50 protein-coding genes, 3 pseudogenes and 1 riboswitch (2 of these 54 only partly in view) are annotated in these 55852 nt (G+C 72.9%); of the genes and pseudogenes, 19 read left to right on the top strand and 34 right to left on the bottom strand.

The genetic code is table 11. From position 1 onward, the window contains the following. The 4 genes from ACWD5D_RS28335 to ACWD5D_RS28320 form a co-directional block, all read right to left on the bottom strand. A protein-coding gene (locus ACWD5D_RS28335) for a hypothetical protein (RefSeq protein ID WP_451375581.1) crosses the window boundary here: on the bottom strand, positions 1-3771 show its 5' portion. Its footprint begins 999 nt before the window's first position; 3771 of the gene's 4770 nt are visible here — the first part of the coding sequence; it begins with the start codon at positions 3769-3771; its stop codon lies beyond the left edge, outside the window. Between the two features lie 68 nt (positions 3772-3839). Next, on the bottom strand, positions 3840-4718 hold the full coding sequence (locus tag ACWD5D_RS28330) for a hypothetical protein (RefSeq protein WP_451375580.1): 879 nt from the start codon (positions 4716-4718) through the stop codon (positions 3840-3842). Between the two features lie 133 nt (positions 4719-4851). Next, the gene (locus tag ACWD5D_RS28325) at positions 4852-6381 is read right to left on the bottom strand and encodes a hypothetical protein (RefSeq protein ID WP_451375579.1); all 1530 of its coding nucleotides are present in this window, start codon (positions 6379-6381) and stop codon (positions 4852-4854) included. 234 nt (positions 6382-6615) lie between these two features. Next, positions 6616-7323, bottom strand: a complete 708-nt coding sequence (locus ACWD5D_RS28320) for a GntR family transcriptional regulator (RefSeq protein ID WP_451375578.1) — start codon at positions 7321-7323, stop codon at positions 6616-6618. Positions 7324-7525: 202 nt separating this feature from the next. Here ACWD5D_RS28320 and ACWD5D_RS28315 point away from each other — a divergent pair, with 202 nt between their 5' ends. The 5 genes from ACWD5D_RS28315 (at position 7526) to ACWD5D_RS28295 (ending at position 12279) form a co-directional block, all read left to right on the top strand. Beyond that, entirely contained in the window at positions 7526-8845 is a 1320-nt protein-coding gene (locus ACWD5D_RS28315) for an MFS transporter (protein ID WP_451375577.1), read from the top strand. Next, the gene (locus tag ACWD5D_RS28310) at positions 8842-9681 is read left to right on the top strand and encodes a putative hydro-lyase (RefSeq protein ID WP_451375576.1); all 840 of its coding nucleotides are present in this window, start codon (positions 8842-8844) and stop codon (positions 9679-9681) included. The genes ACWD5D_RS28315 and ACWD5D_RS28310 overlap by 4 nt, the downstream gene beginning before the upstream one ends. Before the next feature lie 123 nt (positions 9682-9804). After that, the gene (locus ACWD5D_RS28305; RefSeq protein ID WP_451375575.1) at positions 9805-10563 is read left to right on the top strand and encodes a LamB/YcsF family protein; all 759 of its coding nucleotides are present in this window, start codon (positions 9805-9807) and stop codon (positions 10561-10563) included. Positions 10564-10727: 164 nt separating this feature from the next. Next, complete coding sequence (locus ACWD5D_RS28300) at positions 10728-11345, top strand: 5-oxoprolinase subunit B family protein (RefSeq protein ID WP_451375609.1); 618 nt, start codon at positions 10728-10730, stop codon at positions 11343-11345. A 64-nt stretch (positions 11346-11409) separates the two neighbouring features. Then, complete coding sequence (locus ACWD5D_RS28295) at positions 11410-12279, top strand: 5-oxoprolinase subunit C family protein (protein ID WP_451375574.1); 870 nt, start codon at positions 11410-11412, stop codon at positions 12277-12279. On the opposite strand, the gene ACWD5D_RS28290 is transcribed toward ACWD5D_RS28295, so the two are convergent. The 5 genes from ACWD5D_RS28290 to ACWD5D_RS28270 form a co-directional block, all read right to left on the bottom strand. After that, on the bottom strand, positions 12180-13148 hold the full coding sequence (locus ACWD5D_RS28290) for an SGNH/GDSL hydrolase family protein (protein ID WP_451375573.1): 969 nt from the start codon (positions 13146-13148) through the stop codon (positions 12180-12182). The two genes, ACWD5D_RS28295 and ACWD5D_RS28290, sit on opposite strands and share 100 nt — an antisense overlap. After that, positions 13145-14326, bottom strand: a complete 1182-nt coding sequence (locus tag ACWD5D_RS28285) for a glycosyltransferase (protein WP_451375572.1) — start codon at positions 14324-14326, stop codon at positions 13145-13147. The genes ACWD5D_RS28290 and ACWD5D_RS28285 overlap by 4 nt, the downstream gene beginning before the upstream one ends. After that, the gene (locus tag ACWD5D_RS28280) at positions 14323-15453 is read right to left on the bottom strand and encodes a glycosyltransferase family 4 protein (protein ID WP_451375571.1); all 1131 of its coding nucleotides are present in this window, start codon (positions 15451-15453) and stop codon (positions 14323-14325) included. Before ACWD5D_RS28280 ends, ACWD5D_RS28285 begins: the two co-directional genes overlap by 4 nt. Before the next feature lie 149 nt (positions 15454-15602). Beyond that, entirely contained in the window at positions 15603-17021 is a 1419-nt protein-coding gene (locus ACWD5D_RS28275; RefSeq protein ID WP_451375570.1) for a HEAT repeat domain-containing protein, read from the bottom strand. A 297-nt stretch (positions 17022-17318) separates the two neighbouring features. Continuing rightward, positions 17319-17711, bottom strand: coding sequence for an ankyrin repeat domain-containing protein (locus ACWD5D_RS28270; protein ID WP_451375569.1), 393 nt, complete (start codon positions 17709-17711; stop codon positions 17319-17321). Between the two features lie 265 nt (positions 17712-17976). On the opposite strand from ACWD5D_RS28270, the gene ACWD5D_RS28265 reads away from it, so the two are divergent. Beyond that, the gene (locus ACWD5D_RS28265; protein ID WP_451375568.1) at positions 17977-18171 is read left to right on the top strand and encodes a hypothetical protein; all 195 of its coding nucleotides are present in this window, start codon (positions 17977-17979) and stop codon (positions 18169-18171) included. A 37-nt stretch (positions 18172-18208) separates the two neighbouring features. Next, on the top strand, positions 18209-19816 hold the full coding sequence (locus ACWD5D_RS28260) for an ATP-binding cassette domain-containing protein (protein ID WP_451375567.1): 1608 nt from the start codon (positions 18209-18211) through the stop codon (positions 19814-19816). A 230-nt stretch (positions 19817-20046) separates the two neighbouring features. Here ACWD5D_RS28260 and ACWD5D_RS28255 read toward each other — a convergent pair whose 3' ends face one another. Continuing rightward, entirely contained in the window at positions 20047-21555 is a 1509-nt protein-coding gene (locus tag ACWD5D_RS28255; RefSeq protein WP_451375566.1) for an SCO1417 family MocR-like transcription factor, read from the bottom strand. 102 nt (positions 21556-21657) lie between these two features. Here ACWD5D_RS28255 and yczE point away from each other — a divergent pair, with 102 nt between their 5' ends. The 4 genes from yczE to ACWD5D_RS28235 all read left to right on the top strand — a co-directional run bounded on the left by yczE (position 21658) and on the right by ACWD5D_RS28235 (position 25170). Beyond that, on the top strand, positions 21658-22347 hold the full coding sequence (gene yczE / locus ACWD5D_RS28250) for a membrane protein YczE (RefSeq protein ID WP_451375565.1): 690 nt from the start codon (positions 21658-21660) through the stop codon (positions 22345-22347). A gap of 5 nt (positions 22348-22352) precedes the next feature. After that, entirely contained in the window at positions 22353-23120 is a 768-nt protein-coding gene (locus ACWD5D_RS28245; RefSeq protein WP_451375608.1) for a glycerophosphodiester phosphodiesterase, read from the top strand. A 61-nt stretch (positions 23121-23181) separates the two neighbouring features. Beyond that, entirely contained in the window at positions 23182-24528 is a 1347-nt protein-coding gene (locus ACWD5D_RS28240) for an MFS transporter (RefSeq protein WP_451375564.1), read from the top strand. A 267-nt stretch (positions 24529-24795) separates the two neighbouring features. Further along, positions 24796-25170: an RNA polymerase-binding protein RbpA gene (locus ACWD5D_RS28235; RefSeq protein WP_150943815.1), complete on the top strand. Its 375-nt coding sequence runs from the start codon at positions 24796-24798 to the stop codon at positions 25168-25170. A gap of 250 nt (positions 25171-25420) precedes the next feature. Here ACWD5D_RS28235 and fxsA read toward each other — a convergent pair whose 3' ends face one another. The 4 genes from fxsA to ACWD5D_RS28215 all read right to left on the bottom strand — a co-directional run bounded on the left by fxsA (position 25421) and on the right by ACWD5D_RS28215 (position 29527). Next, positions 25421-25975, bottom strand: a complete 555-nt coding sequence (gene fxsA, locus ACWD5D_RS28230; protein ID WP_451375563.1) for an FxsA family membrane protein — start codon at positions 25973-25975, stop codon at positions 25421-25423. A gap of 47 nt (positions 25976-26022) precedes the next feature. Then, entirely contained in the window at positions 26023-26817 is a 795-nt protein-coding gene (locus tag ACWD5D_RS28225) for a polyprenol monophosphomannose synthase (protein ID WP_451375562.1), read from the bottom strand. A gap of 533 nt (positions 26818-27350) precedes the next feature. Next, positions 27351-28964: an amidohydrolase gene (locus tag ACWD5D_RS28220; protein WP_451375561.1), complete on the bottom strand. Its 1614-nt coding sequence runs from the start codon at positions 28962-28964 to the stop codon at positions 27351-27353. A gap of 122 nt (positions 28965-29086) precedes the next feature. Continuing rightward, positions 29087-29527 (bottom strand): Lrp/AsnC family transcriptional regulator, encoded by a 441-nt coding sequence (locus tag ACWD5D_RS28215; RefSeq protein ID WP_451375560.1) that lies wholly within the window; start codon positions 29525-29527, stop codon positions 29087-29089. A 330-nt stretch (positions 29528-29857) separates the two neighbouring features. Between ACWD5D_RS28215 and ACWD5D_RS28210 the strand changes: the two genes are divergently transcribed. Then, complete coding sequence (locus ACWD5D_RS28210; RefSeq protein ID WP_451375559.1) at positions 29858-30304, top strand: hypothetical protein; 447 nt, start codon at positions 29858-29860, stop codon at positions 30302-30304. Positions 30305-30326: 22 nt separating this feature from the next. On the opposite strand, the gene ACWD5D_RS28205 is transcribed toward ACWD5D_RS28210, so the two are convergent. The 6 genes and pseudogenes from ACWD5D_RS28205 to ACWD5D_RS28180 all read right to left on the bottom strand — a co-directional run bounded on the left by ACWD5D_RS28205 (position 30327) and on the right by ACWD5D_RS28180 (position 36852). Continuing rightward, entirely contained in the window at positions 30327-31457 is a 1131-nt protein-coding gene (locus tag ACWD5D_RS28205) for a phosphotransferase family protein (protein ID WP_451375558.1), read from the bottom strand. Between the two features lie 10 nt (positions 31458-31467). Further along, positions 31468-32564 (bottom strand): annotated as a pseudogene (locus ACWD5D_RS28200) (hypothetical protein). Between the two features lie 341 nt (positions 32565-32905). Further along, positions 32906-34081: an acyl-CoA dehydrogenase family protein gene (locus tag ACWD5D_RS28195; protein WP_451375557.1), complete on the bottom strand. Its 1176-nt coding sequence runs from the start codon at positions 34079-34081 to the stop codon at positions 32906-32908. Between the two features lie 392 nt (positions 34082-34473). After that, positions 34474-35166, bottom strand: a complete 693-nt coding sequence (locus tag ACWD5D_RS28190) for a TetR/AcrR family transcriptional regulator (protein ID WP_451375556.1) — start codon at positions 35164-35166, stop codon at positions 34474-34476. An 80-nt stretch (positions 35167-35246) separates the two neighbouring features. Beyond that, complete coding sequence (locus ACWD5D_RS28185) at positions 35247-35387, bottom strand: SCO1431 family membrane protein (protein ID WP_451375555.1); 141 nt, start codon at positions 35385-35387, stop codon at positions 35247-35249. Positions 35388-35487: 100 nt separating this feature from the next. Then, the gene (locus ACWD5D_RS28180) at positions 35488-36852 is read right to left on the bottom strand and encodes a peptidase C39 family protein (protein WP_451375554.1); all 1365 of its coding nucleotides are present in this window, start codon (positions 36850-36852) and stop codon (positions 35488-35490) included. 234 nt (positions 36853-37086) lie between these two features. Here ACWD5D_RS28180 and ACWD5D_RS28175 point away from each other — a divergent pair, with 234 nt between their 5' ends. Next, positions 37087-37707, top strand: a complete 621-nt coding sequence (locus tag ACWD5D_RS28175; protein ID WP_451375553.1) for a hypothetical protein — start codon at positions 37087-37089, stop codon at positions 37705-37707. Positions 37708-38134: 427 nt separating this feature from the next. Continuing rightward, positions 38135-40012 carry an AAA family ATPase gene (locus ACWD5D_RS28170; protein ID WP_451375552.1) on the top strand — a complete coding sequence of 626 codons (1878 nt, stop codon included), beginning with the start codon at positions 38135-38137 and terminating at the stop codon, positions 40010-40012. A 33-nt stretch (positions 40013-40045) separates the two neighbouring features. Here ACWD5D_RS28170 and ACWD5D_RS28165 read toward each other — a convergent pair whose 3' ends face one another. Beyond that, positions 40046-40675 (bottom strand): TetR/AcrR family transcriptional regulator, encoded by a 630-nt coding sequence (locus ACWD5D_RS28165; RefSeq protein ID WP_451375551.1) that lies wholly within the window; start codon positions 40673-40675, stop codon positions 40046-40048. Between the two features lie 132 nt (positions 40676-40807). Here ACWD5D_RS28165 and ACWD5D_RS28160 point away from each other — a divergent pair, with 132 nt between their 5' ends. The 3 genes from ACWD5D_RS28160 to ACWD5D_RS28150 are packed head-to-tail and all read left to right on the top strand — an operon-like array spanning position 40808 to position 42685. Further along, positions 40808-42346, top strand: coding sequence for an APC family permease (locus ACWD5D_RS28160; protein ID WP_451375550.1), 1539 nt, complete (start codon positions 40808-40810; stop codon positions 42344-42346). A 28-nt stretch (positions 42347-42374) separates the two neighbouring features. Next, a complete protein-coding gene (locus ACWD5D_RS28155; RefSeq protein ID WP_451375549.1) occupies positions 42375-42575 on the top strand; it encodes a twin-arginine translocation signal domain-containing protein in 201 nt (66 codons plus the stop codon). Continuing rightward, positions 42518-42685: an agmatine deiminase family protein gene (locus tag ACWD5D_RS28150; RefSeq protein WP_451375548.1), complete on the top strand. Its 168-nt coding sequence runs from the start codon at positions 42518-42520 to the stop codon at positions 42683-42685. The genes ACWD5D_RS28155 and ACWD5D_RS28150 overlap by 58 nt, the downstream gene beginning before the upstream one ends. Before the next feature lie 27 nt (positions 42686-42712). On the opposite strand, the gene ACWD5D_RS28145 is transcribed toward ACWD5D_RS28150, so the two are convergent. The 9 genes from ACWD5D_RS28145 to ACWD5D_RS28105 form a co-directional block, all read right to left on the bottom strand. Continuing rightward, the gene (locus ACWD5D_RS28145) at positions 42713-43798 is read right to left on the bottom strand and encodes a hemolysin family protein (RefSeq protein WP_451375547.1); all 1086 of its coding nucleotides are present in this window, start codon (positions 43796-43798) and stop codon (positions 42713-42715) included. Then, complete coding sequence (locus ACWD5D_RS28140) at positions 43795-45129, bottom strand: hemolysin family protein (protein WP_451375546.1); 1335 nt, start codon at positions 45127-45129, stop codon at positions 43795-43797. The genes ACWD5D_RS28145 and ACWD5D_RS28140 overlap by 4 nt, the downstream gene beginning before the upstream one ends. A 206-nt stretch (positions 45130-45335) precedes the next feature. Then, positions 45336-45797 carry a PH domain-containing protein gene (locus ACWD5D_RS28135; RefSeq protein ID WP_451375545.1) on the bottom strand — a complete coding sequence of 154 codons (462 nt, stop codon included), beginning with the start codon at positions 45795-45797 and terminating at the stop codon, positions 45336-45338. Between the two features lie 13 nt (positions 45798-45810). Beyond that, positions 45811-46659 (bottom strand): ATP phosphoribosyltransferase, encoded by an 849-nt coding sequence (gene hisG / locus ACWD5D_RS28130; RefSeq protein WP_451375544.1) that lies wholly within the window; start codon positions 46657-46659, stop codon positions 45811-45813. Between the two features lie 77 nt (positions 46660-46736). Then, positions 46737-47009 (bottom strand): phosphoribosyl-ATP diphosphatase, encoded by a 273-nt coding sequence (locus tag ACWD5D_RS28125; protein ID WP_059248197.1) that lies wholly within the window; start codon positions 47007-47009, stop codon positions 46737-46739. A 34-nt stretch (positions 47010-47043) separates the two neighbouring features. Beyond that, on the bottom strand, positions 47044-47529 hold the full coding sequence (gene ribH, locus ACWD5D_RS28120; protein ID WP_451375543.1) for a 6,7-dimethyl-8-ribityllumazine synthase: 486 nt from the start codon (positions 47527-47529) through the stop codon (positions 47044-47046). A 36-nt stretch (positions 47530-47565) separates the two neighbouring features. Then, on the bottom strand, positions 47566-48900 hold the full coding sequence (locus tag ACWD5D_RS28115; RefSeq protein WP_451375542.1) for a bifunctional 3,4-dihydroxy-2-butanone-4-phosphate synthase/GTP cyclohydrolase II: 1335 nt from the start codon (positions 48898-48900) through the stop codon (positions 47566-47568). Beyond that, positions 48897-49538, bottom strand: coding sequence for a nicotinamide mononucleotide transporter family protein (locus ACWD5D_RS28110; RefSeq protein ID WP_451375541.1), 642 nt, complete (start codon positions 49536-49538; stop codon positions 48897-48899). Before ACWD5D_RS28110 ends, ACWD5D_RS28115 begins: the two co-directional genes overlap by 4 nt. Beyond that, positions 49535-50140 carry a riboflavin synthase gene (locus ACWD5D_RS28105; protein WP_451375540.1) on the bottom strand — a complete coding sequence of 202 codons (606 nt, stop codon included), beginning with the start codon at positions 50138-50140 and terminating at the stop codon, positions 49535-49537. The genes ACWD5D_RS28110 and ACWD5D_RS28105 overlap by 4 nt, the downstream gene beginning before the upstream one ends. A gap of 156 nt (positions 50141-50296) precedes the next feature. After that, positions 50297-50427: riboswitch (FMN riboswitch) on the bottom strand. A gap of 364 nt (positions 50428-50791) precedes the next feature. On the opposite strand from ACWD5D_RS28105, the gene ACWD5D_RS28100 reads away from it, so the two are divergent. Beyond that, entirely contained in the window at positions 50792-51535 is a 744-nt protein-coding gene (locus tag ACWD5D_RS28100; protein WP_451375539.1) for an SDR family oxidoreductase, read from the top strand. A 470-nt stretch (positions 51536-52005) separates the two neighbouring features. On the opposite strand, the pseudogene ACWD5D_RS28095 reads toward ACWD5D_RS28100, so the two are convergent. Both ACWD5D_RS28095 and ACWD5D_RS28090 read right to left on the bottom strand, forming a co-directional pair. Next, positions 52006-52239, bottom strand: a pseudogene (locus tag ACWD5D_RS28095) (ROK family transcriptional regulator); the annotation flags it as partial. Positions 52240-52605: 366 nt separating this feature from the next. Further along, positions 52606-53682 (bottom strand): annotated as a pseudogene (locus ACWD5D_RS28090) (ROK family transcriptional regulator); the annotation flags it as partial. Between the two features lie 141 nt (positions 53683-53823). Here ACWD5D_RS28090 and ACWD5D_RS28085 point away from each other — a divergent pair. Continuing rightward, positions 53824-55038 carry an MFS transporter gene (locus ACWD5D_RS28085; RefSeq protein ID WP_451375538.1) on the top strand — a complete coding sequence of 405 codons (1215 nt, stop codon included), beginning with the start codon at positions 53824-53826 and terminating at the stop codon, positions 55036-55038. Here ACWD5D_RS28085 and ACWD5D_RS28080 read toward each other — a convergent pair. Both ACWD5D_RS28080 and ACWD5D_RS28075 read right to left on the bottom strand, forming a co-directional pair. Next, positions 54998-55456: an acyl-CoA thioesterase gene (locus ACWD5D_RS28080; RefSeq protein WP_451375537.1), complete on the bottom strand. Its 459-nt coding sequence runs from the start codon at positions 55454-55456 to the stop codon at positions 54998-55000. The two genes, ACWD5D_RS28085 and ACWD5D_RS28080, sit on opposite strands and share 41 nt — an antisense overlap. Positions 55457-55582: 126 nt before the next feature. Next, positions 55583-55852 carry the final stretch of an alginate lyase family protein gene (locus ACWD5D_RS28075; RefSeq protein ID WP_451375607.1) on the bottom strand. 990 nt of this gene lie beyond the right edge of the window, so 270 of the gene's 1260 nt are visible here — the last part of the coding sequence; the start codon falls outside the window, past its right edge; its stop codon occupies positions 55583-55585.

Below are 55852 nucleotides of genomic sequence, written 5' to 3'. Positions count from 1 at the left end.
GCCGCGCAGCGAGCGGCGGGCCTCGGCGGCCGAGTGCCGGGCCTCCTCCGGGCTGCCGGGGTACGGCTCCGGCTGCTCCTGCTCTTCATCGGAGGTGTGCTCGCGCAGCAGGTCGCGGAGCATCGCGGCGATCTCGTCGAAGCCGCCGGCCGCGTCCTCGGCGGCTCGGTGTGCCTCCAGCAGCTCGGCGTGCGCCTCGCGGGCCTCGTTCAGCGCCGCGTTGCGGGCGGCGAGTTCGCCCGTCGCGGTGCGCAGCAGGGTCTGGGCGTGCTCGGCGTCGCGCGGGACGAGTTCCTCGGGCAGCTCGGTGTGCGCCTCGCCGTCCTCGGGTGCGTGCCGTTCGGCTTCGCCGCGCAGCCGGCCCAGTTGCTCGCTCGCGGTCGACATGCGGGTCTCCAGGAGCTGTACGAGCTCCTCCGCGCGCGCGGCGGCGGCCTGCCGGGAGGGGCCGTCCGAGCCGTCGGGCGACTCGAGCAGCTGCTCGGCGCGGGTGCGCACCTTGTTGGTGAGGCGGTCCAGTTCGGCGTGGGCGGCGCTCTCGTCGCTCTCCGCGCGGGCCTGTTCGGCGCGCAGGTCGGCGCCGACGCCGACCTTCTCGTACACCTGGGAGGCGGCTCGGTAGGCCTCGCGGAGGGCCGGCAGGGACGCCTTCGGCGCGTCCGCGTCGCCCTCCGGTACGTCGTCGGGGGCGCCCGCGATCTCGGAGCGCTCGGCGCGCAGCGCCCGCGCGGTGCGGCGGGCGTCGTCGGCGGCGCGCTGGGCGGCGCGGCGGTCCTCGTCGGCGGCGCGGGCGCGGTCCAGACAGGTCTGGGCGCGGGCCTCCGACTCGGCCGCCTCGTCGGCGAGTTCGCGGAGCCTGACCTGCCAGCCGGCGCGCTCGCGCAGGCGGTAGGCGAGGCCTGCGAGGGCGTCGGCGGCGCGGCGGGCCTTCTGCGCCGCCTCCTGGCGCTCGTCGCGGACCTGGGTGGCCTCGGCGGCGGTCTCGTCGGCCTCCGCGCGTGTGGTGCGCGTCTCGGCGAGTTCGGCCTCGGTCTCCTCGGCGAAGGCGCGTGCCTCCTGTGCGGTCTCGGCGAGTTCGGTGAGCCGTCCGGCCGGGCAGCCGGTGCGCCAGGAGGCGAGCCGGGCGGCCAGTTCGCGGTCCTTGCCGAGCCGGGCGGCGCGTGTGCGGATCTCCTCGTCGCGCTCGGTGGTGCGGGCGCGCAGTGCCTGCCGCTCCTCGTCGGCCGCGTGTTCGTCGTGCATGGCCGGGTTCGGCGGTACGAGGAAGACGTCCCCGGGGCCGGCGTCGGGGCTCGGGGTGGGGGCGAGCAGAGCGGCGGCCGTGCCGACGGCCACGGTCGAGCGCGGCAGCAGGGCCGCGTCGCTGAGCGCGTCGCGGGCACGCGCGTGCGTGTCCGGGTCGGTGATGATGACGCCGTCGACCAGTTCGGGCCGGGCGGCGAGCACGCGCGCGTGGTCGGCGGGGTCGACGGCCTGCGCGAGGTAGCGCCAGCCGGGCAGGGCGGGGATGCCGTGCTCGCCGAGGAACTCCACGGTGGCCAGGACGTCCGGTCCGGGCGGCAGCAGCCCGCCGTCGCCGAGGGCGCCGAGGATGCGGGCGTCGTCGGCGGCGGCGGTGCGCAGCTCGAAGAGGTGCCGTTCGGCGGAGGTGACGGCGTCGTCGAGCAGCCCGCGCAGTTCGTCGGCGAAGCGGTCCAGCTCCTCCGGGGTCAGAGTGCCCTCGGCGACGGGCCGTGGGGTGCCGTCGGCGCCGGAGCCGGCTGCCCGGTCGCGTGCCCCACCGTCGAGGTCGTGCGTCTCGCCGGCGGCTCCGCGTGCTCCGCGGTCGGTTCCGCCGGTCGCCGGGCCGTGCGGGGCCCCGTCGGGGCCGGTCGCGTCGTCCGCTCCCGTCCGGGAGCCCGGTACTCCGGCCCGTCCGGCGGGCACGCCGGGCAGGCTCAGCAGTTCCGCGAGCCGTTCCTCGGCGGCGAGGGCCTCGGCGAGACGCCGTTCGGCCTCGTGGGCCCGTTCGGCCGCGGTCGCGGCGTCGGCGGCGCGGGCCGCGGTCAGTTCGGCGCGGGACTCGGCGGAGGCGGCTTCGCGCGCGTGCTCGGTCGCTTTGCGGGCGGCCTCGCGGGCCGTGTCCCAGGCGGCCACGGCGGTCTTCTCGGCGTCACTGGCGGCGAGCGCGGCGCGCGCGGGGTCGGCGTCCGGGGCGCTGTCGTCGAGCCAGCCCGCGCGGACGGCCTGCGCCGTCTCCTGCTCGACCTCGGCGAGGCGCTGGCGCAGGTGTCCGGCCTCGCTGCGGGCGCGCTGCGCCTCGGTGGCGGCGGTCGTGGAGTCCCGGTGGGCGCTGTCGCTGACCTCCTGGAGGTCGGCGGAGCGCTCCTCCCCCTCGTTGGCGAGGGCCTCGGCGCTCTCGGCGGCCGCGTGCAGCGCCCGTACGAGGTCCACGGCGGCCTTGGCGCGGGCGGCGAGCGCGGGCGCGGCGTCCCGTTCGGCCTCCTGGATCGCGGCGGACACGCGTGCCACGCGGTCGGCGGCGGCACGGTGGCGCAGCACGGCCTCGGCGGCCTGCCAGGCGGAGTGCAGGGTGCGCGCGTCGGCCAGTTCGCGCTTCTGCGCGGCGGCGGACTTCTCGGCGGCGGCGAGTGCCAGGGAGGCGTGCCGGTAGGCGAGTTCGGCGGCGATCAGGGAGCTGCGCTCGCGGGCGCCCTCGGAGTGCGTGACGGCGTAGGCGGCGGCCGTGACGCGCTGGGCGAGGTCGGCGGCCCGCACCCGCTCCCGCACGGCCCGCGCGGACAGCCGCCGGGCCAGCGTGCGGGTACGGCGCTCGGCGCCGGCGTGGATGTCACGCGCGCGTGAGCGGGCGTCGGCGGCCTCGACGATCCGCCCGAGCAGGTCGGCGGAGCCCGCCGTGAAGTCGCGTTCGGCGATCAGCTCGGCGCGTCGGCCCAGCTTGTTGCCGAAGCCGCCGACGAGGTCGGCGAGGCCGTCGGTGTCACGGGTGTCGGTGACGGCGCGCAGCAGCAGGTCGGTGAAGTCGGAGTCCTTCTTGACCGCGAAGAGACCGGCCGCCTCGCCCTCGTCGGCGTTCATCTCGCGCTGGTAGCGGAAGAGTTCGGGGTCGAGGCCGAGGTCGCCGAGGTGCTCGGTCCAGCGCTCGTGGATCTCCTCCCAGTGCACCTCCAGGTGCGGGTAGGCCTTTCCGGCCTCGGTGAGCGCGTCGCGGAAACCCTTCATGGTGCGGCGGCGGCCCTGGGCGCCGGAAGCCCCCTCGACGGGCGGCCGTACGGCGGTGGACTCGGCGACGGGCAGGTTGTCCAGGCTCAGGCCGGGGCCGGGCCGGAAGGAGTACCAGGCCTCGGCGAACTTGCGCGGGTCGTTGGAGACCTGGCGCCCGCGCCATTCGCTGGCCTTGCCGACGACCACGCACTCGCCGGTCTGCACGTGCTGCCACTCCAGCGCGACGTGCCCGCAGTCGTCGGCGAGCAGGAACTTGCGCAGCACGCCGGAGCTGGCGCCGCCGAGGGTGTTGCGGTGGCCCGGCAGCATCACCGAGAAGATCAGCTTGAGCAGGACGGACTTGCCGCCGCCGTTCTCCAGGAACAGCACGCCCGCGGGCGCGGGCCGGCGCGGCGGGCCGACCGGCTCCTCCTCGAAGAACTCTGCCTGTGCGGGCGCCGGGTCGGGCACGGGCTTGCCCACGCCCCGCAGGTCAAGCACGGTGTCGGCGTAGCGCGCACCGGCGGGCCCGATGGAGTAGAGGCGGACCCGGGACAGCTCGTACATGGCGGACTCTCGCGTTAAGTCTTCGGAAAGGTGCGGTGGTTCGGGCGGTGCGGATGCTTCGGGGAGCGTCAGGAGTGGAACGGCAGCCCGGCTTCGGCCACCAGGTCCAGGTCCTCGGTCTCCTCGGCGGGCAGCAGGCTGGCCGTGCCGTCGGTGACCGGGACGACGCCCAGTTCCAGCAGTTCGGCCATCGCGGCGCTGCCGGCCATGTCGCGCACCTGGAGCTGGTAGCGCGCCGTGGTGCGGTAGGTGCCGCCGTTGTCGTCGCCCGTGCGCTGGAGGAAGCCGGAGTCGGTCAGGAAGGTCACGGCCTTGGCCACGATGCCCGTGGTGGAGGCGGCCGGCCGGCGGGCGTCCTTGGTGGCGCCGGTGGCGCTGCGTCTCGCCCAGATCCGCCACGCGGCCTCCAGGTCGGGGGCGTCGGTCGCCGGGTCGGTGTTCTCGCCCAGTTCCTCCGCGCGCTCCTCGATGCGGCGGCAGGCCTGCCGTACGAAGGCGTCGACGCCGTTGACGGTGACCCGGCCGATGTAGGAATCGTCGGCCAGGTCCTCGGGGCGCGGGAACGCCAGCGCGGCGACGGCGAGATGGGCGAGACCGTGCAGGAAGCGGTCGCCGGAGTCGGCGGCGGTGCGACGCGCGTAGTCGCCCATGCGAACGGCGAACACCGAGTCCTCGGCGGCCGTCACGGCCATCCCCGCGCGCGGGGACACCTCCAGCACGACGAGTCCGAGTCCGGCCGCGACCGCGTCGGCGAGCCGGGCGAACGCCGGGTCCTCGCGGTAGCGGCGCAGCAGTTCCGTGTATTCCTGGTCGCGCGCGGGCTGCAGCTTGGGCTGCAGCCCGAAGGCGACGAGCCGCGCCGCGTCGGCGGCGTCGGCGGGGGTGACGGCGGTGGTCGCCTGCGGGGCCGGGGCCTCCGCGTCACTCCACTCGACGTGCTCGCTCACGACTGCAACTCCTTGAACTTGAAACGAGGGTGACGCCCGACTCGCTCGGGGGCGTGGGGCGGTATCGGTCTGCGGCTCCGCCGCGGGGCGCGACGGGCCCCGAACGGCCCGCACCCGCCCACCGACAGAACCATCACGCGGCCTCCGTCCTGTCGGCGGCCATCCCCGCCGCGTCCAGCAACGCGGTCCCCACGATCAGATCGGCGCCGCCGAACTCGGGATCGTCCAGTTCGGTCCCGTCGTCCACGGCGAACAGCAGCTTCCCCTCGCCCTGGCGGTAGGCCGTGCCCACGGCGGGGCTGGCCGCGTGGACCGCCATCAGGGCGACCAGATAGGCCAGATCGGGGTCCCCGGTGCGCCGCGCCTGCACCAGCAGCCCCGACAGCCTCCGTGGCGCGTCGGCCGGCAGGTCCAGCAGCTCCGTGGCGGCGGCCAACTGCTCCTCGCTGAACCGGCTGTCGTCCGGCGTGGCGATCAGGTCGGGCTCGGGCATCTCCGCGCCCAGGTGCTCCCGCTCGACCGGCGGCGTCAGCAGTATGTCGACGAGGTCGCCCACCCGTACGGACGCGGGGGTGCGCAGACCCGTACCACGGGCGAAGAACGCGTCCGTCGCCCGGATCGCCTGCCCCAGGGGCAGCGACAGCACCGGCGCGACCAGGTGGCCGTACAGGTCGATCCCGGACGTGGCCCTGGGCGTGGCGAAGGCCTGCCGGTCCTGTTCGGCGCGGAAGAGCGGGCCCGCCTCCAGCAGACGGGACTGGAGCTGGGTGTGCCGCCGGATGCAGTCCTTGACGATGTCCACCAGCTCGGCGGCGCGGCGCTTGTGCTCGGGGTCCTCGGTCTCGTCGCGGGCCTTGCGGATGTTGGTGAGGATCGCGTTCTCATGGCGGTACCGGTCCGCCACGTGGTCCAGGGCCTCGGCGATCATGTCGGGCACGGCGCTGAGCCAGTCGACCGCGCGGACGTTGCGCCGGGTGGCCTCCAGGGCGCGGCGCAGGGTCTCGGAGTACTGCACCGTGCGGTAGCGGGCCTGTTCGGCGGCGAGCTGGGCGTCGGCCAGGCGACCGCGGTTGATCAGCACCTCGAGCTTGACCTCGGCGGCGATCTGGGCGCTGGTGACGTCGGTGTCCAGGGCGCCGACCAGGACGTTGACCGCCTCGTCGGTGGTGCGCAGGTAGACGGTGCCGCCGGGGCCGGGGACCTCTTCGATCAGCTTGAAGTCGTAGTCACGGCGGACATAGGTGCCGTCCGGCGCGAACGTGCCGTACACCGCGCGGAAGCCGCGGTCCACGCTGCCGACGTTGATCAGGTTCTCCAGGACCCAGCGGGCCACGCGCTCGTGCTCACCGGTGGGTCGGCGCGGGGCCTGGGCGGCGATGCGCGGGACGAGCCGGGCGATTATCTGCTCGTGATCGGCGCCCGTGTCGAAGTCCATGTTCAGCGTGACCAGGTCGATGGCGGACAGGGCCACCTCGGCCATGCCGTACACCGAGTATTCGCCGGCCAGGTTGGCCTTGCGCGCGTCCAGGTCGTGCAGCGGCGCGGTGCAGGCGAGCGCGCGCAGCCGCCGTGCCAGCCCCTCGTCGGCGGCCGGGCCCGGCGCCGGGCGCGGGCCCGCGCTGAGCTGGGGCGGAACGCTGTCCGTCGATGCAGGCGAAGTCACGGTGCACAGAGTAGGTCCTCGGTCTGACATCGACCCAAACGACGCAGAAGCGGCGGGTGTCACAGTGACGCGTGACACCTGCGGAAACCGGTGCCCGGACGCCTGCCCGCATCACCGCCCCCCGGACGCCTGCCCGCATCACCCGGCCCTGGGCGTCATCCGGCACCACCCGGCCCCGGGCGTCCGCCTGCAGCGGCCGGAACCGTCGGCCTGGGGCCGGCTCACCGCCCGCCGTCAGTCCGCCCCGTTTCCCTCCTCGCCGACCCGCCGCCGGTAGACCTCCACGACCCGCTGCAGCGAGTCGGCGAGGTAGGTCTCCAGCAGTCGTTCGGCCTCGCGCCGGTCCCCGGCCTGGAGGGCCTGGAGAATCTGGCGGTTGCGCAGGAGGTAGGGCTCGTGCAGTCGGCGTGGGTCGTCGACGACGTGGAAGGCGAGCCGCAGTTCGGCGAAGACACTGCGCATCAGCTCGTCGGTGCGTTCGCTGCCGGCGAGTGCGACCAGTTCCCGGTGGAAGTGGATGTTGGCCGTGCCCAGCGATTTCCAGTCATTCTCGTGCGCGGCCAGCTGCCCCTCGGTGACGGCGGCGGCGAGCCGGTCGAGCGCGTACGGCGGCTCGCCGAGCGCGCGGACGACGGCGCGCTCCACCAGGGAGCGGGTGCGGTAGATGTCCTCGACGTCCTCCACCGTCAGCACCCGCACGAAGACACCGCGATTGAGCTCGTGCACGAGCAGACGCTCATGGGTGAGCAGCCGGAACGCCTCGCGCAGCGTGTTGCGGGACACTCCGAGCGCCCCGCCGATGCTGTCCTCCGACAGGCGTGTGCCTGGCGGGAAATAGCCCTCGGCGATCCGGCTTCTGAGGATGTCGGAGACGCGTTCGGCGGTGCTGGTGCGCCCCAGAAGGGCACGGTCGTCGGCCAGTCCCGTCAGCTGCTCTGCCATGCCCGGAATTCAATCGCAGACCCAGGAACGAAACAACATGGGTATTGAAGGATCGTTGAACGATCCTCTACGGTGCTCCGCACGGCCCGCTCCGCATACGACTCGCCGCACTGCTCGCCGCACTGCTCACCGCGCTGCTCGCCCCACCGCGCACCGCACTGCTCAGTTCCCGCACCCTTCGTCCCCTCTCTGCGAGGTGCCCATGAGCACGACTCCTCCGCCCCGGTCCGTGACGTCAGGCGTACGACAGCCGCACGATGAACGCCCGGCCGAGGACGCCGCGTTCGGCTGGCTGCGCGCACTCGGACCGCGCGGCCGACGCGCGTTCGCCGGCGCTTTCGGCGGATACGCCCTGGATTCCTACGACTACTTCACACTGCCGCTGAGCATGGTGGCCATCGCGTCCGCGTTCGGCCTGAACAGCGGCCAGACCGGCCTGATCACCACCGTCACGCTGGTGGTCTCCGCGATCGGCGGCGCCGTGGCGGGCGTCGTCGCGGACCGGGTGGGCCGCGTCCGGGCGCTGATGATCACGGTGATCACGTACGCGGTGTTCACCGTGGCCTGCGGTTTCGCTCCCGACTACGAGACGCTGCTGGTCTTCCGCGCCCTCCAGGGACTCGGCTTCGGCGGTGAGTGGGCGGTCGGCGCGATCCTGGTCGCCGAGTACGCGAGCGCGCGCCACCGGGGCCGTACGCTCGGCGCGGTCCAGAGCTCCTGGGCGGTCGGCTGGGCGCTGGCCGCGATCGTCTACACGCTGGTCTTCTCCGTCGCCGGCGACGACCTGGCCTGGCGCGTCATGTTCTGGACCGGGGCGCTGCCCGCGCTCCTGGTGGTGTGGCTGCGCCGCCGGGTGCACGACGCGCCCGAGGCGACGGTGGCCCGTGAACAGAGCCCGGCGCGCGGCTCGTTCGCGGCGATCTTCCGCCCCGGCACGGACGGCGAGCCCGGCCTGCTGCGCACGACGGTCTTCGCTGGCCTGCTGTCCACGGGCGTGCAGGGCGGCTACTACACGCTGGCGACCTGGGTGCCGACGTACCTGAAGTCCGAGCGGGGCCTGTCCGTCGTCGGTACCGGCGGCTATCTGACCTTCCTGATCTCCGGAGCCTTCCTCGGCTACCTGACCGGCGGCTACCTCACCGACCGGCTCGGCCGGCGCCGCAACATCTGGCTGTTCGCGGTGCTGTCGGCGGTCTGCGTCCTGGCCTACGCCAACATCCCGCACGGCGCCGACACCCTGCTGCTGGTGCTGGGCTTCCCGCTCGGCTTCTGCATGTCGGCCATCTTCAGCGGCTTCGGCTCCTACCTGAGCGAGCTGTACCCGACGGAGGTGCGCGGCACCGGGCAGGGCTTCACGTACAACACCGGCCGCGCGGTGGGAGCGGTCTTCCCGACCCTGGTGGGCTTCCTCGCCGACAGCTGGGGCGTGGGCGGTGCGCTGGTCTTCGGCGCGGTCGGCTACGGCCTGGCGGCGCTTGCCCTGCTCGGACTGCCCGAGACGCGCGGGAGGGAGCTGGTATGACGGGGCCGAACCGTACCGACGACCGTCCCGTCGCCCTCGTCGAGGAGCACGCGCACGCGTGGAGCCCGAAAACCGCGCGGCACCGCTTCCGGGAGGGCCTGACGGGCCCCACGGCGGGGGTCGCGGCCGGCCACACTCAGGCCAACCTGATCTCGGTACCGGCCGACTGGGCGTACGACATGCTGCTGTTCTGCCAGCGCAACCCCAAGCCCTGTCCGGTTCTCGACGTGACGGACGCGGGTTCCACCACGACTCCCCTCGCGCCCGATGCGGACCTGCGCACCGATCTGCCGCGCTACCGGGTGTGGCGGGACGGCGAGTTGATGGAGGAGCCGACGGACGTGCGGGCGCACTGGCGGGACGACCTGGTGTCGTTCCTGCTCGGGTGCAGCTTCACCTTCGAGTGGGCCCTCGCCGGGGCCGGCGTCCCTATCCGGCACGTCGAGCAGGGCCGCAACGTGCCGATGTACGTGACCGGCAGGCAGTGCCGCCCCGCGGGCCGGCTGCGCGGGCCGATGGTGGTGTCCATGCGCCCGGTGCCGCCGCAGCACATAGGCGCGGCGATCCGGGAGAGCAGCCTGCTCCCGGCCGTACACGGCGGCCCCGTGCACTGCGGCGACCCGGCGGCCCTCGGCATCGAGGACCTCGGCCGTCCCGACTTCGGCGACCCGGTGGACGCCGATCCCGACGACATCCCGGTGTTCTGGGCCTGCGGAGTCACCCCGCAGGCGGCGGTCATGGCCTCCCGCCCACCGTTCGCCATCACCCACGCACCGGGCCGCATGTTCCTGACAGACGCCCGCGACGACCAGTACCGCGTGGTCGGCGTGGACTGACACCCACGTACGGAACACAGCTCATCCGACACCCGCCGCCCGACACCGAACACCGAACACCCGACACGCAACGCAGCACAGACCCAGCGCCACGGCCCCGGAGACACGGAGACACGGAAGACCATGACGACGATCGATCTGAACGCCGACCTCGGCGAGGGCTTCGGCCGCTGGCGGCTGACGGACGACGAACAGCTGCTGTCCGTCGTCACCAGCGCCAACGTGGCCTGCGGGTTCCACGCCGGGGACGCGGCCACCATGCGCCGGGTGTGTGAGCTGGCCGCCGAGCGCGGAGTGACGATCGGCGCGCAGGTCTCGTACCGGGACCTGGCCGGGTTCGGGCGGCGCTCGATGGACGTGCCGCCCGCCGAGCTGGCGGCCGAAGTGGCCTATCAGATCGGCGCGTTGGAGGTGTTCGCCCGGGCGGCGGGCGCGCGCGTGGCGTACGTCAAGCCGCACGGCGCGCTCTACAACCGGGTCGTGCGCGACGAGGACCAGGCCCGCGCGGTGGTCGACGGCGTACTCCTGGCGGATTCCTCCCTGCCGGTGCTGGGCCTGCCCGGCTCGCGCCTGCTGGAGCTGGCGGGGAAAGCGGGACTGCGGGGCGTCACGGAGGCGTTCGCGGACCGCGCCTACACCGACAACGGCACGCTGGTGCCGCGCGACCGGGACGGCGCCGTGGTGACCGACCCGGATACCGTCGTGGACCGCTCACTGAGCCTCGCACGCTCCGGCGAGGTCACCGCGCACTCCGGCACGCGTATCCCCGTGCAGGCCCGCTCGCTGTGCCTGCACGGCGACACGCCCGGCGCGGTGGAGCTGGCCCGCCGCGTGCGCGAGCGGCTGATCACGGCGGGTGTACGGGTGGAGGCCTTCGCATGACGGACCTGCCCGCCGGCCGCACGAGCACCACGCGCGTCAGCCCGACGACGACCATGCCGGTCAGCCCCACGACAGCCGCGCCCGACAACCCCACAACAGCCACGCCCATCAACTCCACAGCAGCCACGCCCGTCAGCCCCACAACATCCACCCCCGTCGACCGCATGCGTGCCCTGCCCGTCGGCGACGACGCGTTGCTCGTGGAGGTCGCCTCCGGCGAGCAGGCGCAGGCGCTTCACGCGGAGCTGCTGCGCCGCCGCGCGGAGGGCTCGCTGACCGTCCGGGAGATCGTCCCGGCGGCGCGTACCGTCCTGCTCGACGGCCTGGACGATCCGGTCCGCTGGGCTTCCGAACTGACGTCCGCCGAGGTGCCGCCCGCTCCGCCACGCGCGCGTGAGCTGATCGAGCTGCCCGTGCGCTACGACGGCCCGGACCTCGCCGACGTCGCCGCCCACTGGCAGGTGGGCGAGCACGAGGTGGCCCGCATCCACGCGGGCACCGAGTTCACGGTGGCCTTCTGCGGGTTCGCGCCCGGATTCGGCTACCTCACCGGACTGCCCGCCCGCTACGACGTCCCGCGCCGGGCGACCCCGCGCACCGCGGTGCCGGCCGGCGCGGTGGCGCTGGCCGGGCCGTACACGGGTGTGTACCCGCGTTCCTCGCCAGGCGGCTGGCAGCTGATCGGCACGACGGACGCGCCGTTGTGGGACCACGCGCGCGTACCGGCCGCCCTGCTGTCGCCGGGCACGCGCGTGCGCTTCGTACCGGTGGAGGACGCATGACCGGCCCCGCACCCACGCAGCGCGCGGCCCACGCGTGCGCGTACTGCCCACAGGCGGAGGACGCATGACCGACCGTGCGCTCGTCGTCGTGCGGGCCGGGGCGCTGACCACCGTGCAGGACCGGGGGCGGCCCGGGTACGCGCACCTCGGCGTGCCCCGCTCCGGGGCGCTCGACCCGGCCGCGGCGGCGCTCCTCAACCGGCTGGTCGGCAACGCGCCGGACGCGGCCGTCCTGGAGACCACGCTCAACGGCTGCGCGGTGCGCCCCCGTTCGACCGTGACCGTCGCGGTGGGCGGCGCCCCCTGTGCCGTCACGGTGGGCGGCCGCCCGGCGGCCTGGGGCGGCCCGGTCGTCGTACCCGCCGGTGACCTGCTGGAGGTGGGAACGGCGGTGGCGGGTGTCCGCGCCTATGTGGCCGTCTCGGGCGGCATCGCCGTGGAGCCGGTGCTCGGCAGCCGCGCCACGGATCTGCTGTCCGGGCTCGGACCGGCGCCGCTCACCGACGGCACGGTGCTGCCGCTCGGCGCCCCGGCCGGGCCGCCCGCGCGCGTGGACGCCGTCCCGCAGCCGTGCCCGCCGGCCGAACTCGTGCTCCGGGTGACGCCGGGGCCGCGCGCGGACTGGTTCACGGCACGGGCGGTCCGGGACCTGACCACGCGCGCGTACCGGGTGTCGGCGGCGAGCAACCGCATCGGTCTGCGCACCGAGGGCCCCGCGCTGGAGCGAGCGAGGCCAGGTGAACTGCCCAGCGAGGGCATGGTGCTCGGCGCGGTCCAGGTCCCGCCGGACGGCCGGCCGGTGGTCTTCCTGGCCGACCATCCGACCACCGGGGGCTACCCGGTGATCGCCGTGGTCCGCACGGCCGACCTCCCGGCGGCGGCGCAGGCGGTCCCGGGTACGCCCGTCAGGTTCGTCTCCGTACGACGCCGCTGAGCCTCGGCGCCGGTCTCGGGACGGTCCGGCGGCTCCGCCACCGCGAGGGCGGACAGGGCGGACGACACCGCGTCGGACGCGCGCAGGTCGAGGTGGGAGCCGGTGCCCCGCGCGCGGTGCCGCAGTTCGGCGCCGGCCAGCCGCAGCAACTGGGGCAGCAGGTCGTTGCAGCGCCGCACCACCCAGCCGGTGCCCGCGGTGGCCAGCCACAGCAGGCTCGCCGAGCGGGGCGGCGCGGGGAACTCCGGTTCGGGCGAGGGCGGTGCCCCGGTGGCCAGGCCCGCCTCCGCGAGCAGGGCGTGGAAGCGGACGGCGAGCTGCCGGTGGCCGCGCTCGCCCGGGTGCAGCCGGTCCGCGCTCCACAGGGCGCGGTCGGTGAGCCAGACGCCCTCGGAGGCGTGCAGGTGGATCGCTCCGTACCGGTCGGACAGCGCGTGGACGACCGCGTTGACCGCCCGCTGCCGGCGCGCCAGCGGGCGGGCGAGGGCCGCCGGGAGGCGCAGCATGGCGCCGGGGTCGGGCAGGCAGGCGGTGAGCAGGGTGGTGCCCTGGGCGGTGAAGGAGGCGTACACCCGGTCGAGACGTGCGGCGACCGCGTGGATGTCGTAGGTGTTGCGCAGGGTGTCGTTGACTCCGATGACCACGGACGCGAGGTCCGGGCGCAGTTCGAGGGCGGCAGGGGCCTGCCGTTCCAGCACGTCCAGGGTCTGCGCGCCGCTGACCGCGAGGTTGGTGAACTCGGCCTGCCCGGTGCCGGCCGCGAGGCCGCCGGCCAGCAGTGCGGCCCAGCCGCGCCAGCCGTCACCGACCGGGTCGCCCACGCCCTCGGTGAGGGAGTCACCGAGGGCAACGAAGCGCACGCGTCTCATGCCACGCCCTCCCGGACGGCGCGGCGGGCCGGGGCGTCGTGGCGCCGGAGCATCTCCGCGTCGTGCGCGGCCAGGAACGCCTCCACGGCCGCTCCCCACCCGAAGCACTCCGCACGCGCGCGTGCGGCCTCCCGCCGGTCGGACTCGGGGCGCGCCAGGAGCAGCTCGACGGCGTCGGCGAAGGCGTCTCCGTGGTCGGCCGCCGTCGCGCCGGCGGTGCCGATCACCTCGGACAGCGCGGAGGACGCGCTCGCGACCACGGGCGTCCCGGACGCCATGGCCTCCAGCGCGGCCAGCCCGAAGGTCTCGGCGGGCCCGGGGGCGAGGCACACGTCGGCCGAGGCCTGGAGCGCGCCGAGTGCCCTGCGGTCGGAGAGGTGGCCCAGGAAGGTCACCGGCAGCCCGTGTTCCCGCGCGCGCTGTTCCAGACGGGGGCGCAGCGGCCCGTCGCCCGCCACCACCAGCACCGCCTGCCGTCCGCGCCGCAGCAGCGCCTCCAGGGCGTCCACGGCGGTGCCGGGCCGCTTCTCGACGGACAGCCGGGAGCACATCACGAGGAGCGCCTCGTCCTCGCGCGCGTGCATCGTGCGTACGCCGGGATCGCGCAGGTCCGGGTGGCGTTCCATCAGGTCGACACCCAAGGGGGCGCGTACGACATTGCGCGCGCCGATGCGGACGAACTCGCGCTCGGCGAACTCGGTGGTGCACACGATCCGCGAGTAGACGTGCGCGGTGCGGGTGTTGAGGGCGTCGGCGGCGCGCCGGGACAGGTTCTCGGGCAGGCCCCAGGTGCGGAGCACGCCGTCGGCGGTCTCGTGGGAGACCATCACGGCGGGCACCCGGGCGCGCCGGGCCCACCGGCCGGTCCACCGCAGGGTGGTGCGGTCGGAGACCTCGAGGCGGTCCGGGGCCAGATCCTCCAGGAGGTCGGCGACGCGTCGCTTGTCGGTCAGGACGCGGTAGCCGCCGGTGCCGGGCAGCAGGGGGCCGGGCAGGGTGATGACCCGGCCCTGCTCGGTGTCGCGATCGGTGTACCGCTCGCCGGGCACGATCAGCACCGGCTCGTGTCCGGCCGCCAGGAAGCCTCTGCCCAGTTCGCGCAGAGCGGTGCGCAGACCGCCGGAGGCCGGGGCGACGAAATTGGCGAGCCGGACGATGCGCAGGGGTCGGCCGGTCATACCGCCACCGCCGTCTTCCGTGCCGCGCGCACGTCCTCGTAGTGGGCGATGAGCTGGTCTCCGACGGCGGCCCAGGTGCGTCCCTCGACGGTGGCCCGTCCGGCGGCGCCGTACGCGGCGCGGCGGGCCGGGTCGGTGGCCAGGGTGCGTACGGCCTCCTCCACCGCGGCCGCGTCGCGCGGCGGGACGAGCAGTCCGGTCCGGCCGTGGTCGACCAGGTCGAGCGGACCGCCCGCGGCGGGCGCGACGACCGGAACGCCACTGGCCATGGCCTCCTGGACGGTCTGGCAGAAGGTCTCGAAGGGGCCGGTGTGGACGAACAGGTCCAGTGAGGCGAAGATCCGGGCGAGCTCGTCGCCGGTGCGGCGGCCCAGGAAGACCGCGCCGGGCAGGGCCTCGGTGAGGTGGGCGTGGCTGGGTCCGTCACCGACGATCACGACCCGCACGCCGGGCAGGCCGCAGGCTCCGGCAAGGAGTTCGACCTGCTTCTCGGGGGCGAGCCGGCCGACGTAGCCGACGATCACCTCGCCGTTCGGGGCGAGTTCGCGGCGCAGCGCCTCGTCGCGCAGGTCTGGCCGGAAACGGACGGTGTCCACGCCACGCGGCCACAGCCGCACCCGGGGCACACCGTGTTCCTCGAGGTCGTGCTGGGCGGCGTTGGACGGGGCCAGGGTGCGGTCGGCAGCGGAGTGCACGGAGCGGATCCGGCGCCAGGCGGCCGCCTCGCCGGCGCCCACGTAGGTGCGGGCGTAACCGGCCAGGTCGGTCTGGTAGACGGCGACGGCGGGGATGCCGAGCCGGGCGGCGGCGGCCATGCCGCGGACGCCGAGGATGAAGGGACTTGCCAGGTGGACCACGTCGGCGCGGTGCTCGGTGAGCGCGGCGGCGAGGCGTCGGCTGGGGAGGGCGACGCGCACCTGGGGGTAGCCGGGGAGCGGGAGGGAGGGGACTCGGACGACGGGGCAGGGCTCCGCCAGCGCGTCGGGCTTGGTGCCGGGCGCGGTGCTGGGGGCGACGACGAGCGGAAGGTGACCGCGATCTACGAGGTGCCGGGCGGTCTGGAACGCGCAGTGAGCCACGCCGTTCACATCGGGGGGAAAGGATTCGGTCACGATGACGACACGCATACGGGTGTTGTCGCCGTACCGGACGTGGCCGCGTCAACGTCGATCTTTCCGGACGGGGAACGATCCGTGAGCGTTGTGCGGCCCACCCCCGCAGGTCAGAACGTGTCCCCCGTTGTCCACGCCCACCTGGTCCGCGGGTCACGCGGCGTTCATGAACCCGACCCTTCGGATGCGATACGGCTGCGGACCGCTGTCTGTACCTCGTCCTCCTCGGCCGGATCGGCGGCGAGGCGGCGAAGCCGCTCGACGACCCGGGCGTCACCGGTCTCGGCGTGCCGGGCGGCGATCTCGCGGGTGGTCTCCTCGCAGTCCCACAGGCATTCGACGGCGAAGCCGGTGGCGAAGGAGGGGTCGGTGGCGGCCAGGGCGCGGGCCGCGCGGCCGCGCAGGTGGGACGAGGCCGTCTCCCGGTAGATGTGGCGCAGCACGGGGGCCGCGCACGCGATGCCGAGGCGTCCGGCGCCGTCGACGAGGGTCCACAGGGTCGGCGCGTCGGGGCCGTCGCCGCGTACGGCCTCACGGAGCGCGCCGAGGACGAGGTCGCTGTCCTGTGCTCCGCCGCGACAGGCGAGCATGCGTCCGGCGGCGGCGCCGAGCACGTCGGGGCGCTGGGCCCAGCGGCGCGCGCGGTCGACGGCGGCGATGCTGCGCATCCGCTCGAAGGCGTCCACGGCGGCCTCCACGACGGGGGTGGGGCCGTCGGCGACCGCGGCCTCGATCAGATCGAGGGCGTCGGGGTCGTTGTTGTCGGCGAGGTAGCGCAGAGCCGTGCAGCGGGCGCCCTCGGTGCCGGCCCGCGCGGCCCGCAGGATCTCCGGCCGGTCCTCGGGTCCGGCCACGGCGGCCAGACAGCGGGCGGCGGGGACATGGAGGGCGGCACCGCGTTCGACGCCCTGCTGGGCCCACTCGAAGACGGCACTCACGCTCCATCCGGGGCGTGGTCCGCTGGGCCGCATCTGGCGCTGCCAGCGGTCGAAACAGCCGGTCTCCTGGGCGGCACGCACGCGCGTGGCGATCGATGCGCGGGGGTGCTCGGCCCACAGACGCCAGGGCCTCGGCTCGAAGGCGTCCCGAACGGCGACGGCCAGCTCGGCCTCGCCCTCCGGGTCGGCGGGAAACCGGGCCAGGACGGGGGCGGCGAGGGCGCGCAGGCCCGCGTCGTCGTCCCTGAGGGCCAGCTCGTCCAGGGCCCAGGCCCAGTTGGAGCCGTGCGCGGCGTACCTGCGCAGCAGTTCGAGCGCGTCCAGCCTGCCGTAGGAGGCGAGGTGCCCGAGGACCGCGAGCGCGAGGCCGGTGCGGGACTCGTCGGTGTCGAGGACGTCCTCGGGGTCGAAGAGGTGCGCCTCGATGGCGTCCAGCTCGCCGTTCAGGTCGAGGTAGAGCCGGGCGTAGTAGAGGGAGCGGTTCTCGAGCTGCCAGTCGTGGCGGGGGTCGTGGAGCACGCAGTGGTCGAGGGCCGCGAGCGCTTCCGCGCGCGGGGCGGTGAGTGCGTGCAGTGTGCCGTCGCCGCGGCCTCGCTGGAGCAGGCCGAGCAGCGTACCGCTGGGCGCTATGACCGGATCGAACATGGGAAACAGCCTCACATCAAGCGTCGACGCAACCGGGGAACACGCACTACCTGGCCGCGTGACACAACGTCGGAGCGCCCGCCGTCTCTTGCTTGCTGTAGACCATCTCTCTGCCTCTCGTCGGTGGCCCATGCGGACCGATCACGGCCCGCGCGGTGCGGCAACACCTGCCCAGCCATCGCGTCCGTGAATCACGACGTCATGATGACCCGCGGTGTGTGCTGCCGCGACCGTATTTCCGGCGGCCCTGTACCGCCTCCCCCGTTTTCCGTGTCGTACCTGGTCAGGACGTTCGCATCAGTGCGCGCCGAACATTTCCAGGAGGTCCGTCTTGCCGAACATGCGCGCCGTGTCCACGGCCGACGGGGTGCCCGTGGCCGGGTCGGCGCCGCCCTCCAGGAGGGCCTTGATCACTTCCGTCTCCCCCTTGAAGACGGCACCGGCGAGCGGGGTCTGGCCCCGGTCGTTGATCCGGTTCGCCTCCGCGCCGCGGGAAAGCAGCTCGCGTACGGCGTCGGCGTGGCCGTGGTAGGCCGCGAGCATCACCAGTGAGTCACCACGGTCGTTGGTGAGGTTGGCCGGAACGCCCGCGTCGACATACGCCACCAGCGCCTCGGTCCGCCCCTGCCGGGCCAGATCGAAGATCTTGGTCGCCAGCTCCACGACCTCGGGGTCGGGGGCTTCACTCATCGCCGGACCGCCTCTCGTTACAACCGTTCAGGTGAATCGCAAGAGTACTGGCTCGCGCCGCACATGACCGGATGCGCCCGAGGTAAAGATCACCGCACACTCCACCGGACGCAATCAACCGGCTCAACCGGCGTATCAACGACTCCGCCACCCGAAGGAAAAAGGCCGCAATTCACCCAGTTGCACCTTTTATCCTATGGATACATCCTGTGATCCTGGAAGTACTCATGGTGACTGTCCCCACCTCGACACCAGGAGGTCTCGAATGATCCTCTCCATGTCCGGCGTCGTCCTGCTCGGCATCGTCGTCTTCCTCTTCTTCCGGAAGGACGGACTCAAGGGCTCGCACGCCACCATCTCGGCACTCTTCGGCTTCTACCTCTCCAGCACGGCCATCGCCCCCAGCATCAAAGCCGGCGGCGAGAGCCTGGCGAGCCTCCTCGGCGGCATCAAGTTCTGATCCCCGTCCCGCCCGTACGCAGCAACAGGAGACAGCAGTGGCCCGGCCTCTCCCCCGCATTCTGAGCAAAGACAGCGCGCAGATCGCCCGGACGCAGATCGCCCGGAGCCGGGAGTTGGCCCGGACGGCGGCCGACAGCGCCACCGATGTCCTCCACCCACTGATCACCATCTCGCGCGGTCTGCGCCGGCTGGCCTCGGCCGGGCGGCGCAAGTGGGCCGAAACACCCAAGGACAAACGCGGGCCGCTGCTGTTCCTGGCGGCCTCCATGGTCCTTGTCGTGGGAATGATGCCGTACGGGCCGCTGCTGGCCGCCATCAGCCTGATGGCGGCGGCTGCCTGGCACGGCCGCGACCGCACTCCGCCGGCACCCGAGGGCCCCGACGAGTCGCAGAGCGAACGGCTCCAGTCCGTGTACGAGGCCCTTGTGCCCTACTTCTCGACCACCGAGGACCCCGCGCCGCTGTACTCGCACGGCGGAGAGTGGGAGAAGGCCTACGCGACCCACGAGTTCGACGACTCCGGGCGCATCGGCCACCTCGTGATCCGCTACCCGGCCTACTTCCCCGACGGCAGCCCCGAGGCCCGCGCGCGGATCGAGCAGCTGCTCACCGCGAAGGCCGGGCGCGGCCGTGAGTACCACTTCAGCTGGGACGAGGAGGGCAACCGGCTCACGATCGACGCTCTCGCCCCGCTGCCCACCGACATCGCCGCCCAGCGCTTCGTCACCGCGCCGGGCGAGACCGTCCTCGGCTTCACCGACCCCACCGAGGTGCAGCGCACGCTCCCTCTCTCCTACGGAGAGGAACAGCGCGACGTCCCGCCGGTCGTCTGGCGCACCGGCATCCGCTCCACCGAGCCGCACCTGCTGGCCATGGGCCACCCCGGCAGCGGCACTTCCACCCTGCTGCGCTCCATCGCCCTGCAGGCCCTCCAGTACGGCGACGTCCTCGTCGTTGACGGCGGCGGCACCGGCGAGTACACGTGCCTGGCCGGCCGGGACGGCGTACTGGCCGTGGAGTGCGCGCCGACCGGCGCGGTGGCGAGCCTGGAGTGGGCCACGCACGAGACCGAGCGGCGTCTCATCGCCATCAACCGCGCCAGGCAGGCGGGCGAACCACCACCGGAGGACACCAGGCGCCCGCTGTGGATCCTCCTGGACCGCCCGACCGTCTTCACCCACCTTGCCGAGGCGGACCACCGCACCGATCCGCAGGCCCTGCTCCAGGTACCGCTGCGGCACGGCCGCACCGCGAACGTCACGGTCGTCGTGGCCGAGCAGTTCGACAGCGCGGAGAACCTGAGCGAGGCGGTACGCCAGCACACACGCGCGCGTGTCGTCCTCGGGCCCGCCGCGCCGCAACAGGTCGAGGCCGTGCTGGGCGCTCCGCCCCACACGACCCCCCTGACCCAGGTACCGGCCGGCCGCGGCTACGCCCGCCTCGGCTCCGGCCCCGTCCACCGCCTTCAGGTCCCCTTCACCCCGGACCCCTACGACGACGCGACCAGCGAGCCGGACCGTCAGGCGGTGCTGTCCCTGCTGCCGCCGCGTACGCCTGCGGCGGGCGCGGAGCCGACGGAGACTGTCACTGCCGTCGAAGCGGCACCGCTGGCTGCGGAGGCCGTGGCTGCGGAGAGTTCGTGAGCACGCGGGTCCGCGGGGGCCGGTCGCGCAGTTCCCCGCGCCCCTGAGGAACTGCAGAGCCATCGGCCGCATCGGCTCCGCGTCCGCCCCCGCAGCCGACAGTCCATCAGCGCGCGGGTCCGCGGGGGCCGTCGCGCAGTTCCCCGCGCCCCTAGAAAGCTGCCGAGCCGTCGGCCGCATCGGTTCCGTGCCAACCCCGGCCACCCACAGCTTGTGAGCGTGTGCGTTCGCTACGCCACGAACGTGCGCGGTGGCTCCGCGCCTCCCGTCGCCCCCGTCTCCACCAGGTGGGCGGCGGCCGCCAGGCGGCTCGCCGCTTCTTCCGCCACCGCTCCCCCGACCGTGAACGGCAGCCGGACGTAGCCCTCGAACGCGCCGTCGACGCCGAAGCGGGGGCCGGATGGGACGCGGACGCCGACGCGCTCGCCGGCTTCGGCCAGCCGCGAGCCCGAGAGACCGCCGGCTCGGACCCAGAGCGTCAGGCCGCCCCGGGGGACCTCGAACTCCCAGTCGGGCAGTTCACGGCGGAGCGCGGCCACCAGGGCGTCACGGTTCTCGCGGGCCTGCCCCCGGCGCAGAGCCACGGCCTGCTCCCAGCCTCCCGTACTGAACAGCCAGTTGACGGCCAGCTGCTCCAGGACGGGCGTGCCGAGGTCGGCGTACGCGCGGGCGGCGACCAGGCTGCGGATGACGTCCGGGGCGGCGCGCACCCAGCCGATGCGCATGCCCGCCCAGAACGCCTTGCTGGCCGAGCCGACCGTGATGACGGTCGAACCGGCCGGGTCGAAGCCGCAGACCGGACGGGGCATCCCGCCGTTCTCGTACTCCTCCTCGAGCCACAGCTCGCTCATCGTCTCGTCGGCGACCAGCACGGTCCCGGCCGAGCGGGCCGCGTCCACCAGTCGGCGCCGCTGGTCCTCGTCGGCGAGCGCGCCGGTCGGGTTGTGGAAGTCGGCGACGACGTAGGCGAGGCGGGGCGCCGCCTCGCGCAGCACCTGGCGCCAGCGGTCCAGGTCCCAGCCGGACAGCCCCTCGGCCATCGCGACGGGGACGAGCCGCGCACCCCCCTCACGCATCAGCTGAAGGATGTTGGCGTACGACGGGGACTCGACGGCGATGCGCTCACCGCGGCCCGCGAAGAGGTGGCAGATGGCGTCGATGGCGCCCATGGCCCCGGTCGTCACCATGATCTGCTCGGGCATGGTGGGGATCCCGCGCGTGGTGTAGCGCTCGGCGATCATCGCGCGCAGGGCCGGCAGCCCGGCCGGGTAGTCGCCGTGCGTGTGGGCGTACGGCGGCAGTTCCTCGAGGGCGCCCTGGACGGCCCGGGTCAGCCAGGGCTCCGGGGCCGGGAGGGCGGCGCAGCCCAGGTCGATCACCGATCCGAGCGCCTCGGGCGGCAGGGGTTCGAGACCGCGCGCGGGCAGCGGGTTGCCCGCCGGGACCGCCGTCCAGCTGCCCGCGCCGCGCCGGGACTCCAGGAAGCCCTCGGTGCGCAGCGCCTCGTAGGCGGCGGCGACGGTGGTGCGGCTGACGGAGAGGGCGAGGGCCAGTTCCCGTTCGGCGGGCAGCCGGGCGGCCACCGGGACGCGCCCTTCGAGCACGAGGAGCCGGATACCGTCGGCCAGGGCGCGGTAGGCGGGGGGACGGCGCGTACCGGGGCCCGCGGGGCGATCCTGCTGGGAATTGAGGAGCCGGGCGAGCTGTGCGGCCCCTACCGCCGAGGTCCACTGCGCCATGACAATCAGTCCACCTTCCCCGAATTGGCCATGGATGACGATCCATCCCAAGCCACACAGTGTCACGAGTCAGGCCACAATCACCACCCAGGGGGGTATGTCGTGCCCAACACCGGGTCCGCCACCGGGTCCACCGCCACGTCCGTCACCGGCCACCTCGCGCGCCGGTTGATCCAGTTGTACGTCGGGCTCGCGCTGTACGGCGCGAGTTCCGCGCTCCTCGTCGAGGCGGGGCTGGGCCTGGAACCCTGGAACGTGCTGCACCAGGGCCTCGCGGAACTCACCGGAATGACCATCGGCGTGGTGTCGATCTTCGTGGGCGCGGCGGTGCTGCTGCTGTGGATCCCGCTGCGCCAGCGGCCCGGCCTCGGCACCGTCTCCAACGTCTTCGTCGTAGGGCTCGCGATGGACGGCACCCTCGCCCTCGTCCCCGACGTGCACAGCCTCGCCGTACGCGTTCCGCTGATGGTGGCCGGCATCGTGCTGAACGGCGTGGCGACCGGCCTCTACATCGCGGCGAGTTTCGGGCCCGGCCCACGTGACGGTCTGATGACCGGCCTGCACCGGCGTACGGGCCGCTCGATCCGGCTCATGCGCACGGTCGTCGAGGTCGCGGTGGTGGTCACCGGATTCGTGCTGGGCGGCACCATCGGCGTCGGCACGCTGCTGTACGCGGTGTCGATCGGACCGCTGGCCCAGCTGTTCCTGAAGATGTTCGCCGTCCCCGCGGCATCGGACAGCAGCACGGTCGTTGCCGAGCGGACACCGGGGAGAGCGATACTGCGTCCGTGACCACCGTGACACCACCCCTGCGGCACCCCTATCTGGACCACCCCGGCCCGATCCCGTTCGCCCACCGCGGCGGGGCCGCCGACGGGCTGGAGAACACCGTGGCGCAGTTCCGGCGCGCGGTCGACATGGGCTACCGGTACATCGAGACCGACGTCCACACGACGACGGACGGCAAGCTGGTCGCCTTCCACGACACCACGCTCGACCGGGTCACCGACGGGGCCGGCCGCATCGCCGACCTGCCGTGGGAGGACGTCCGGCACGCGCGCGTGGGCGGGCGGGAACCCATACCGCTCTTCGAGGAGCTGCTGGAGACCTTCCCCGAGGTCCGCTGGAACGTGGACCTCAAGGCGGAGTCCTCCTTGCGCCCCTTCCTGGAGCTGATCGAGCGCACGGACGCCTGGGACCGCGTCTGCGTGGGCTCCTTCTCCGAGGCGCGGGTGCTGCGGGCACAGCGGCTGGCCGGACCGCGGCTGGCCACCTCGTTCGGCACGCGCGGAGTACTCAGTCTGCGGCTGCGCTCCTGGGGGCTGCCGGCCTCGGTGCGCCGCTCCGCCGTCGCCGCGCAGGTGCCCGAGGCCCAGTCGGGCGTCCCTGTGGTCGACGAGCGCTTCGTCCGCGCCGCCCACGCGCGCGGCCTCCAGGTGCACGTGTGGACGATCAACGAACCGGATCGGATGCACCGGCTCCTGGACCTGGGTGTCGATGGCATCATGACCGATCACATCGACACCTTGCGCAAGGTCATGGAGGACCGCGGCGTCTGGGTCTGACCACCCAAGGCGGCGGGGTCGCGCCTTCGCACGGCACCAGGGCGGGGAAGCGGGGGCACGGGTGGGCACCGACACCCTTCGGGCACAGGCGGCCGAGGAGGCCGCCGGGCTGCGGCGCGAACAGCGCGGCTGGTACTTCTACGACTGGGCGTGCTCGGTCTACTCGACGAGCGTCCTGACCGTGTTCCTCGGCCCGTACCTGACGGCGGTCGCCGAGCACGCGGCCGACGTGGACGGCTACGTCCACCCGCTGGGCGTCCCCGTCCGCGCGGGCTCCTTCTTCGCGTACTCCGTGTCCCTGTCGGTGATCCTCGCGGTCGTGGTCATGCCCCTCGTGGGCAGCGTGGCCGACCGTACGGGCCGCAAGAAGCCGCTGCTCGCGGCCGCGGCCTACACCGGGGCGGCCGCCACGACCGGCATGTTCTTCCTGGACGGCGACCGGTATCTGCTCGGCGGGCTGCTCCTCGTCGTGGCCAACGCGGCGCAGTCGGTCGGGATGATGCTCTACAACTCCTACCTGCCGCAGATCGCGCCGCCCGGGCAGCGCGACGCGGTCTCCTCCCGGGGCTGGGCCTTCGGCTACGCGGCGGGCTCGCTCGTCCTCGTCGCCAACCTGGTCCTGTATGCGGGGCACGACTCCTTCGGGTTGTCGCAGGGGGCGGCCGTACGGGTGTGTCTGGCCTCGGCTGGACTGTGGTGGGGCGCCTTCACACTCGTACCGCTGCGCAGGCTGCGCGACCGGCACGCGCGCGTGGAGCGCTCCACAGCGCCCGGACTGCGGCAGCTGAAGGCGACCGTCCGGGACATGCGCCGGCACCCGCTGACCCTCGCCTTCCTGCTGGCGTACCTCGTCTACAACGACGGCATCCAGACGGTGATCTCCCAGGCGTCGCTCTACGGCTCCGAGGAGCTGGGCCTCGGGCAGTCGACGCTCATCGGCGCGGTGCTGCTGGTGCAGGTGCTGGCCGTGGCGGGAGCGCTCGCGATGGGACGGCTGGCGCGGGTCTACGGCGCGCAGCGGACGATCCTCGGCTCGCTGGTCGCCTGGGCGGTGACGCTCGGCGCCGGCTACTTCCTGCCCGCCGGGGAACCGGTGTGGTTCTTCGTGCTGGCCGCCGGGATCGGGCTGGTCCTCGGCGGCAGTCAGGCGCTGTCCCGGTCGCTGTTCTCCCACCTTGTGCCGCCCGGCAAGGAGGCGGAGTACTTCTCGGCGTACGAGGTGAGCGACCGCGGGATGAGCTGGCTCGGCCCGCTGCTGTTCGGCGTGACCTACCAGGTGACCGGAAGCTACCGCTCCGCGATCATCTCCCTGGTGGCCTTCTTCGTCATCGGCTTCGTCCTGCTCGCGCGGGTTCCGGTGCGGCGGGCGATCGGCGACGCGGGCAACCCGGTTCCGGACAGGATTTAGCGTTCAGCGCGAAAGGGCGGTAGTGTACGCGTTTGGCCTGCCAGGCGTACCGTTACTGCGCGTCAAAGATGCCGAAACGCTGGGTGACATCTGCTAGCAGATGTGACAAACCGGGCGCTGGTGGGTACAACAAGGGGCGGCTACGACGGCGACGCATGACCCGGAACGCGACACGGAACGGGAATCTTTACCGCCGACCGGACGTTGACCGGATGACGACGACAGCGACACCTGTCCTGTGGGCGACAAGCCCGGGAGGCACGATTCATGAGTGAGCGAGCTCTTCGCGGTACGCGCCTCGTGGTGACCAGCTACGAGACCGACCGCGGCATCGACCTGGCTCCGCGCCAGGCCGTGGAGTACGCATGTGAGAAGGGGCACCGGTTCGAGATGCCCTTCTCCGTCGAGGCGGAGATTCCGCCGGAGTGGGAGTGCAAGGTCTGCGGGGCCACCGCACTCCTGGTTGACGGCGACGGCCCTGAGGAGAAGAAGGCCAAGCCTGCGCGTACCCACTGGGACATGCTGATGGAGCGGCGTACCCGTGAGGAGCTCGAAGAGGTCCTCGAGGAGCGCCTGGCGGTTCTGCGCTCGGGAGCGATGAACATCGCGGTACACCCCCGGGACAGCCGCAAGTCCGCGTAGTCCCTGCGGGGGCCGGGCCGGAAGCACAGCGCACGTGAGTGACCGCGGGCGCCGTACGTCAGTTGACGTAGGGCGCCCGCGGTCTTGTGTCAGGTGTGGGTTGGTTCAGTTGGTTCGGGGTCGGGGTGTGGGTTGGTTCGGGGTGTGGATTGGCTCGGGCGGGTGACCGGTCCCGGGGGCCGCGCCGCCGGGCACCCCCCACCGGACAACCCCGGACGGGCTGGTGGCTCGAACGCCCTGGCCGGGAGGATCAGCGTGTCAGGGGCGGCCACTGCCCCCCCGCCTCGCGACTGTCCTCCCTGATGATCACCTCGCCCTGCACCACCTTGCCGTCCGGGCGGTGCATGCGGGCCTGCTGGAAGGCGTCGCCGAGGGTGCCGGGTGCGGCCTTGCGGAGGGTGCGCTCCAAGGTGCGCTCCGCGAAGCGGCCGACGGCCTTCTGAATCGGCGGGAGCAGCAGCAGGAGTCCGGCCACGTCGGAGATCAGGCCCGGGATGATCAGCAGCAGGCCGCCGAGCATCATCAGGCCGTTGCCGCCGCCCCGGGCCGGGGACCCGCCGCGCTGGAGCGCCTCGTTGAGGTTCTGGAAGGCGCGGCGGCCCGCACGCTTGATGACCACCGAGCCGGCGACGACGCCCGCCACCAGCAGCAGGAACACGGTCAGCCCGCCCGCCGCGCCCGCGAGCTGGGTCAGCAGCCAGATCTCCAGCACCAGCCAAGCGGCGACGCCCAGCGGCAGATACCTGCGCAGCCGGGAGCGCCGGGGCCGGTCGACGGTGGGAGAGGTGGGTACGCCAGTCGTCATGCCCCCAGTGTGCCTGGGCGCGGCTCAGGGCGGGATAAGAGGTCCGGCTAGGCCTGCTTGCCCTTGCCGGTGATCTTGCCGACGCGGTCCTTCGCGCCCCAGGCGGTGACCCGCCACAGCGCCTCGACAAGGATGTCCTTGCTCATCTTGGAGTCGCCGAGTTCGCGCTCGACGAAGGTGATGGGCACCTCGACCACGTGGTAGCCGGCCTTGACCGCGCGGCGGGCCAGGTCGACCTGGAAGCAGTAGCCCTGCGAGGCGACCTCGTCCAGGCCCAGGCCCTCCAGCGTCTCGCGGCGGAAGGCGCGGTAGCCGCCGGTGATGTCGCGCAGCGGCAGGTCGAGGGCGATGCGGGAGTAGAGGCTGCCGCCGCGGGAGATGAACTCGCGGGACTTGGGCCAGTTGACCACGCGGCCGCCGGGCACCCAGCGGGAGCCGAGCACCAGGTCGGCGCCCTTGAGCGCGGTCAGCAGGCGGGGCAGTTCCTCGGGCTGGTGGGAGCCGTCGGCGTCCATCTCGACCAGCACGCCGTAACCGTGTTCCATGCCCCAGCGGAAGCCCGCGAGGTAGGCCGCGCCCAGACCTTCCTTGCCCTTGCGGTGCAGGACTTGGACCTGCTCGTCGTCTGCGGCCAGTTCGTCCGCGAGCTTGCCGGTGCCGTCCGGGCTGTTGTCGTCCGCCACCAGGACGTGCGCCTCGGGGACGGCCTTGCGCACCCGGCCGACGATGGTCTTGATGTTCTCCGCCTCGTTATAGGTCGGGATGATCACCAAGGCCGTGCCGAGCGGACCGAACTGCCTCCCCTGGGCCTTGGCCGCGAGGGTCCCGTCGCCGTCGTTCACTGCTGCCCCTTCATGTCGTACGCAGGCGTCCACCATAGTGGCCGCATCCTGCGCTGACGTCCTGGCACGTTCGTACGGTGGTGTCGATTCCGCAAGAGCGGGGTAAGAACGTAGTTTTTGGCACCGCATCCGCGACGGATGGGGGCCCGGCGCCCTTCGGGCCGACCCGGGACCCGCTGGCTGTGGGCCTACCGAAGCCGTTGTCTACTGAGCGTCCGGGCCCCACCCGGGTCACACCTGGCCGACCGGCGGGACCGTTCCTCCGTCGGCGCGGGCGCTGAGCCTGGCTCCCAGTGACGGTGCCCCGGTGCGGCACACCGTCCCTGACCCAGCTGCGCTGCGACGAGTTGCGTGAACAATCCCCGGTCGGGCGTCCGGTGGTGGACTCGGACGAACCTACCGGCCCTCCGCCGTCGACTGTCAACAGCCCTCTGACCTGCGCGGACTGGGGCCCCTGGAGGAATTGGACGGAGGATGCGCAGGTCGGGAGACGCAGCGGCGGCGGACGCCCGGCACCGCGCCACCCCAGGAGATCACTCGCCCGGGCGTACGTACACCGTCCGTCCGCCGACCACCGTGCGCAGGCAGACCGGCAGGTCACGGCCCGGGGTCAGATCGGGCAGACCGGGGGTGCCCGAGCGGGGGTCGGTCGACCAGCGGGCCACGCGGTCGTCGGGGGCCTGGACGACGAGTTCGTCCGTGCGCCAGACCGCGTAGTCGGCGGGCGCTCCCGGCACCAGGACACCCGCGTCGTCCCGGCCGATGGCCCGCCAGCCGCCGCGCGTGTGCGCGGTGAACGCGGCGCGCACCGACACCCGGTGTCCGGGGGTCCGGTGGAAGGCGGCGGCGCGGACCGTGCCCCAGGGGTCGAGCGGGGTGACCGGGCTGTCCGAGCCGAACGCGAGGGGTACGCCGGCTCGCAGGAGGGCCGCGAAGGGGTTCAGGGTGCGGGCCCGCTCGGCGCCCAGCCGCTGGGCGTACATGCCGTCCTCGCCGCCCCACAGCGCGTCGAACGCGGGCTGCACGGAGGCGATCAGGCCCAGCTCGGCGAAGGCGGCGACGGACTCGGGGGTGAGCATCTCGGCGTGCTCGACGCGGTGCCGGGCGGCCCGGATCCGGGCGAGGCCGACCTTCTCGGCGGCGATGCGCACGCCCTCCACGACGGCGGTGACGGCGGCGTCGCCGATGGCGTGGAAGCCGGCCTGGAGGCCCGCCTCGGTGCAGGCGAGGACGTGGCCGGCGACCGTGTCGGCGTCCAGGTAGGCGGTGCCGGTGTGGCCCGCGTCGGCGTAGGGCTCGTGAAGGCAGGCGGTGTGCGAGCCGAGCGCGCCGTCCACGAAGAGGTCGCCGGCGGCGCCGGCCGCGCCCAGTGCGCGTGCCCTCGCCACGCCCTCGTCGCCCGCTTCGGCCCAGTAGCCGATCACGCGCGGCCCCGGCAGCTCGGCGGCGAGCCGCATCAGGTCCGTGAAGTCGTCCTCGGAGGAGATCTGCGGGCCGCCGCACTCGTGCACCGAGCCGATGCCGAGGGAGGCGGCGTGCGCCAGGGCGGTGCGCTGGGCCTCTCCGCGCTGGGCGGGAGTGACAGCGGCGAACGCGGCCTCGCGGGCCGCGTGGTGGGCGTCGCGGGTGAGCGGCGCGTCCTCGCGCGGAAGGTCGCCGGGCACCAGGTCCAGCAGGGCGGTGGTGACGACGGCGGAGTGGACGTCGATGCGGGACAGGTACAGGGGGCGCCCACCGGTGGCCGCGTCCAGTTCCGCGCGGGTCGGCGGACGGCCGCCGGGCCAGCGGGCGGCGTCCCAGCCGTGGCCCATCAGGACCCGGTCGCCCGGGCGGGCCGCGGCGAAGTCGCGGACGAGGGCGAGGGCCGCCTCCAGGGACGGCGCGCCCGACAGGTCGAGACCGGTCAGGGCGAGACCCGTGGCGGTGGTGTGCACGTGGGCGTCGGTGAAGGCGGGGGTGACGAGGGCGCCGTCGAGGTCGATCACCTCGTCCACACCGTCGGCGAAGGCGTCCGCGGCGCCCTCCGAGCCGACCCAGGCGACCTGGCCGCGCTCCACCACCATCGCGGTGGCGAAGGGATCGGCGGGGCTGTGGACCTCTCCGCGGCGCAGGAGGACGGTCTGGGGGTCGGCGGACTGCTCACTCATGCCCGACAGTCTCTCGCGTCCGCGGACCCGACCGGGCACCGGGGCGTCCGCGATTCGGATGCCCGGCGGCTGCTCCCCCCGCGCTCTTCCCACGGCGCCGGAGCGTCCCCGGCCGGCGCGCGTCAGATCTTCGGCGGACGCGCCTCGTACGGCGTGGACAGCACGACCGTGGTCCGGGTGGAGACCCCGGCCAGAGAGCGCAGCCGGGTCAGCAGTTCCTCCAGTTCGTGCGGGGTCGCCACGCGCACCTTGAGGATGTAGTTCTCGTCGCCGGCGACGCTGTGGCAGGCCTCGATCTCGTGGACGCCGGCGAGGCGGTCCGCGATGTCGTCGGGGGCGCTGGGGTCGAACGGTTTCACGGAGATGAAGGCGGTGAGCGGCAGCCCCACGGCCTCGGGGTCGACCACCGCGGCATAGCCGCGGATGACACCACGCTGTTCGAGCCGGCGCACCCGCTGGTGCACGGCCGACGTCGACAGGCCCGTGGCCTTGCCCAGGTCTGTGTAGCTCATCCGCCCGTCCTTGACGAGCAGCTGCACGATTTGACGGTCCAGCTCCTCCATGGCGTCAGAACCTACAGTGCGCCTGATCTTCTCGGATACCTCGGCGGCGCAGGTCATACCCGGTTTGTGATGTGCCCGAGAGCGGTCTGTGAGCCGTCCGGGGGATGAAAGGGGACCTTTCCGGGAGATGAACACCGGGGCCTTCGCGCGAACGCGTGGAGGCGGACAAACGGCGCCGCACCGGGCACGTACGCAGGTCGTGTGACGAACGCCACAGTCCTTGGGCGGCCTCCGTGATGCTCTCGTGATTACCCCGGAGACGGGGCGGGAAGTGCTTGCTGTGGTCGAGGCCGCAGTGCCTGACCGGCCCAGTCTTAGGGGGAGAATCCCATGCAGAGTGTCAAGCGCCCTGGTCGTTCCGTGTCCAAGCGCCAGCAGCCGGGCGTCGAGCCCGAGCCGGAGGGCGTCGAACCCGACCTCTTCGAGGTCGAGAACATCGAGACGGACGACGACTACGACACCTTCGAGATGTACCGGGTGATCTGCCCGGACTGCGCGCAGCCCATCGCGCTGCTGGCGGACGAGGAGATCCTTCCGGAGCACGCGCTGTGCGCCTCTCCGTGGAACCCGTTCGGGCTCACGGTCTGTGCGGGCACGGGCCGCACGGCGACGGAGGCACGCCCCGCGGACGAGTCCTTCACTCCGCAGGAGCAGGACACCGCACTGCTGCTGACGCTCCCCCAGGGTCTGGACTGGCGGACGCAGCCCTTCTCGCACGCCGGCGGTCCGGGCTCGCGCCCGATGCGCGTACCGGCGATGCGCCGCCAGGCCGCCTGAGTCCCGAGCGGACCGGCCCGGGTCAGTCCCAGTAGCTGCCCTGCACCATGGCTCGCAGACTGCCGTGGTGCAGGATCAGCGTGTCCGGTTCCGACGGGACGGCGACCTCGCCGAAGTGGGCCTGGCGGTAGGCGATGCGCAACATGACGATCGCGTGCCGCAGGGCGGCGTAGAGGGTGTAGAAGTCCATGTCGCGCGGGGTGTGGCCGGTCAGGCGTGCGTACCGGTCCTCGACCCGGTCGCGCCGCAGGAAGTCGGGCAGTCCGCGCTGCCCGGCGGCGACCGTGAGGTCGTGGAAGAAGCGGTGCAGGTAGACGGTCCAGCCGAGGTCGACCTCGCGCGGGGCGAGGGCCGCCATCTCCCAGTCGAGAACGGCGACCGGGTCGAAACCGTCGTAGACGACGTTCCCGATGCGCGCGTCCCCCCAGCTGAGGACGGGTTCGCCGGGCTCGCGCGGCCACAGCCGCTCCAGCCGGTCGAAGGCGGCCTCGATGAGCGGTGAGGGAGCCCGCCCGTCGATCACCCAGCGGTAGTAGGCCCGTTGGGCGCTGACGTGCCTGCGCAGGGCGTCCCCGTCGCCGGGCGGGGACAGGAACTCGGCTTCCCCGACCGGAACTTGGTCGTGCAATCGGCCGAGCAGTCCGATCGTCGCCGCCTCCAGGTGCTCGCGCTCCGCGTCGCTCGCGGCGTGCAGCCAACTACCCTCGTAGGTGTACGGCATGACGTCCGGCGGCACGCGTCCGGCCACGCGTTCCATGACGAAGAACGGCGCCCCGAGCGGGCCCGGGTCCTCCTCCAGCCACAGCACGCGGGGCACCGGAACATCGGTGTGCTCGGCGACGAGCCGCAGCGTGCGGTACTGGCGGGCCATGTCGTACTCCGGGAAGACGGTGTATGCCGCCGGGTCCGCCGCCAGCCGCAACGCGCAGGAGCGCAAGGGTGGTCGGGGATGCTCGATGTCGAACAGCAGAGTCTCGCTGGACATGCCGTTGGAGGTGGGGACGGTGACGCCGGCGGCCTTCGCTCCGGGCAGCCGGGTGTCGAGCCAGACCGTGAGACGCCGGGCGAGTTCTTCGTGGATGGGGGTCCCCCCGCGCGAGCGAAGTCGAGCGTGGGGGAGGGTGCTGGTGCGGGGACGGGGAGCCGTGGACATCTCGCCCTCCTCAGGGTGCGACCGAGCCGAAGCCGGTGAAGCCGCTCGGGTCGTGGCGACCGAACGAGCCGTGCTCGAAGATGCCGTGGCCCGTACGGCCGTCGAGCCGGAAGCGGGCGGAGTGGTCGGTGACGCCGTAGCCGGCGAGGGTGTGCGGTGCCGTCATGTCGTAGCTGCGGCGGTCGACCCAGCCGCGCCCCTGCCAGGTGCCGTGCTGCCAGTCGTCGGCCGGCGGATAGCCCGCGCCGACCGCGAGCGGTGAGGAGGCCAGGATCTCCACCTCCAACTCGGCCGGTTTACGCGGGTCGCCGAGGTGGACGAGGGCGCGCTCGGGGTGCCGGGTGCCGGAGCGGTAGGTGATCTCGGCCTGGGGCCAGCCCAGTTGGCGGTCCCCGTGGCCGGGGCGGACCAGGGTGGCGTCGTTCAGGGAGCGGTAGCCGTCGGCGTCCTCCTGGACGATGACCATCAGGAAGCGGTCCTCGAAGCGGACCGGGCACCAGATCCAGTGGAAGCCCTCGGCCCGATGGTCCTCGGCGAGCCGGCCGCCGTCCTCGCCGGGCACCGGCCGTACCCCCCAGCTGCGGTCCCGGGTGCCGGTCCAGTCCGCGGCGGCGACCTGGAACTCCTCGCCCCCGGCCCGGATCACCCCCTCGGCCGTGCCCGCCTGCACGAACCGGCGACCCTCCAGGGTGAGCCGGTCGCCACGGCGCTGCAGGTGGTGCGGTTCCCACAGGGCGGGGAAGGCCGCGGTCCAGGTCAGGTCGTACGACAGCTCGTCCTCGCAGACCAGGCGCAGGCGCCGGAGCGGCTCCTGGACCTCGATGCGCAGCGGGCCCACGGTGAGCCGCGTCCGGTCCTCGCCCAGGGCGTCCGAGGCGCGGACGGCGTGCAGGGTGTCCCGGTGCGCAGGGTGGCGTAGGCGTCGATCACACCCAGGTTGGGGTAGACGCCGAGGCCGAGGATGAGCAGGGCGCGGCCGGAGTGGTCGAAGACGTGGAAGATGCAGCGGTCGTAGGCGTTCCGGTCGCCGGTCGCCACGTGCTTCATGGACAGCGGGACCTGGTGGACCGGGTACTCGTCGAGCGGTACGGGACGGTCGTCGGCCATGGACACCCCCTGGAGACGATTTGCTGACGGTACGTCAGACAACCGCAGGAGGCCAGAGAGCCGACGGGACGAGCGTGAACTCACGCTCGATTCCGCCGGGCGGTGACCTGTACGGGAGGCAGCGCGTTGACCAGGCATGACCCCCACGTACACGGCCACCGGGCGTCAGCGCCGGATCTTCGTCCCCAGGCCCGCGGAATCGGTTCCGCCGCCGCAGCCGCAGGACCCGCCGATCTATCGCGAGCTGATGCGCGTCTGGGCCGACCGGGGCCGCGCCCTGCCCGGCCGCCAGGATCCGGAATGGATCAGGCTGGCGGCCCCGACGGTACGCAGGGGGGAGTTCAGCGACCCTCTGGTCCCGCCACGTGACGGGCGATGACCATCCGCTGGATCTGGTTGGTGCCCTCGACGATCTGCAGCACCTTGGCCTCGCGCATGTAGCGCTCGGCCGGGAAGTCGGCGGTGAAACCGTAGCCGCCGAGGATCTGCACGGCGTCGGTGGTGACCCGCATGGCCGTGTCGGTGCAGTGCAGCTTGGCCATGGCGGCCTGCTTGGCGAACGGCTTGCCGGCGTCACGCAACCGGGCCGCCGCGAGGTAGAGGGCCCGGCCGGCCTCGATCTGGGTGGCCATGTCGGCGATCATGAAGCGCAGCCCCTGGAAGTCGGCGATGGGGCGGCCGAACTGCCGCCGCTGGGTGGCATAGCCGACCGCCTCGTCCAGCGCCGCCTGGGCCAGGCCGACGGCGCAGGCCGCGATGCCGAGCCGGCCGGAGTCGAGGGCGGACAGGGCGATGGAGAAGCCCTGGCCCTCCTCGCCGATGCGCCGGTCGTCGCCGACACGGACGCCGTCGAGGTGCACCTGGGCGGTGGGGCTGCCCTTCATACCCATCTTCTTCTCGGGCGCCGCGGCGCTCAGCCCCTCGGCGTCGCCCGGCACCAGGAACGCGGTGATCCCGCGCGGGCCGCTCTCGCCGGTGCGGGCCATGACGGTGTAGAAGTCGGCGATGCCGCCGTGCGTGATCCAGGCCTTGGTGCCGGTGAGCACCCAGCCTCCCCCACCCTCCCGGACGGCCTTGGTGCGCAGGGAGGCGGCGTCCGAGCCGGAGGACGGCTCGGAGAGGCAGTAGGCGCCCAGCAGACCGCCGCCGAGCATGGCGGGCAGGTGCTCGACCTGCTGCTCCTTGGCGCCGTACGCGGCGAGGGCGTAGGAGGCGAGCGTGTGCACGCTGACTCCGAGACCGACGGTGAGGCGGGCCATGGCCAGCTCTTCCAGGACCTGGAGGTAGACCTCGTAGGGCTGGTCGCCGCCACCGTACTCGGCGTCGTACGGCAGGCCCAGCAGGCCGGACTCCGAGAGCAGGGTGAAGACCTCACGCGGGAAGCATCCGGCGTCCTCCTCCTCGGCCGCCTTCGGCGCGATCTCGCGCTGCGCGATCTCCCGGACGAGCGCGAGCAGGTCCCGCGCCTCCTCCGTCGGCAGTTGACGCTCCACCGGCTGCGGGTCGCGGTCGGACATGGCGTCGGTCTCCTCCCTGTTCGGGCACATCGGCGGATGTGCGCCTTGGGTGGGGCGGCTCCGCCTGATCGATCCAGTACGGCCGAAGGCGTCTGCTCCCGGGTCTCGGAAGGGGCTGACCAGCGGCTCTGTGCCGTGAGTATGCCCGATCGGGGACCTCTCGTCACCAGTTAACGACCGCTTACTTCAAGAATCCAGCCGGAACCCCACGGGCGCCGATATTGGTCCGAACCATTGACCTGCCGGTCCGCTCCCGCCCCCGCGAGCGGCGCGCCGATCAAGGCGATGGACGAGGACCGGAAAAGAGGGACGAGGACCGGGGAGCAGACGGCCGGGGCAGGAGGACCACGGGTCCCGTCGCCGGCCGCCGCGCCGCGCCACGCTCCCGGCCGTCACCCGTCCCGGCGGGCCGGCGCGGGGGCCGGGCAGGAGGGGTCCAGCTCCTCGATGGCGCGCAGGACCCCGCCCAGCGTCTTCACCAGCAGCTCGCGCATGGTGTCGCGGGAGAGGTCGGGGCGGTCGATCCAGCCGAGCGTGGCCCCCTCGACACCGCACACCCACGAGAACAGCCCCGTGCGGGCCAGTGGAGTGATGTCGCCGCGGCCGTAGGCGCCCTCGGCGATGGTGTGGACGATCGCCTCGCGGACCCCGTCCCGGATGGCGTGCACCTCGGCGTCGAAGCCCACGCCGCCGCTGACGACGGTGCGGTACGCGGCCTGATGGTGCTCGGCGAAGCGCAGATAGCCGTCGATGGTGCGGTGGACGCGGTCGACGGCGGGCAGCTCGAGGCCGCTCGCGGCGAAGGTGACCAGATCGGCGACGGAGTCCTGGATGATCGCCAGGTAGTAGCCGCGCTTGGACCCGAAGTAGTAGTAGATCAGCCCCTTGGCGACATGGGCCTGCCGGGCGATGTCGTCCATGGACAGCGCGTCGTAGGACGTGTCCGCGAACAGCGTGCGGCCGATGGCGATCAGTTCGGCGCGGCGCACCGCGGAGCGCTCGGTTCCGCGCGCCCCGGTCCGGGCACCCCCCGCGGGAACGGAACCCGGAGATTCGGAGAGAGCGACGGCACGCTGCTGACGCATAGTCAATTTCGACCCTGGTCTGGGAGTCGGCGGGACTTCCGCAGTATGTCAGAACATGCCGCCGGGGTGACCGGGTCGGTTCAGAGCAGGCCGAGCTGTGTCACGAGCATCGCGACCACCACGACCAGGGCCCAGCCCATCGCGTGTTCGAGGATCTTCGGGCCGTCTTCGCGCGGGCCGCCGGTGCGGACGCGGGTGGCGGTGGCCTGGTGTGCGGTCATGGTTTCTCGCAGAGGTCGGACGTACAGAGCGGATTTCCCCACCCATTTGTCCACCTTGCCACCCGCGACGGCGTTTGCGGCGGAGACGTTGCTCACATGGTCAGCGCACACCCACCGCGGCGAGCGCCTTGCGCTGGCGCGGGCTCGGGTGGGCGGGGAAGTACAGATAGCAGACCCCGCCGGTGCCCGAGGAGACCTTTCCGGAGGCGTTGTAGCGCTTGGTCCGCAACCAGATGTTCTCCCACTCACGCCGCAGGTAGACCCGCCGTACGGCGGGATCGTCGGGCGAGGCCGGGTCGTTGGCGATCACGTCGCCGTCCGCCGTGAAGCCGATCACCGTCATCAGATGGCCGGAGGTGCCGTAGCCGGCGCCGGTCAGCTCGGTCTTCAGGAAGGACTGGGACGTTATGGCCGGGATACCGGCCGCGATCAGGGTCTCCAGCTCGGTGAGCGAGGCGAGCCGGGTGACCACGCCCTGGAGGCCCGGGTAGGTGGCCGCGTAGGCGGCGTTGAAGGGCCAGTTGCCGCAACCGCCGTACTGGTAGTCGTAGGTGAAGCGGGCCGCGTGGTCCACCTGCGGGTCGGCGTAGGACGGGTCGACCCAGGACAGCTGCTCGGGGGTGAGCCGGCCGCCCCAGTACTCGACGATCATCTGCGAGGAGGTGGGGCTGCACCAGGCCTCGCCGCCGTTGTCGTACTCCGGGTACTGCCCTTTGTGGATCTCCTGGGAGTACCGCGGGACGGCCAGTTCCTGGGCGAGGCCGGGAGTGGAGGCGGGGACCGTGAAGCGGTCGGGGATGTCGGAGCCCATGGCGCCGAGACGCCAGACCTTCGGAGTGAGATGGGTGCCCGGCGTACGGAAGAGGGTCAGCCGCAGCTGGTACGAGACCAGGCGCAGTCCGCTGCTCGCGTCGTCGATGGCGAAGGTGTCGGTCCAGATGGTGCTCTTGCCGTCGGTCTGGCCGTCGACCGATGTCCGCTTGATGTCCTGGTCGCCGGCCGCCCAGCGGCCCATCACGTACCAGGGGGTGGCGGTGCCGTCGGAGTACGTGCCCCGCAGCTCGACCTGGAGCCAGGTGCCCTCCGGCGTGTGCGCGTTCCAGGAGGCGATGACCTCGGTGGCGGGCACGCTCAGCTGGTGGACCGGGGAGGTCCAGATGGCGTACTCCCAGGTGGCGGTGGCGCCGGTGTGCGGGTCGGTGTAGTCGGTACGGCCCACGGCGGCGCCGATCTCGGCTCCGGGACGCGGGCCCGGGACGGGCCGGACACCCAGGGCGGCGCCGTGGCGCCAGTCACGGTACGTGGTCCAGGCCTGGTAGTCGATGGGCCGGCTCGGGGCCAGTCCGTCGTCGGCGGTCGACGCCGAGGCGGTGGCCGCGGCCGCGGGGGCTGCTCCTGAGGCCACCGCGGCGGCGACGGCGGCGGCGAGAACGGTTCTCCGGGACGGCTGTTGGGCTCTGCTCATGGGCGCGTCTACCCCCAGGTGTGCGCGTCGGGGCTGGTGCGGTGCACGGTGTGTGCGCCAACTATGGAGCAGGCGCAAGGCCCCTGCCAGCACTTCGACGCATGCCGGGCCACCAATTTTGGACTGGACCACTGAAGGGGAAGCGGGCGGCACCCGACCCGTCCGCGCAGGTCCACCGCCCTTAGGCTGTTCCCGGAGAGCCGCACCACACCGCACCACCCCTCGGGATTCGCCATGCACGACCTCGCCGCCCGGCTGCGCGGGCTTCCCCCGTCCCTGGGGCCGGTCCGTCTCGTCGGCGTCGACGGGCACGCCGGCTCCGGGAAGTCGAGCTTCGCCGGCCGGCTGGCCGCCACGCTGGGCGGGGCCCCGGTACTGCACCTCGACGACATCGCCAGCCACGAGGAGCTCTTCGGCTGGACCGACCGGCTCATGACCCAGGTGATCGAGCCCCTCGGCCGCGGCGAGACCGCGCGGTACACCCCCTACGACTGGGTCGCCCGCGCGTTCGGCGCGCCGCGCCCGCTGCCGCCCGCCCCGGTCGTCGTCGTCGAGGGGGTCGGCGCCGGCCGCCGGGCACTGCGGCCGTATCTGGCGCTGCTGATGTGGATGGAGCTGCCCCGGGAGCAGTCCTGGGCGCGCGGGCGGTTGCGGGACGGGGACGAGCAGCGGGAGTTCTGGGACGGATGGGTGCGGGCCGAGCACGCGCACTTCGCCGAAGACCCCTCGCGCCCGCGCGCCGATCTCCTGGTGCGCCAGACGCCTGGGGGGTACGAGATGCTCACGGGGCCCGCGATCGCCCATGGACCGGACCAAGATGTCACCCACTGTGACGGACCGTCGGCAATGTGCTGAACTTGTGAAGACCGCCTCGAGCGAACTTCCGTGAGTGCCTCAACTCCGCTTGACCCGGGGGCCATACAGGTCTTACGTTCTCAATGTGCGGCTTTCGGAGTCGCCCGCGAACGCGAAGCCCCCGGTTGTTCCCCCGTGATCGGGGGCTTCGTTCTGCCCTCAGCCGGTTCTCCGGCCGCCTCGCGCACCGATCCGCTCACCCTCGGTCACCGTTCATGGGTGCGCCCCGTCTGCTCCCACCTCGCCGAACGCCCGGTGCGACACCCTTCGGTGCGCGCACCTCGCACGGGTACGATGCCCTCGGTGCGACCTTCGAGCGGCTGCCTCGCACCTGCAACTCCGGTCCGCGGCACAGCGGTTCGACCGCGGCGACCACCGGGCGCCTGCCCGGTGGCGAACCAACGGGGCTCGGTCTGTGGGGGACGGGATGGACTTCGGCACGCAGGGCCCCGAGGCCCCGGCCGACCTCGCCTGGCTGCGAGGTGTGGACGCCTACACGATGGGGGCCTATCCACAGGCGGAGGAGGAGTTCCGCACCGCGGTCCGGCTGGACCCGGGGATGGCGGACGCCTGGCTCGGGCTGCACGCGCTGCGGGTGGACACGACGACCGCGCTGCTGCGGATGTTCCGGCACCGGGACCGCTTCAGGGAACAGCGCGCCCGGCACCGCAGGACCCTCAACTCCTGGTACTGGCTGGGCTGGTGGGTGCAGCCGGTGCTGGAGAGCCCCCGGGACCTGCTGCTGGCGCACGCCTCGCACTGGCTGGACGGCCGGCACGTCCCGGAGCTGGACCGGGCGCTGGCCGGGCTGCCGCCGGTGGACACCGACCCCCAGGTCCGCTTTCTGCACGCCTGCCGTGCCTACCTGGTCAAGGACTGGGACCAGCTGGTCCGGCACACCGACTCGCTGCTCGACGATCCCCTGCTCGGCATCGAGGCCGGCCTGTTCGGCGGAATGGCCCGGGTGCGGCTGGAGATGTACGGGCAGGCCGAGCCGCTGCTGTCGGCGGCGCTGATGCGATGCCGCAGCGAGCAGCCGCAGCGCAAGGAGCTGCGGTACTGGCTGGCGCGGGCGCACGAGGGCACCGGGCGCAGCGCCGCCGCGCTCCCCCTGTACCGGGCGGTGCACCGGGTCGACCCCGCCTTCATGGACACCTCGGCCCGGCTCGCCGCGATCGCCGAGGGCGACGGGTACGACGATCCCGGCGACTTCGTCGCGATCACGCTGGCCGGCGCCGGGCAGGACGCGGTGGACGGGCCGGACACCCTCGATCCGCTCTTCGGCACCGACGGCCGCGATCTACGGCTGCCGGACCCGGATCTGCCGACCGGGCCGCTGCCGTCGATGCCGTCGGTGTCCGATCCGGGGGTGCGGCTGAAGAGCGGGGTGCCGTCCGCCTCCTCGCCGCTGCCCGCGGGGCCGACCGATCCGGCGCTGCTGGAGGAGGCGCTCGCCGAGCTGGAACGCATGGTGGGGCTCGAGCCGGTCAAGCGCCAGGTCAAGGCGTTGTCCGCACAGTTGAACATGGCGCGGTTGCGGGCCGGGCAGGGGCTGCCGGTGCAGCCGCCGAAGCGGCACTTCGTGTTCTCCGGGCCGTCGGGCACCGGGAAGACCACGGTGGCCCGGATCCTCGGCCGGGTCTTCTACGCACTGGGCCTGCTCGGCGGGGACCATCTGGTGGAGGCGCAGCGAGCCGACCTGGTCGGCGAGTATCTCGGGCAGACGGCTGTGAAGGCCAACGAGCTGATCGACTCCGCGATCGGCGGGGTGCTGTTCGTGGACGAGGCGTACTCGCTGTCCAACTCCGGGTACGGCAAGGGGGACGCGTACGGGGACGAGGCACTGCAGGTGCTGCTGAAGCGGGCCGAGGACAACCGCGATCACCTCGTGGTGATCCTGGCCGGCTACCCGGAGGGCATGGACCGGCTGCTGGCCGCCAACCCCGGCCTGTCCTCCCGCTTCACCACCCGGGTGGACTTCCCCTCCTACCGGCCGCAGGAACTCACCGAGATCGGCAAGGTGCTCGCCGCGGAGAACGGGGACCTGTGGGACGAGGAGGCGCTGGAGGAGCTGCGGTCCATCGCCGGGCACGTGGTCGACCAGGGGTGGATCGACGAGCTGGGCAACGGGCGCTTCCTGCGGACGCTGTACGAGAAGAGCTGCGCGTACCGGGATCTGCGGCTCTCCGTCTATCCCGGGACGCTCTCCCGCGAGGACCTGGCCACGCTGCGCCTGCCCGACCTGATGCAGGCGTACGGGGAGGTGCTGTCGGGGCGGGGACCGCATGATCCGTCGGCGATGTAGGAGGAACCGGAGCCCCGTTCGCCTTGTCCGCGGCTACCCCAGTCGACGCGCCAAGCCGTCCAGGATCAGGGCCAGGCCTCGTTCGAATCCCCGGTCGTCCCACGTCGACGGGTCCGGGGACACCCGGGCCGCGGATTCCAGGGAGTCGGCGAGTGCCGGGTACTCGGGGCGGTAGTCGGCCGGGGTGCGGGTGAAGCCCGCCGTGTACGTCTCCAGGGCCGAGCCGAGGACCAGGAAGTCGATCGCCGCGCCCACTTCGAGTGCCAGCTCGGGATCGCAGCCGGCCCGGACCAGCGTGCCCAGCAGGGTGTCGTACTCGCGCAGCGCGTCCGTACCCCGGACCCCGCGCCGGGCGACGAGCGTGATCGCGTTGGGATGGTGCAGGAAGACCCGCCGGTAGCCGCGGGCGTACGCGGCGATACCCTCCTGCCAGGGGCGATCCCGCAGCGGACGCACGTCGATCTCGGAGTCCAGCAGTTCGCCGACCGCGTCCAGGATGTCGTCCTTGGACTGGACATGGTGGTACAGCGAAGCACCCCGCACGCCCAGCCGGTCCGCGAGTGCGCGCATGGTGAGCGCCTCGTAGCCGTGGTCGTCGATGAAACCCAGAGCGGCGCGCGCGATGGCGGCCCGGCTCAGTACCGCCTGATGTGGCCTGCCCACAACCCGCCCCTCACGATCTGATCGACGCCGCAAGGTTACTCACCCGCAGGGTCTTCCCAAACGCCGGTCGCCCCTCTACGTTCGCCGCCTAACTAAGTTAGTTTTAGCTCGAACACGAGGCGAGGTACACCCATGCCCAAACCCCTGCCCCCCGAAGACGGCGACGCGGTCCGCCTGGAAGCCCTCGGCTACCGGCAGGAACTCCGCCGCAGCCTGGACATCCTGGGCAACATCTCGATGGGTTTCGCCGTCGTGTCCCCGGTGGTCGCCCTCTACGCCGTCTCCATGCTCGCGACGACGATCGCCGGACCCGCCTGGGTCTGGGCGCTCCCGGTCGTCCTCGGCGGCCAGTGCCTGGTCGTCAACGTCTACTCCGAACTCACGTCCCAGTGGCCGCTCGCCGGTGGCCCCTACCAGTGGGGCCGGCGGCTGATCGGCCCGGCGTTCGGCTGGCTCGGCGGCTGGGTGTGGCAGTTCGCCGTGATGTTCGGCAACACCACCGTCGCCTACCTGGCCGCCCCCTGGGTCTTCGCGCTGTTCGGCGTCGTCCCCTCTCCCGGCGCCCTGGTCGCCGTCGCCGTGGCGATCGTGCTGGGCTGTTCCCTGGTCAACGCCTACGGCATCCGCATCCTGCGCTGGTTCGTCTCGGCGGGCATCGCGGGCGAGGCGATCGCCTCGGTCCTGGTCGGCCTGGCCCTGCTGCTCTTCTTCCGCAAGCATTCCTTCGCGTTGTTCACCAGCACCTACGGGGCCGAGAAGCTGTCCGGCGGCTCGCTGCCGATGGCGTTCCTCGCGGTCGTCGCCGTGGCGGGCTGGGCGTTCATCGGCTTCGACGCGTGCGTGTCGACCGCCGAGGAGACCAAGGACGCGGCGCGCCAGGTGCCGCGGGCGATGTGGTGGGCGCTGCTGTCGGTGGGCGCCGTGGTCGTGCTCAACGCCGTGGCCGTCGCGCTCTCCTACCCGGACACGGCGGCGGCCGTGGCCGGCAAGGACGTCGACCCGGTGACGACGGCCGTGGTCACCTCGTTCGGCTCCTGGTCCGACAAGCCGTTCGTGGCGATCGTGCTGGTCAGCTTTCTGGCGTGTGCGATGGCCTCGCAGGGCGGCGCGGCCCGTGGTCTGTACTCGCTGGCCCGCGACGGCGTCTTCCCCTTCTCCACTCAGGTCCGCAAGGTGAACCGGCGGGCCGCGCCGATCGGCGGGCTGGTCGCCTCCGCGCTGGTCTCCGCGTCGGCACTCCTGCTCGGCCTGAACGCCACCGCCATCGGTTCGCTGATCTCCTTCGGTACGGCCGCCACCTTCGTGCCGTTCTTCCTGGTGTCCGCCGCCGCGCTGATCGCCCGGCTGCGCGGGACCTGGGTGCCGTCCGGTGCGATCCGGCTGGGCCGCTGGGGGACGGCGCTCAACGTCCTCGCCGTTCTCTGGGCCGGGTTCGAGGTCGTCAACGTGTGCTGGCCGCGTGCCCTGCTCGCACCGCCCGGGGCGCCCTGGTACCAGATCTGGGCCGCGCCGCTCGGTGTCGCCACCGTCCTCGGCTCCGGCGTGCTCTACCTCCTCGTCCGCCGGCCCCAGGACCTGATCGCCGCGGCCGACGTCGCCCGTACGTCCCCCGCACCGGCCACTGGCGGGACGCAGTCCCCGTCCCCGTCTTCGACCGAGTCCGTGTCGTAACCACCCACCCAACCCGGAGGACCTTCGCATGAACGTCTCCGCAATGAGCCGGCGCCGCTTCCTGAGCACCTCCGCCACCCTGGCCGCCGCGGCCGGGCCCGGGCTCGCCGCCGGTATCGGCCGCGCCGAGGCGGCCACCTACGACGGCACGACCTGCACCGTCCCCGGCGAGTGGGCGCCGCACGCCGGGCGTCTCATGGCCTTCCCGTGGGACGCCACCGACAACTGATCCGGTCGCTGTTCCCGGCGAAGACGGTGGTGGGCGTGCCCGCCACCACCCTGGCGTGGGGCGGTGGCGGGGTGCACTGCATCACCCGGCAGATACCCGCGAGGCGCTGAACCGGGCCGCGGCGCCGGCGGGCTCGCTCAGCTCGCCAGCGCCTGCTCCGGTTCCCCGCTCGAGCGCGGCTCGGTCAGCTTCACGTCGGCGGTCTGCCGGTGGGCCGGGTCGCGGACCTCGCCGACCAGGAGTTCCAGGACGTCCTCCATGGCGACCAGGCCGAGGACCCTGCCGGAGGTGTCCGCCACCTGGGCCAGGTGGGTGGCCGCCCGACGCATGACGGTGAGGGCGTCGTCCAGCGGGAGTTCCGAGCGGAGGGTGGCCATCGGGTGCCAGATCTGCTGGGGTACGGCGCGGTCGGAGTCCTCGAGGTCGAGGACGTCCTTGACGTGGACGTAGCCCATGAAGGCGCCCTTGTCGGCGGCCACCGGGAAACGGGAGTACCCCGTGCGGGCCGTCAGCTGGACGATCTCCCCCGGCGTGACCGACGGGGGCACCGTGACCAGGGACTCGCGCGGGAGGAGGACGTCGGTGACCGGGCGAGAGCCCAGTTCCAGAGCGTCCTCGAGGCGCTCCTGCTCCTCGGGGTCGAGCAGACCCGCCTGGCCGGAGTCCTCCAGCAGGACGGTGAGCTGCTCGCTGGTGACGACGGCCTCGACCTCGTCCTTGGGCTCGACACGGAAGAGCCGCAGGATGCCCCGGGCGCAGGCGCCGAGGGCCACCGTGATCGGCCTGCAGATGCGGGCGAAGTAGACCAGGCCGGGGCTGAGCCACAGCGCCGCCTTCTCGGGCGCCGCCATCGCGAGGTTCTTCGGGACCATCTCGCCGACGACCAGGTGGAAGAAGACGACCGCGGCGAGCGCTATCACGTAGCCCAGCGGGTGGATCACGCCGTCGGGGAGGTGGACGGCCTCGAAGGCCGGCTCCAGCAGATGGGCCACCGTCGGCTCGGCCACCGCTCCCAGGGTCAGGGAGCAGACGGTGATGCCGAACTGCGCCGCCGCCATCATCTGCGGCAGCCGCTCCAGGCCGTAGAGCACCTGGCGGGCGCGTGCGGTGCCGAGCGGTTCGATCTGGCTGCGGCGGACGGAGACGAGCGCGAACTCGGCGCCGACGAAGAAACCGTTGGCGAGCACGAGCAGCGCGGCGAAGAACAGTTGGAGGACGCTCATCGTGCGGCCTCCGCCACGTTCACGGCCGGGGCCGTGCGGACCAGGCGGACCCGTTCGGCCCGGTAGTGGCCGACCTGGCGGACGGAGAGCCGCCAGCCGGGCAGTTCGGCCCGGTCACCGGGGACCGGGATGCGGCCGAGCAGGTCGGCGACCAGGCCGGCGACGGTCTCGTAGGGCCCCTCGGGCACGTCGAGGCCTATCCGCTGCAGGATGTCGACACGGCAGCTGCCGTCCGCGTCCCAGGCGGGCCTGCCGTCCTCCGGCGGTGCGGCGGCGAGTTCGGGCATGTCCTGGCGGTCGTGCTCGTCGCGGACCTCGCCGACGAGTTCCTCCACGATGTCCTCCAGCGTGACCACGCCCGCCGTGCCGCCGTACTCGTCGACGACGACCGCGATGGGCTGCTCGCTGCGCAGGCGCGCGAGCAGGGGCTGGACCGGCAGGGTCTCGGGGACGAGCAGGGCCTTGCGGGCGATACGGCTGACCGGGGTACGGAGCCGATCGTTCGCCGGGACGGCCAGGGCGTCCTTGAGGTGGACCATGCCGACCACCTCGTCGATCTTCTCCCGGTAGACGGGGAAGCGGGACAGACCGGTGGCGCGTGTGAGGTTGACCACGTCCTCGGCGGTGGCCGAGTCCTGGAGCGCGCTGACCTTCACGCGCGGGGTCATCACATGCTGGGCGGTCAGGTCGCCGAGGGACAGGGTGCGCACGAAGAGGTCGGCCGTGTCCTGCTCCAGGGCGCCGGCCTGCGCGGAGTGCCGGGCCAGGGAGACCAGTTCTCCCGGGGTGCGGGCGGAGGCCAGTTCCTCGGCGGGTTCCACGCCGAGCGCGCGCACCAGCCGGTTGGCGACCGTGTTGAGTGCGGCGATCACCGGGCGGAACAGGCGGGAGAAGCGGCGCTGCGGGCCGGCGACGAAGCGGGCGACCTGCAGCGGCTTGGACACCGCCCAGTTCTTGGGTACGAGCTCGCCCACCACCATCTGCACCGCCGAGGCGAGCAGCATGCCGACGACCACGGCGACGCCGGAGACGGCGCCCTCGGGGACGCCGATCGCGGCGAAGGGGCCGCCCAGCAGCCCGGCCAGCGCCGGTTCGGCGAGCATGCCGACGACGAGGGAGGTGATGGTGATGCCGAGCTGGGTGCCGGAGAGCTGGAAGGAGAGTTCCTTCAGCGACTCGACGACGGTGCCGGCGCGTTTGTCGCCCTCGGCGGCGGCCTTCTCGGCGTCCGGTCGTTCGACCGTGACCAGGCCGAACTCGGCCGCGACGAAGAAGCCGTTCGCGAGGATCAACACGAAAGCCGCTCCGAGGAGCAGCAGGGGGATGGTCACGATGCCACCACCTCCCCGTCGTTATGTCGGGTAGGGGCGGCGCAGGTACTGCAGGACGATCCGTCCATCGCTGGAGGGAGTCACTCCTCGGGTAGCAGGAACCCCTGGACACCGTGTGGCGTGCAGGGGCGGAGGCGCGGCGAAACGGCCTCCGCAACCAGATTAATCAAGACGCGGGCATCGCGGGCAGGGCAAGTGGCCCCGAGTCATCCCTGATCTTGTCCCTGCCGGGCCGCCGGGTGGGCTTCGGCGAGGGTCCGCAGGGCGTGCGCGTCGGCGATGGCGCGCTGCTTGGCCAGGCCCGGCTGGATGCCGAGCGCGGGCAGGCTGGTGCCGTCGCTGAGGTCGAGGAACACCCAGGGGTCGCCCGGACGGAGGTTCACCCGGAGGATCTCCTCCCAGGCCAGGCGCCGCTTGCTGAGGATGTTGACCACGGTGACGCCGGACTCGTCGGCGACGACCTTCACCCGGGAGATCTGGGCCAGTCCCCAGAAGATCAGCGCCCCGGTGAGGAAGAAGCCGAACCCCTCCCCCGGGCCGAGGTCCAGCAGCACGGCGATCCCTGAGAGGACCAGGAAGATCGCCGCGCCGGCCGTGAGCAGGATCACTCGGGTGTGGCCCGGCCGGAAGGTGACGGGGAGGGCGGGACGGTCGGGAAGTTCGGACATCTGGCTGTGGACCTCAGAGGCGGCAGGCGTGGATGGCCGTGGTGAGGATGGCGCGGGCGCCGATCTCGTACAGGTCGTCCATGATCCGCTGGGCCTCCTTGGCGGGGACCATGGCGCGGACGGCGACCCAGCCCTCGTTGTGCAGCGGGGAGACCGTCGGGGACTCCAGGCCGGGGGTGAGGGCCACGGCCTTCTCCAGCTGCTCGACGCGGCAGTCGTAGTCCATCATCACGTACGTCCGCGCGACCAGGACGCCCTGGAGGCGGCGCAGGAACTGCTGGACCTTGGGCTCGTCGCCGTCGGCGCCGGTGCGGCGGACGACGACCGCCTCCGACTTCATGATGGGCTCGCCGAAGACCTCCAGGCCCGCGTTGCGCAGCGAGGTGCCAGTCTCGACGACGTCGGCGATGACCTCGGCGACGCCGAGCTCGATGGCGGTCTCGACGGCGCCGTCGAGGTGGACGACGGAGGCGTCGATGCCGCTGTCGGTGAGGTGCTGGGCGACGATCCCCTCGTAGGAGGTGGCGACCGTCTTGCCCTTCAGGTCCTCGATGCCGTTCGCGGTGCCGGGCTTGGCGGCGAAGCGGAAGGTGGAACGGGCGAAGCCGAGCGGGAGGATCTCCTCGGCGTCGGCGGCGGAGTCGACGAGCAGGTCGCGGCCGGTGATGCCGATGTCGAGGCGGCCGGTGGAGACGTAGATCGCGATGTCGCGCGGGCGGAGGTAGAAGAACTCGACCTCGTTCTCCGGGTCCACGATCCGCAGCTCCTTGGCCTCCCGGCGCTGCTGGTAGCCGGCCTCATGCAGCATCTCCGCCGCAGGGCCGGACAGTGAACCCTTGTTGGGGACGGCGATGCGCAGCATGAGGTCGGCTTCCTTTGCGTGAAGGGGGTTTTCTCGGGGCTGTTGCGGCGTGCGGCTTACAGGTGGGCGTGGACGTCTTACAGGTGGGCGTAGACGTCGTCCAGGGAGATGCCGCGGGCGACCATCATCACCTGGACGTGGTAGAGCAGCTGCGAGATCTCCTCGGCGGCCGCTTCCTTGCCCTCGTACTCGGCGGCCATCCAGACCTCGGCGGCCTCCTCGACGACCTTCTTGCCGATGGCATGGACGCCCTTGCCCACCAGCTCGGCGGTGCGGGAGGTGGCGGGATCGCCATGGGCGGCCTTGTGCTGCAGCTCGGTGAAGAGCTGCTCGAACGTCTTCTTGGACATGGTGGTCCCCACCCTACGCGGTCCGGGTGGTGCCTCAGTGCCAGGGTTCGGATACCGAGCGGAGCGTCGCGGCCGTCGCGACGGCCGCGGTGACCGCCTCGTGGCCCTTGTCCTCGTTGGAGCCCTCGATGCCGGCCCGGTCCAGGGCCTGCTCCTCGGTGTCGCAGGTGAGCACGCCGAAGCCGACGGGCACGCCGGTCTCCACGGCGACCTGGGTGAGGCCCTGGGTGACGCCCTGGCACACGTAGTCGAAGTGGGGGGTGCCGCCGCGGATGACGACCCCGAGGGCGACGACCGCGTCGTAGCCGCGGCTTGCCAGCGCCTTGGCGGCGACCGGCAGCTCGAAGGTGCCGGGGACCCGGATCAGGGTCGGCTCGTCGATCCCCAGTTCACGCAGGGCGCGCAGGGCGCCGTTCACCAGACCGTCCATCACCTTCTCGTGCCACTGCGCCGCGATGACGGCGACCCTCAGGTCGCTCGCGCCCCGTACGGACAGTTCCGGTGCACCCTTGCCGCTCACGTCTCTCCTCAGTGCCTAAGTGCCTAAGTGCTTTGCTTACTGGTTGCCACAGGTGGCCGCGGACACGGCCGCGGAAGCCGTCGCGGAGGCTGCCGCGGCTGGAGTGTCCAGCCAGGGCAGGTCGTGGCCCATCCGGTCCCGCTTGGTCCGCAGGTACCGGAGATTGTGCTCTCCCGCCTGGACGGGCATCGGCACGCGGCCGGCGACCGTCAGGCCGTGGCGCAGCAGCGCGTCGGTCTTGTCGGGATTGTTGGTCATCAGGCGGACGCCGCGCACGCCGAGGTCCGCGAGGATCTGGGCGCCGGCGCCGTAGTCGCGGGCGTCGGCGGGCAGGCCGAGTTCGAGGTTGGCGTCGAGGGTGTCGACGCCCTGTTCCTGGAGTTGGTAGGCGCGCAGCTTGGACAGCAGGCCGATGCCGCGTCCCTCGTGGCCGCGCAGGTAGACGACGACGCCCCGGCCCTCGGCCTGGATGCGGGCGAGTGCGGCGTCGAGCTGGGGGCCGCAGTCGCAGCGCAGGGAGCCGAAGACGTCGCCGGTGAGGCATTCGGAGTGGACGCGGACCAGGACGTCCTGGCCGTCGCCGATCTCGCCGTGGACGAGGGCGACGTGCTCGACGCCGTCGGTGGTGGACCGGTAGCCGTAGGCGGTGAAGGTGCCGTGCGCGGTGGGCAGGACGGTCTCGGCCTCGCGGCGGACGGTGGGCTCGGTGCCGCGGCGGTAGGCGATCAGGTCCTCGATGGAGATGATCGTCAGGCCGTGCTTGCGGGCGAACGGGACGAGTTCGGGCAGGCGCAGCATGCGGCCGTCCTCGCCGGCGATCTCCACGATGGCACCGGCCGGGCGCAGCCCGGCGAGCCGGGCGAGGTCGACGGCGGCCTCGGTGTGGCCGTTGCGGACCAGGACGCCGCCTTCGCGGGCGCGCAGCGGGAAGACGTGGCCGGGGCGGACGAGGTCGGTGGGCTCGGCGGTGCCGCTCGCCAGCAGTTGGAGCGTGGTGGCGCGGTCGGAGGCGGAGATCCCGGTGGTCACGCCGTGGGCGGCCGAGGCGTCCACCGAGATGGTGAACGCGGTCTTCATCGACTCGGTGTTGTCCTCGACCATCTGCGGCAGCCGGAGCCGGTCGAGTTCCCCGCCCTCCATGGGGGCGCAGATCAGGCCCCGGCACTCGCTCATCATGAAGGCGACGATCTCGGGGGTCGCCTTCTCGGCGGCGATGACGAGGTCGCCCTCGTTCTCCCGGTCCTCGTCGTCCACGACCACGATGGGGCGGCCGGCCGCGATGTCGGCGATGGCCTGCTCGACGGGGTCGAGGCGGAGGTCGTCGAGGCCATGGTCGGTGTGGTTGTCGTACAGCATGGGTGCCGTGGTCATGCCGGCGCTCCTTCCAGGACGGGCCGCGCGTTGTTGCGGGAGCGCAGCCACCAGTCGCGCATGCCCCACAGGACGAGTGCGCCGTAGATGACGTAGACGAAGCCGGAGAAGGCGTAGCCGTTGGCGAAGTTGAGGGGGACGCCGACGAGGTCGACGAGCAGCCAGGCGAACCAGAACTCGACCATGCCCTTGGCCTGGGCGTACATGGCGACGATGGTGCCGACGAAGATGTAGGCGTCGGGCCACGGGTCCCAGGACAGTTCCGGGTAGGCGGTGAACAGCAGGGCCACCGCGACGGTGCCGGCGGCCACGGCGGCGAGCATCGCCGCGCGCTCGCGCCAGGTGGCGAACCGCGGGGCGATGTGGCCGTCGGCGCCCTGACCGCGGTCGCGGTACCACTGCCAGAAGCCGTAGACCGCGACGGCCATGACGACGACCTGCTTGCCGGCGCTGCCGGTCAGGTGGCCGAAGAAAGCCGCGAAGAGGATGAGGCCGGAGACGAACTGGACCGGCCAGGTCCACAGGGAGCGTCGCCAGCCGAGGGCGAGCGCGGCGAGGCCGAATATGTTGCCGATCATGTCCGACCAGAGGATGTGCTGGCCGAACAGCGTGAACGCCTCGGAGTTGAGCGAATTCACCGGTCGCCCTCCTGCCCGGCCGCGAGCATCCGCTCCACGTACTTGGCGATGACGTCGACCTCGAGGTTGACCGGGTCGCCGGGCTGCTTGTGGCCCAGCGTGGTCAGGGCGAGGGTGGTCGGGATGAGGCTGACGGTGAAGTAGTCGGGGCCCGCCTCGACGACGGTGAGGCTGATGCCGTCGATGGTGACGGAGCCCTTCTCCACGACGTAGCGGGAAAGTTCCGCGGGCAGCGAGACCTTGACGATCTCCCAGTTCTCGGACGGCGTGCGCGCCAGGACCTGTCCGGTGCCGTCGACATGGCCCTGCACGATGTGCCCGCCGAGCCGCGCGCCCACGGCGGTGGGGCGTTCGAGGTTGACCCGGGAGCCGACGGAGAGCGCGCCCAGGCTGGAGCGCTTGAGGGTCTCGGCCATGACGTCGGCGGTGAACTCGTCGCCCTCGTGGTCCACGACGGTGAGACAGACTCCGTTCACGGCGATCGAGTCGCCGTGCCGGGCACCTTCGGTCACGACGGGGCCGCGCAGTCGGAAGCGGGAGGCGTCGCCGAGGTTCTCGACGGCGGTGACTTCACCCAGCTCTTCGACGATTCCGGTGAACACTTCCCGGGTCCTCCTGCCACATGTCGGGCACGGACTCCGGGGCCTGTCGATGACGACAGAATGTACGGGTGGACACACCAGGTGCGACGCCGAAAAGGACTCGCCCGGACGGACGAGCCCAGATACGGCGGCGCGCACAAGGAACATGCCCGCCCGCCGCGCACTGCCTCCCATCCGGACTTTAACCGTCGGTCCAGGAATTTCACCTGGTCAACCGGCCGCTGGAAGCGACCGGGTCGCGGACTGTAACCGCCGGTTCGGACTTTCACCGACCCCGGAGTGCGCTGCTTCTGGTACAGGCCCAGTGTGCCACGACCACCCCGCGTCCAGACAGGCGATCGGTGTGGGTTGCCTCACAATGCGCTCATGTGGACTTGCGCGGTGTGCCCGGATCACTCAACTCCCAGGTGCGGAACGTGGATTGACGTTGCCCCAGGCCCATTGACCGTACTGGTCTAGTCCTTTTAGGGTGCGAGCGGGCCCGGCGGCGGTGACGACGGCCCTTGCCCGCCGCCGGGTCACCTCGGCTCCGTCACACCCGCGCGCATGCCTGTCGGCATGGCGTGTCACGTTTTCCGGGGGCCGCGCCGTCTCATCCGTGAAGGGCGCTCCGGCCAAGGGGCGCCGGGTGTCCGGAGGGACGGAAACAGCATGACCACGATCCTGGTGACCGGCGGGACCGGAACGCTCGGGCGGCTCGTCACGGAGCGGCTGCGGGCGGACGGCCACGAGGTACGGGTGCTCAGCCGGCGCACGCAGCCGTACGCCGTCGACCTCCGCGAGGGCGGGCCGGGCCTGGACGCGGCCCTCACGGGAGTGCAGACGGTGGTGCACTGCGCGAGCACGCCGCGGGGCGGCGACGAGCGGGCGGCGCAGAACCTGATCGCCGCGGCGCGGCGGGCCGGGGTGGGCCATCTGGTGTACATCTCCATCGTCGGCGTCGACCGGGTGCCGTTCGACTACTACCGCAGCAAGTTCGCGGTGGAGCGGATGGTCGAGGAGTCGGGGCTGGGCTGGACCGTGCTGCGGGCGACCCAGTTCCACGACCTGCTGGTGACGGTGTTTCAGGGGCTGGCCAAGCCGCCCGTCATGCCGCTCCCGGCCGGCGTCTCGGACCAGCCCGTGGAGGTCGCCGAAGTCGCCGACCGCCTCAGCCGGCTGGCCCTCGCCGCACCGGCGGGCCGGGTGCCCGACATGGGCGGCCCGGAAGTGCGAAAGCTGGACTCCCTCGCCCGTGCGTATCTGCGGGCGGCCGGCCGGCGCCGGGCCGTGCTGAACGTTCCCCTGTTCGGCAAGTCCTACGGAGCCTTCCGCGCGGGCGGACATCTGGTCCCGGAGGAAGCGGTGGGGAAGGTGACGTTTGAGGAGTATCTGGCGCGGAGGTTCGCGCACTGAGGGGGCGCGCGACCGGGCGGCGAGGAAGGGGGCTACTGGGCAACCGGGAGGGCGCGACGGCCGGCGGGATGTTGTCCTGCGCTGCCGGGAGCGGGCGGCCCCGGCCGCCACGCTGTCGCCGGGACCGCGAAAGGAGGCGCCGAGCCGCCGGGGGCAGCCGGACCGCCGAGAAGGTGCCGCCGGAGGGTCCCGTGTCGCCGGAGGGGTGCCGCCGGAGGGACGTCGCGGGTGGTGCGGGGCGCGCCCCGGCAGGCAACGTCCGCCCGTCGAGGAGCGGCGTCCGGTGCGCGCTCCGGGGGTCCCCCGGCCGAAGGCTGGAGGAGTGCCGGCCGGAAGCCCTCGTACTGGATGCACTTGGGCTTTCGGTCGGTGCGGCGATGGGCGCGCCGACCGTGCGAGCGAAGCCGGGCGTGCCGGACATGGGGAGCGTGCCGGGCGTCGCGGCTGGGCGAACGTCGCCTGTTGGGGCGCTAGCGATCCGCCGGTGCGAACAGTTCGTCCTGCGCCCGGTCGCGGGCTGTCAGCAAAGCGCCGCGCAGGACGGCGGCGCCGCCGAGGGCGCTGGCTCGTACCTCGGTGACGAGCGGCGACATCCTGCGCAGCCGCTCCTCCACGAGCCCCGCGAGCAACGCTCCCCCGGCCTGCCCGACCTCACCGCCCAGCACGACGCACCCGGGGTCGAGGATGGCGGCGACGGATGCGGCGCCGATGGCGATCCGGTCGGCGAGGGTGTGGAGGAAGCGGACGGCGGGACTCGCGGGGGCTGCCGCCCCCTCCGCCGACGCCGGCTTCACCGGCTCGGGCCCGGCCGACTCCTGTCGCCTCAACTCCGATCCCACCGAGCCCCGTCGCCCCGGCTCCAGCCCCTCCGGCTCCTCCGGCTCCCGGTGCCCCGACTCCGGCCCAGCCGACTCCTGTCGCCTCAACTCCGATCCCACCGAGCCCCGTCGCCCCGACTCCAGCCCAGCCGACTCCCGGTGCCCCGGCTCCAAGCCCTCTGGCTCCGGTCCCGCCAACTCGGCCTGCGCCGCTTCCACTTCCGCCACCGCCTCGGCCACGATCGCCGCCGCACCGGGGCCGTCCAGGGCGACGGTCGGCGCAGTCGGCACGTGAGCCTGCTCAGCCGATGCGGTGCCGGTCCCGTCCTTCGCGGCGGCCTGCCCCCTCGTCGCCGTCTTCACCGCGGCCCGTTCGGCCCCGGCGGCCCGCGTCCCCGCCATCTCGGCGACCGGCCCGCCCACCGTCGCGCTCGGCGCCCGCGTCACCCCCGGCGCCGCCAACCCGCACTCCCGGGCGAGCGCCCCGATCGCCGACGCCCCCGCCAGTGAGTGGAAGCCGCCGTCGCAGTCCGTCGCCGAGGGGAGGGAGGTGGTTCCCGGTACCGGGAGGAAGCCGATCTCGCCCGTGCCTCCGGAGGCGCCCCGGCGCAGGGTGCCGTCGAGGACGACGGCGGCGCCGACGCCGTGGCCGAGCCAGAGGAGGACAAAGGTGTCGCGGTCGCGGGCGGCGCCGTCGCGCTGTTCGGCCAGGGCGGCCAGGTTGGTCTCGTTCTCGACGGTGACGCGCGCCTCCGGGAGCCGCTCCTGGAGGGCGGCGGCCAGGCTCCGGTGCCAGGCGGGCAGGCCGCTGGAGTCTCGGAGGTCGCCGGTGGCCGGGTCGACGAGGCCCGGAGCGCCGATGCCGACGGTGTGCAGCCGTCCGTCCGCCCGGCCGTTCTCGCGTCCGGGCGTCCCCAGGGTGCCGGCCTCCTTCGCGGCCCGCTCCACCGCCGCCACCGCCAGCTCGACGGCGGGCCCGGTCCCGGTGTCCCCGCCGATCGGCACGGACGCCTCGGCGAGCACCTGTCCGACCAGGTCGGAGACGAGCACGAAGACCCCCTCGGTGCGCACGTCGAGCGCGGCGAGGAGGGCGCGGTCGGCGACGATGCCGTACAGCCGGGCGTTGGGGCCCCGGCGCTGCTCGCCGGACTCGCCGACCACCGTGATCAGGCCGGAGACGGTGAGCCGTTCCACTAGGTCGGCGACCGTCGGCCGGGACAGTCCGGTCAGCTGCTTCAACTGTCCTGCCGTCAACGGGCCTTCCTGCTGAAGCAGCCGCAGGGCGAGCCGGTCGTTGATGGCCCGGGCGGTGCTCGGTGATGCGGGCATGACGGGGATCCTCCCAGAAACCGGCGGTCGCAATACTCCCTATCTATCAGGCAGGGTCCCTGATAATTTACGCCCGGACAGCGGAGCACACGCCGGTACGGCCGGGCGCAGCGGGGGAACTCCCCGGGGAGGGGCTGGAACATGGGTGACGTGGGCGGCACGCGCGAGGAGGTCAGGCGCGCCCGGTACGCCGTGGCGGCCGTGTTCGCCGTGCACGGCGCGGTGACGGGCTCGTTCGCGACCCGGGTGCCGTGGGTCCAGGACCACGCCTCGCTGAGCGCGGGACAGCTCGGCTTCGCGCTGGCGTTCACGGCGTTCGGCGCCTCGTGCTCGATGCCGCTGGCGGGCCGGATCAGTCACCGCTTCGGCAGCCGTACGGCGCTGCGCGGGCTGATGGCGCTGTGGACGCTGTCGCTGATCCTGCCGTCGCTGGCGCCGAACCTGTACACGCTGTGCCTGGCGATGTTCACCTACGGCGCGGCCGCCGGCATGGCGGACGTGGCCATGAACGCGCTCGGTGTCGAGGTCGAACGGCTGCTGGACCGGTCGATCATGTCGGGGCTGCACGGCATGTGGAGCGCGGGCGCGCTCATCGGCTCGGCGGGCGGCACGCTCGCCGCGCATCTCGGCGCGGACGCGCGCGTGCACTTCGCGTTCGCGGCCGCCGTCCTCACCGTGCTCGGTCTGGTGGCCTGCGCCTGGGTGCTCGACGTCCAGCCCGCCGAGGACGAGGAGCCGCCGCCGCGGTTCGCGCTGCCGCCCCGCTCGGCGCTGCTGATCGGCGCGGTCGGCTTCTGCGCGGTGTTCGCGGAGGGGGCGAGCCTGGACTGGTCGGCGGTGTTCCTGCGGGACCGGCTGGACTCCTCGGCCGGTCTGGCGGCGGCCTCGACGACCGGGTTCATGCTGACCATGGCGGTGGCCCGGATCGCCGGGGACGCGGTGGTGAACCGCTTCGGCGCGGTGCGCACCGTACGGGCCGGCGGGGTGCTGGCCGGTGTCGGCGGCGTGCTGGTCGTCCTCGCCGGGCATCCGGCGGTGGCGATGACCGGTTTCGCGCTGATGGGGCTCGGTATCGCCGTGGTCGTGCCACTGTGCTTCGCGGCGGCCGGCCACGCGGGGCCCAACCCCAGTCAGGCGATCGCGGGCGTGGCCACCATCACCTACACCTCGGGGCTGGTCGCGCCCAGCCTGATCGGCGGCGTGGCGCAGGCGACCAACCTGATGGTCTCGTTCTGTGTGGTGACCGTGCTGGCGTGCGGTCTCGCCGTGTTCGCGGGCGTACTGCGCACCGCCGAGCGCGGCGGCCGGACCGAGGTCAGTCGGCAGGCCGCAGCAGTTCCCGACCCACGGCCCTGAAGGCGTCGGTCCAGGGCGCGGGGCGCAGGGTGGTGGCGTCCAGCCGGACGAGCACCCGGGTGCCCCGCGCGTAGGTCCGGGCGCCGTCGGCCGAGCAGAACCGGAAGCCGTAGGTCAGGCCGGTGGTGCCGAGCCGTTCCAGCCAGAGGTGGACGGCGTAGGTGCCGGGGCTGGTGACCGGCGCCTCGTAGCCGATGGTGAGCTCCCGGACCGCGTTGCAGGCGTCGCCCGCGGCCACCCAGTCGCCGTCGAAACGGACCCCGTGCTCGTTCCACAGCTCGGTCCAGGCGCGCTCGACCAGCAGCGGATAACGGGCGTTGTGGAGGAGACCGAGCGCGTCCAGGTCGTCGAAGTGGACGGTGACGGGGATCAGGCGGCCATAGGCCACGGCGGGGGCGATCGGGGCTTCGGCGGTCACGGGAGGGGCTCCTGAGCGGTGGGTACGGGGCGATGGGGGAGATGAGCGAGACGGGAGAGATGGGAACACCCCATACTAAGCGACCGCTCAGGAGCCTCAGCCGGGAAGCCCCCAGGTCAGGCCCGCTCAGCCCGCGATCGAGTCCAGCTGCTCGGCGGCGGGCCGCAGCTCCCAGAGATCGCCGCCGGGTGGCGTCTCCAACCTGGGCACGGCCGCCTTCGCCGCCCGGTCCCCCGCGTCCGCGGCCGCGTGGACGACGTCGCTCGCGGCGTACCGGTGGAACTCCAGCTCGGGGTGAGGCCAGGCGGCGGCGCCCGTCGCGGCGGGCAGCAGATAGTCGACCGCCTTGAACAGGCTCTGCCCGGCCGGCCCCCGGTAGTCCCAGAGGTTCACGCC

The sequence above is a fragment of the Streptomyces sp. NPDC002520 genome (assembly GCF_053595235.1).
The sequence above is the reverse complement of the archived record's forward strand: the minus strand, read 5'-3'. Positions and strand labels throughout refer to the sequence as shown.

Coding starts and splice junctions, on each gene's coding strand:
- ACWD5D_RS28320 (WP_451375578.1), bottom strand. CDS start 7,323: ATGGCAGAGCAGCTGACGGGACTGGCCGACGACCGTGCCCTTCTGGGG.
- ACWD5D_RS28315 (WP_451375577.1), top strand. CDS start 7,526: ATGAGCACGACTCCTCCGCCCCGGTCCGTGACGTCAGGCGTACGACAG.
- ACWD5D_RS28310 (WP_451375576.1), top strand. CDS start 8,842: ATGACGGGGCCGAACCGTACCGACGACCGTCCCGTCGCCCTCGTCGAG.
- ACWD5D_RS28305 (WP_451375575.1), top strand. CDS start 9,805: ATGACGACGATCGATCTGAACGCCGACCTCGGCGAGGGCTTCGGCCGC.
- ACWD5D_RS28300 (WP_451375609.1), top strand. CDS start 10,728: ATGCGTGCCCTGCCCGTCGGCGACGACGCGTTGCTCGTGGAGGTCGCC.
- ACWD5D_RS28295 (WP_451375574.1), top strand. CDS start 11,410: ATGACCGACCGTGCGCTCGTCGTCGTGCGGGCCGGGGCGCTGACCACC.
- ACWD5D_RS28290 (WP_451375573.1), bottom strand. CDS start 13,148: ATGAGACGCGTGCGCTTCGTTGCCCTCGGTGACTCCCTCACCGAGGGC.
- ACWD5D_RS28285 (WP_451375572.1), bottom strand. CDS start 14,326: ATGACCGGCCGACCCCTGCGCATCGTCCGGCTCGCCAATTTCGTCGCC.
- ACWD5D_RS28280 (WP_451375571.1), bottom strand. CDS start 15,453: ATGCGTGTCGTCATCGTGACCGAATCCTTTCCCCCCGATGTGAACGGC.
- ACWD5D_RS28275 (WP_451375570.1), bottom strand. CDS start 17,021: ATGTTCGATCCGGTCATAGCGCCCAGCGGTACGCTGCTCGGCCTGCTC.
- ACWD5D_RS28270 (WP_451375569.1), bottom strand. CDS start 17,711: ATGAGTGAAGCCCCCGACCCCGAGGTCGTGGAGCTGGCGACCAAGATC.
- ACWD5D_RS28265 (WP_451375568.1), top strand. CDS start 17,977: ATGATCCTCTCCATGTCCGGCGTCGTCCTGCTCGGCATCGTCGTCTTC.
- ACWD5D_RS28255 (WP_451375566.1), bottom strand. CDS start 21,555: ATGGCGCAGTGGACCTCGGCGGTAGGGGCCGCACAGCTCGCCCGGCTC.
- ACWD5D_RS28235 (WP_150943815.1), top strand. CDS start 24,796: ATGAGTGAGCGAGCTCTTCGCGGTACGCGCCTCGTGGTGACCAGCTAC.
- fxsA (WP_451375563.1), bottom strand. CDS start 25,975: ATGACGACTGGCGTACCCACCTCTCCCACCGTCGACCGGCCCCGGCGC.
- ACWD5D_RS28220 (WP_451375561.1), bottom strand. CDS start 28,964: ATGAGTGAGCAGTCCGCCGACCCCCAGACCGTCCTCCTGCGCCGCGGA.
- ACWD5D_RS28215 (WP_451375560.1), bottom strand. CDS start 29,527: ATGGAGGAGCTGGACCGTCAAATCGTGCAGCTGCTCGTCAAGGACGGG.
- ACWD5D_RS28210 (WP_451375559.1), top strand. CDS start 29,858: ATGCAGAGTGTCAAGCGCCCTGGTCGTTCCGTGTCCAAGCGCCAGCAG.
- ACWD5D_RS28205 (WP_451375558.1), bottom strand. CDS start 31,457: ATGTCCACGGCTCCCCGTCCCCGCACCAGCACCCTCCCCCACGCTCGA.
- ACWD5D_RS28195 (WP_451375557.1), bottom strand. CDS start 34,081: ATGTCCGACCGCGACCCGCAGCCGGTGGAGCGTCAACTGCCGACGGAG.
- ACWD5D_RS28190 (WP_451375556.1), bottom strand. CDS start 35,166: ATGCGTCAGCAGCGTGCCGTCGCTCTCTCCGAATCTCCGGGTTCCGTT.
- ACWD5D_RS28185 (WP_451375555.1), bottom strand. CDS start 35,387: ATGACCGCACACCAGGCCACCGCCACCCGCGTCCGCACCGGCGGCCCG.
- ACWD5D_RS28180 (WP_451375554.1), bottom strand. CDS start 36,852: ATGAGCAGAGCCCAACAGCCGTCCCGGAGAACCGTTCTCGCCGCCGCC.
- ACWD5D_RS28175 (WP_451375553.1), top strand. CDS start 37,087: ATGCACGACCTCGCCGCCCGGCTGCGCGGGCTTCCCCCGTCCCTGGGG.
- ACWD5D_RS28170 (WP_451375552.1), top strand. CDS start 38,135: ATGGACTTCGGCACGCAGGGCCCCGAGGCCCCGGCCGACCTCGCCTGG.
- ACWD5D_RS28160 (WP_451375550.1), top strand. CDS start 40,808: ATGCCCAAACCCCTGCCCCCCGAAGACGGCGACGCGGTCCGCCTGGAA.
- ACWD5D_RS28155 (WP_451375549.1), top strand. CDS start 42,375: ATGAACGTCTCCGCAATGAGCCGGCGCCGCTTCCTGAGCACCTCCGCC.
- ACWD5D_RS28145 (WP_451375547.1), bottom strand. CDS start 43,798: ATGAGCGTCCTCCAACTGTTCTTCGCCGCGCTGCTCGTGCTCGCCAAC.
- ACWD5D_RS28135 (WP_451375545.1), bottom strand. CDS start 45,797: ATGTCCGAACTTCCCGACCGTCCCGCCCTCCCCGTCACCTTCCGGCCG.
- hisG (WP_451375544.1), bottom strand. CDS start 46,659: ATGCTGCGCATCGCCGTCCCCAACAAGGGTTCACTGTCCGGCCCTGCG.
- ACWD5D_RS28125 (WP_059248197.1), bottom strand. CDS start 47,009: ATGTCCAAGAAGACGTTCGAGCAGCTCTTCACCGAGCTGCAGCACAAG.
- ACWD5D_RS28115 (WP_451375542.1), bottom strand. CDS start 48,900: ATGACCACGGCACCCATGCTGTACGACAACCACACCGACCATGGCCTC.
- ACWD5D_RS28100 (WP_451375539.1), top strand. CDS start 50,792: ATGACCACGATCCTGGTGACCGGCGGGACCGGAACGCTCGGGCGGCTC.
- ACWD5D_RS28085 (WP_451375538.1), top strand. CDS start 53,824: ATGGGTGACGTGGGCGGCACGCGCGAGGAGGTCAGGCGCGCCCGGTAC.